Origin of the sequence: Clostridium sp. AF27-2AA (assembly GCF_003478505.1) — a bacterium.
GTDB lineage: Bacteria > Bacillota > Clostridia > Lachnospirales > Lachnospiraceae > Brotaphodocola.
In genome coordinates, this window is the sequence record NZ_QUFI01000023.1 from 514 (window position 1) to 47,376 (window position 46,863).

At 49.7% G+C, this 46,863-nt stretch carries 45 protein-coding genes, 5 tRNA genes and 1 other RNA gene; 49 read left to right on the forward strand and 2 right to left on the reverse strand.

Annotated features, from left to right (window positions below):
• Nucleotides 1-21 precede the first annotated feature (21 nt).
• The 6 genes from DWY84_RS12340 (at nucleotide 22) to DWY84_RS12365 (ending at nucleotide 2,222) form a co-directional block, all read left to right on the forward strand.
• Nucleotides 22-94: transfer RNA gene (locus tag DWY84_RS12340), tRNA-Thr, on the forward strand.
• Between the two features lie 18 nt (nucleotides 95-112).
• Nucleotides 113-194 (forward strand) — tRNA-Tyr (locus DWY84_RS12345).
• 27 nt (nucleotides 195-221) lie between these two features.
• Nucleotides 222-295 (forward strand) — tRNA-Met (locus DWY84_RS12350).
• Between the two features lie 4 nt (nucleotides 296-299).
• Nucleotides 300-372 (forward strand) — tRNA-Phe (locus tag DWY84_RS12355).
• A 3-nt stretch (nucleotides 373-375) separates the two neighbouring features.
• Nucleotides 376-448, forward strand: a tRNA-Lys gene (locus DWY84_RS12360).
• Nucleotides 449-557: 109 nt separating this feature from the next.
• A complete protein-coding gene (locus DWY84_RS12365) occupies nucleotides 558-2,222 on the forward strand; it encodes a hypothetical protein (protein ID WP_118533688.1) in 1,665 nt (554 codons plus the stop codon).
• A gap of 29 nt (nucleotides 2,223-2,251) precedes the next feature.
• Here the strand turns inward: DWY84_RS12365 and DWY84_RS12370 are convergent, their stop codons facing one another.
• Complete coding sequence (locus DWY84_RS12370; RefSeq protein ID WP_118533689.1) at nucleotides 2,252-2,479, reverse strand: hypothetical protein; 228 nt, start codon at nucleotides 2,477-2,479, stop codon at nucleotides 2,252-2,254.
• 135 nt (nucleotides 2,480-2,614) lie between these two features.
• Here DWY84_RS12370 and DWY84_RS12375 point away from each other — a divergent pair, with 135 nt between their 5' ends.
• The 28 genes from DWY84_RS12375 (at nucleotide 2,615) to araA (ending at nucleotide 29,845) form a co-directional block, all read left to right on the forward strand.
• Nucleotides 2,615-4,084 carry a PLP-dependent transferase gene (locus DWY84_RS12375; protein ID WP_118533690.1) on the forward strand — a complete coding sequence of 490 codons (1,470 nt, stop codon included), beginning with the start codon at nucleotides 2,615-2,617 and terminating at the stop codon, nucleotides 4,082-4,084.
• 27 nt (nucleotides 4,085-4,111) lie between these two features.
• On the forward strand, nucleotides 4,112-4,717 hold the full coding sequence (locus tag DWY84_RS12380) for a guanylate kinase (RefSeq protein ID WP_118533691.1): 606 nt from the start codon (nucleotides 4,112-4,114) through the stop codon (nucleotides 4,715-4,717).
• A 159-nt stretch (nucleotides 4,718-4,876) separates the two neighbouring features.
• On the forward strand, nucleotides 4,877-5,887 hold the full coding sequence (gene holB, locus DWY84_RS12385) for a DNA polymerase III subunit delta' (RefSeq protein ID WP_118533692.1): 1,011 nt from the start codon (nucleotides 4,877-4,879) through the stop codon (nucleotides 5,885-5,887).
• A 37-nt stretch (nucleotides 5,888-5,924) separates the two neighbouring features.
• Nucleotides 5,925-6,836 (forward strand): stage 0 sporulation family protein, encoded by a 912-nt coding sequence (locus DWY84_RS12390; RefSeq protein WP_118533693.1) that lies wholly within the window; start codon nucleotides 5,925-5,927, stop codon nucleotides 6,834-6,836.
• Nucleotides 6,829-7,569, forward strand: coding sequence for a tRNA1(Val) (adenine(37)-N6)-methyltransferase (locus DWY84_RS12395; RefSeq protein ID WP_118533694.1), 741 nt, complete (start codon nucleotides 6,829-6,831; stop codon nucleotides 7,567-7,569). The genes DWY84_RS12390 and DWY84_RS12395 overlap by 8 nt, the downstream gene beginning before the upstream one ends.
• 14 nt (nucleotides 7,570-7,583) lie before the next feature.
• Complete coding sequence (gene rsmI, locus DWY84_RS12400; protein ID WP_118533695.1) at nucleotides 7,584-8,456, forward strand: 16S rRNA (cytidine(1402)-2'-O)-methyltransferase; 873 nt, start codon at nucleotides 7,584-7,586, stop codon at nucleotides 8,454-8,456.
• A gap of 113 nt (nucleotides 8,457-8,569) precedes the next feature.
• On the forward strand, nucleotides 8,570-8,905 hold the full coding sequence (locus DWY84_RS12405; RefSeq protein ID WP_118533696.1) for a helix-turn-helix transcriptional regulator: 336 nt from the start codon (nucleotides 8,570-8,572) through the stop codon (nucleotides 8,903-8,905).
• A gap of 173 nt (nucleotides 8,906-9,078) precedes the next feature.
• Complete coding sequence (locus DWY84_RS12410; protein ID WP_118533697.1) at nucleotides 9,079-10,044, forward strand: beta-ketoacyl-ACP synthase III; 966 nt, start codon at nucleotides 9,079-9,081, stop codon at nucleotides 10,042-10,044.
• A 74-nt stretch (nucleotides 10,045-10,118) separates the two neighbouring features.
• A complete protein-coding gene (gene acpP, locus DWY84_RS12415; protein WP_118533698.1) occupies nucleotides 10,119-10,352 on the forward strand; it encodes an acyl carrier protein in 234 nt (77 codons plus the stop codon).
• A gap of 96 nt (nucleotides 10,353-10,448) precedes the next feature.
• Nucleotides 10,449-11,375 carry an enoyl-[acyl-carrier-protein] reductase FabK gene (gene fabK, locus DWY84_RS12420; protein ID WP_118533699.1) on the forward strand — a complete coding sequence of 309 codons (927 nt, stop codon included), beginning with the start codon at nucleotides 10,449-10,451 and terminating at the stop codon, nucleotides 11,373-11,375.
• 22 nt (nucleotides 11,376-11,397) lie between these two features.
• Nucleotides 11,398-12,324 (forward strand): ACP S-malonyltransferase, encoded by a 927-nt coding sequence (fabD, locus tag DWY84_RS12425; RefSeq protein ID WP_118533700.1) that lies wholly within the window; start codon nucleotides 11,398-11,400, stop codon nucleotides 12,322-12,324.
• Nucleotides 12,318-13,058, forward strand: coding sequence for a 3-oxoacyl-[acyl-carrier-protein] reductase (gene fabG, locus DWY84_RS12430; RefSeq protein WP_118533701.1), 741 nt, complete (start codon nucleotides 12,318-12,320; stop codon nucleotides 13,056-13,058). The genes fabD and fabG overlap by 7 nt, the downstream gene beginning before the upstream one ends.
• A gap of 15 nt (nucleotides 13,059-13,073) precedes the next feature.
• Nucleotides 13,074-14,312: a beta-ketoacyl-ACP synthase II gene (gene fabF, locus DWY84_RS12435; protein WP_118533702.1), complete on the forward strand. Its 1,239-nt coding sequence runs from the start codon at nucleotides 13,074-13,076 to the stop codon at nucleotides 14,310-14,312.
• 18 nt (nucleotides 14,313-14,330) lie between these two features.
• Nucleotides 14,331-14,840 carry an acetyl-CoA carboxylase biotin carboxyl carrier protein gene (gene accB, locus DWY84_RS12440; RefSeq protein WP_118533703.1) on the forward strand — a complete coding sequence of 170 codons (510 nt, stop codon included), beginning with the start codon at nucleotides 14,331-14,333 and terminating at the stop codon, nucleotides 14,838-14,840.
• A 10-nt stretch (nucleotides 14,841-14,850) separates the two neighbouring features.
• On the forward strand, nucleotides 14,851-15,279 hold the full coding sequence (gene fabZ, locus DWY84_RS12445; protein ID WP_118533704.1) for a 3-hydroxyacyl-ACP dehydratase FabZ: 429 nt from the start codon (nucleotides 14,851-14,853) through the stop codon (nucleotides 15,277-15,279).
• A 31-nt stretch (nucleotides 15,280-15,310) separates the two neighbouring features.
• Nucleotides 15,311-16,666: an acetyl-CoA carboxylase biotin carboxylase subunit gene (locus tag DWY84_RS12450; RefSeq protein ID WP_118533705.1), complete on the forward strand. Its 1,356-nt coding sequence runs from the start codon at nucleotides 15,311-15,313 to the stop codon at nucleotides 16,664-16,666.
• Nucleotides 16,667-16,725: 59 nt separating this feature from the next.
• Nucleotides 16,726-18,444 (forward strand): acetyl-CoA carboxylase carboxyltransferase subunit alpha, encoded by a 1,719-nt coding sequence (locus DWY84_RS12455; protein WP_118533706.1) that lies wholly within the window; start codon nucleotides 16,726-16,728, stop codon nucleotides 18,442-18,444.
• Between the two features lie 11 nt (nucleotides 18,445-18,455).
• On the forward strand, nucleotides 18,456-19,559 hold the full coding sequence (locus DWY84_RS12460; protein WP_118533707.1) for a nitronate monooxygenase family protein: 1,104 nt from the start codon (nucleotides 18,456-18,458) through the stop codon (nucleotides 19,557-19,559).
• A 150-nt stretch (nucleotides 19,560-19,709) separates the two neighbouring features.
• Entirely contained in the window at nucleotides 19,710-20,348 is a 639-nt protein-coding gene (locus DWY84_RS12465; RefSeq protein ID WP_347560798.1) for a nucleoside recognition protein, read from the forward strand.
• On the forward strand, nucleotides 20,345-20,860 hold the full coding sequence (locus tag DWY84_RS12470; protein ID WP_118533709.1) for a spore maturation protein: 516 nt from the start codon (nucleotides 20,345-20,347) through the stop codon (nucleotides 20,858-20,860). The genes DWY84_RS12465 and DWY84_RS12470 overlap by 4 nt, the downstream gene beginning before the upstream one ends.
• A 120-nt stretch (nucleotides 20,861-20,980) precedes the next feature.
• Nucleotides 20,981-21,421 carry a MarR family transcriptional regulator gene (locus tag DWY84_RS12475; protein WP_243024845.1) on the forward strand — a complete coding sequence of 147 codons (441 nt, stop codon included), beginning with the start codon at nucleotides 20,981-20,983 and terminating at the stop codon, nucleotides 21,419-21,421.
• Between the two features lie 22 nt (nucleotides 21,422-21,443).
• The gene (locus DWY84_RS12480) at nucleotides 21,444-22,016 is read left to right on the forward strand and encodes a GerMN domain-containing protein (protein ID WP_118533710.1); all 573 of its coding nucleotides are present in this window, start codon (nucleotides 21,444-21,446) and stop codon (nucleotides 22,014-22,016) included.
• Between the two features lie 390 nt (nucleotides 22,017-22,406).
• Nucleotides 22,407-23,627, forward strand: a complete 1,221-nt coding sequence (locus tag DWY84_RS12485; RefSeq protein ID WP_118533711.1) for a sugar ABC transporter substrate-binding protein — start codon at nucleotides 22,407-22,409, stop codon at nucleotides 23,625-23,627.
• Between the two features lie 101 nt (nucleotides 23,628-23,728).
• Nucleotides 23,729-24,700, forward strand: a complete 972-nt coding sequence (locus tag DWY84_RS12490) for an ABC transporter permease (protein WP_118533712.1) — start codon at nucleotides 23,729-23,731, stop codon at nucleotides 24,698-24,700.
• 19 nt (nucleotides 24,701-24,719) lie between these two features.
• Nucleotides 24,720-26,219 carry a sugar ABC transporter ATP-binding protein gene (locus DWY84_RS12495; protein ID WP_118533713.1) on the forward strand — a complete coding sequence of 500 codons (1,500 nt, stop codon included), beginning with the start codon at nucleotides 24,720-24,722 and terminating at the stop codon, nucleotides 26,217-26,219.
• 10 nt (nucleotides 26,220-26,229) lie between these two features.
• Nucleotides 26,230-27,201 (forward strand): ABC transporter permease, encoded by a 972-nt coding sequence (locus tag DWY84_RS12500; RefSeq protein ID WP_118533714.1) that lies wholly within the window; start codon nucleotides 26,230-26,232, stop codon nucleotides 27,199-27,201.
• A gap of 59 nt (nucleotides 27,202-27,260) precedes the next feature.
• Nucleotides 27,261-28,376, forward strand: a complete 1,116-nt coding sequence (locus DWY84_RS12505) for a GntR family transcriptional regulator (protein WP_118533715.1) — start codon at nucleotides 27,261-27,263, stop codon at nucleotides 28,374-28,376.
• 29 nt (nucleotides 28,377-28,405) lie between these two features.
• The gene (araA, locus tag DWY84_RS12510; RefSeq protein ID WP_118533716.1) at nucleotides 28,406-29,845 is read left to right on the forward strand and encodes an L-arabinose isomerase; all 1,440 of its coding nucleotides are present in this window, start codon (nucleotides 28,406-28,408) and stop codon (nucleotides 29,843-29,845) included.
• Nucleotides 29,846-29,919: 74 nt separating this feature from the next.
• On the opposite strand, the gene DWY84_RS12515 is transcribed toward araA, so the two are convergent.
• Nucleotides 29,920-31,758: a DUF885 domain-containing protein gene (locus DWY84_RS12515; protein ID WP_118533717.1), complete on the reverse strand. Its 1,839-nt coding sequence runs from the start codon at nucleotides 31,756-31,758 to the stop codon at nucleotides 29,920-29,922.
• 257 nt (nucleotides 31,759-32,015) lie between these two features.
• Between DWY84_RS12515 and metG the strand changes: the two genes are divergently transcribed.
• From metG to DWY84_RS17440, 15 genes are all read left to right on the forward strand, one after another.
• The gene (metG, locus tag DWY84_RS12520; protein ID WP_118533718.1) at nucleotides 32,016-34,007 is read left to right on the forward strand and encodes a methionine--tRNA ligase; all 1,992 of its coding nucleotides are present in this window, start codon (nucleotides 32,016-32,018) and stop codon (nucleotides 34,005-34,007) included.
• 5 nt (nucleotides 34,008-34,012) lie between these two features.
• A complete protein-coding gene (locus DWY84_RS12525; RefSeq protein ID WP_118533719.1) occupies nucleotides 34,013-34,774 on the forward strand; it encodes a TraX family protein in 762 nt (253 codons plus the stop codon).
• A gap of 70 nt (nucleotides 34,775-34,844) precedes the next feature.
• Nucleotides 34,845-35,615, forward strand: a complete 771-nt coding sequence (locus tag DWY84_RS12530) for a TatD family hydrolase (RefSeq protein WP_118533720.1) — start codon at nucleotides 34,845-34,847, stop codon at nucleotides 35,613-35,615.
• 66 nt (nucleotides 35,616-35,681) lie between these two features.
• Complete coding sequence (rsmA, locus tag DWY84_RS12535) at nucleotides 35,682-36,554, forward strand: 16S rRNA (adenine(1518)-N(6)/adenine(1519)-N(6))-dimethyltransferase RsmA (RefSeq protein WP_118533721.1); 873 nt, start codon at nucleotides 35,682-35,684, stop codon at nucleotides 36,552-36,554.
• A gap of 90 nt (nucleotides 36,555-36,644) precedes the next feature.
• Nucleotides 36,645-37,979, forward strand: a complete 1,335-nt coding sequence (locus DWY84_RS12540; protein ID WP_118533722.1) for a DUF6128 domain-containing protein — start codon at nucleotides 36,645-36,647, stop codon at nucleotides 37,977-37,979.
• A gap of 143 nt (nucleotides 37,980-38,122) precedes the next feature.
• Complete coding sequence (gene tadA, locus DWY84_RS12545) at nucleotides 38,123-38,656, forward strand: tRNA adenosine(34) deaminase TadA (RefSeq protein WP_347560799.1); 534 nt, start codon at nucleotides 38,123-38,125, stop codon at nucleotides 38,654-38,656.
• Nucleotides 38,657-38,784: 128 nt separating this feature from the next.
• An RNA gene (gene ffs / locus DWY84_RS12550) (signal recognition particle sRNA large type) lies at nucleotides 38,785-39,046 on the forward strand.
• 195 nt (nucleotides 39,047-39,241) lie between these two features.
• A complete protein-coding gene (locus DWY84_RS12555; RefSeq protein ID WP_243024846.1) occupies nucleotides 39,242-40,318 on the forward strand; it encodes an ATP-dependent 6-phosphofructokinase in 1,077 nt (358 codons plus the stop codon).
• Between the two features lie 45 nt (nucleotides 40,319-40,363).
• On the forward strand, nucleotides 40,364-41,983 hold the full coding sequence (gene dnaX, locus DWY84_RS12560; RefSeq protein ID WP_118533724.1) for a DNA polymerase III subunit gamma/tau: 1,620 nt from the start codon (nucleotides 40,364-40,366) through the stop codon (nucleotides 41,981-41,983).
• Nucleotides 41,984-42,024: 41 nt separating this feature from the next.
• On the forward strand, nucleotides 42,025-42,378 hold the full coding sequence (locus tag DWY84_RS12565; RefSeq protein ID WP_118533725.1) for a YbaB/EbfC family nucleoid-associated protein: 354 nt from the start codon (nucleotides 42,025-42,027) through the stop codon (nucleotides 42,376-42,378).
• Between the two features lies 1 nt (nucleotide 42,379).
• Nucleotides 42,380-42,976: a recombination mediator RecR gene (gene recR / locus DWY84_RS12570; RefSeq protein WP_118533726.1), complete on the forward strand. Its 597-nt coding sequence runs from the start codon at nucleotides 42,380-42,382 to the stop codon at nucleotides 42,974-42,976.
• 53 nt (nucleotides 42,977-43,029) lie between these two features.
• A complete protein-coding gene (locus tag DWY84_RS12575; RefSeq protein ID WP_118533727.1) occupies nucleotides 43,030-44,928 on the forward strand; it encodes a tetratricopeptide repeat protein in 1,899 nt (632 codons plus the stop codon).
• Nucleotides 44,928-45,770: a Cof-type HAD-IIB family hydrolase gene (locus DWY84_RS12580; protein WP_118533728.1), complete on the forward strand. Its 843-nt coding sequence runs from the start codon at nucleotides 44,928-44,930 to the stop codon at nucleotides 45,768-45,770. The genes DWY84_RS12575 and DWY84_RS12580 overlap by 1 nt, the downstream gene beginning before the upstream one ends.
• A gap of 65 nt (nucleotides 45,771-45,835) precedes the next feature.
• Nucleotides 45,836-46,567: a CvpA family protein gene (locus DWY84_RS12585; protein ID WP_118533729.1), complete on the forward strand. Its 732-nt coding sequence runs from the start codon at nucleotides 45,836-45,838 to the stop codon at nucleotides 46,565-46,567.
• Nucleotides 46,568-46,593: 26 nt separating this feature from the next.
• On the forward strand, nucleotides 46,594-46,764 hold the full coding sequence (locus DWY84_RS17440; RefSeq protein ID WP_182434952.1) for a hypothetical protein: 171 nt from the start codon (nucleotides 46,594-46,596) through the stop codon (nucleotides 46,762-46,764).
• Nucleotides 46,765-46,863 lie beyond the last annotated feature (99 nt).

Consider the following 46,863-nt stretch of genomic DNA (forward strand, 5'->3'; position numbering starts at 1 on the left):
CTTTCAAAGAAAACCTGGTTCGCCGATATGGCTCAATTGGCAGAGCAGCTGATTTGTAATCAGCAGGTTATCGGTTCGAGTCCGATTATCGGCTTTGAAAAAATAATATTTTGGGGGAATTCCCGAGTGGCCAAAGGGGGCAGACTGTAAATCTGTTAGCTGTGCTTTCGGTGGTTCGAATCCACCTTCCCCCACTCAACAACTTAATATTTCGCGAATGTCGCGGGGTGGAGCAGTCTGGAAGCTCGTCGGGCTCATAACCCGAAGGTCATAGGTTCAAATCCTATCCCCGCAATTTTGCCTTGGTAGCTCAGTTGGTAGAGCAGAGGACTGAAAATCCTCGTGTCACTGGTTCGATTCCGGTCCAAGGCATACGGGCGTGTAGCTCAGTCGGTAGAGCACTTGACTTTTAATCAAGTTGTCCGGGGTTCGAATCCCCGCACGCTCAGTATATTTAAAGGGCGAGAATCCTTAAGCAAGGTTCTCGCCTTTTTTGTTGATACGGATTAATTTTGTTTGATCTATGACCACACTCTGACTAAAGAGGAGACGATGGAATGAAGACAAAAAAGCCACAGAATGTATCAGAACAGAATAAGTGGATTCATGAATTTGAGAATTTGTATATCCTGACCTACAAATCCCTGTATCGGCATGCTAAGCTGATTTTTAACCAGGAAGAAAAGACGAAGGAGCTTTTGGTTCAGGTTTATATGGAAGCGTATCAGCGTGGGGAACAGCTGCAGAAAGAGAAATGTCCGCTGGACTGGCTGCTGAGACGTTCTGATTTTCTTGCTGAGACGAAGCTGGAGGCAACAAGGGAAATGATCGAGGCCTCCTATGCGGAAGAGAAAATGCAGTCTAAGGAAGCGAAGAAAGAAAATCTGGCAAATCTGGATGAGACATCGCTGCTTCTGGAAATTGAGGATCGTCTTGGAATTGTGGAAGGTGATGGGGAACATGCGGAGGAGCCGGAGGTTTCCGCGGGAAAGAGAATTGGATCTCTGGTACTGATTGTAGTGGCCGGTGTACTTGCTATTGCCGGAGTCTGGAAGGTGAAGCATCAGTTTGATTTGCTGCAGGCGCCGTTTGAGCGGACATTTAAACAGCCAGAGGAAACGGAAGAAAAGAACGAGAATACAGAGATTCAGCTGGGTGATAAGGCTGTAGTTCTTTCAGAATCCGGACAGATCCTTTATACAATACCATTGGAGGAAAGCAGTCTGGCAGGAGCGCATGATTACAATGAGGAAATTCAGACCCGTGATGGCTGGACTTACTATTTGCCGTGTCTGGAGCGAAAAGACAGCCAGCTTTCCCAGGTTCATCCATCCCTGTATCATACGCTGTACCGGGCGAATTCAGACCAGGAAATCGAGATCATCGCGCAGGATGTAGATAATTTTACATTCTGGGAAGACGGGATCTATATCATGCAGTATGGATCTGTGCAGCGCATCAGTGTTGATGCGGCATTTGCGACACAGCAGATTGGAATCTATACGGCTGTGGAACAGGATGAGATTTACCTGTATGACACGCTGGGAAGAAAACTCCAGACGGATGTGGATGGGAATTATCTGTATGGGGACCGGATTTTCAAGATGTCCGGAAACCGGATTGAGAATATTCAGACGGCACCTCATGAGGCGGGCGGTGTTTTGTATTATCTGAAGGAGCAGGAAAATGGAAAAGGGCAGGCTATTTTCTGCAATAAGGGCGGAAATGAAGTGCTCTTTGAATCCATGGGAAAATCCATTGATAGTTTCTGCATTGTCGGAGACTGGATTTACTACAGTGCCTGGATGAAAGGGAAGGAGCGCGGCAAGCAGCACAGTCAGCTTTTCCGTCTTTCCCTGACGGAAGAGGGTGCAGAGGTAGAAGAACTGCATAAGCGCTATCCGGGACGCATCTGGCAGATGTATTATTCAGAAGAAGGGGACCAGATTTATGGAAATTACTGTCCGAAGAACTGGAAGAACAGTTATGGCGTGGTTGCGGTGATTTCCAGATCAGGTCAGATGAGTTATCTGGATGATGCTGAGCTTCGGGAGCGAGAGGATACAACGGGAAATGACCGGGTAGAATTTGTGATGATGCAGGACGGTCAGGTATATTGTTACTGGGAAGACTGTTATTGGAAAAAGGGAGAAGAGCCGGTGGCCATGTGGCGCAGGGTTTTAGTAATTCCGGATAAAAACAGGGTTGTGATGGAAGACTGATCTTCTGTCACAACCCTGTTTTATATTCATTATTCATCGAATTCTGCAATGACATAGAAGCCACGGGCATTTTCTTTGATGTCTTTGATGACGCCCTTTTTTGATTTCAACCGGTCACGCGATTTATAGCAGCCGGACATAGCCACAGCCGGTTCAATGATATAACTGTAATTGAAGCCTTCACGTTCGGTTACATCGACCACAGCGCCGATTTTTACCAGGCCCTGACGCTCCATTTTAAATTCCATTTCCCGCAAGGAAGTTCATCTCTTTTCTTTTCATAGTATGCATTTTGATTATAATGAAAATGAGTTGGAATGTAAAGATATTCTATGTTACAATCACTTATACGAAAAAAGAAGGAACAGTAAAGAAGGATATTATAAAGAAAGATGAAGCAGGAAGAATTACTGAGAGAGCGATTAAAGCGCTACAGCGCTTCTGGGACGGCAGCGTTTCACATGCCGGGGCATAAACGACAGATGGAATGCGGATTGCTGAGGGATTTTCCTAACCCATTTTCTATTGATATTACGGAAATTGATGGGTTTGATAATCTGCATCACCCGGAGGGAATTTTGAAGGACTCCATGGAGTGGGCAGCAGGTGTGTATGGCGCTGATCATACTTACTATCTGGTAAACGGAAGCAGCTGCGGAATTTTAAGCGCCATCGGTGCAGTGATGCATCCTGGAGAAACACTGCTGGTGAGCCGCAACTGTCATAAATCGGTGTATCATGGTCTTATCCTCAATTCTCTGAAACCGGAGTATGTTTATCCACAAATCATAGAAAAATTGGGGATTCAGGGAGGGATAAAGCCGGGAGATGTGGAAAAGAAATTAAAAGAGCATCCGGAAATCCGTAGTGTCCTGATTGTGTCGCCGACCTATGACGGTGTGGTTTCTGATATCAGGGGAATTGCGGATGTGGTACATGCCAGGGGAATTCCGCTGATCGTAGATGAGGCGCATGGTGCGCATTTTCCGTTTGGTGCGGGATGCTTTCCGGAGTCTGCAATATATTGTGGAGCAGATTTGGTAATCCAGAGTTTGCATAAAACACTGCCAAGCCTGACCCAGACTGCTATTCTGCATTTGAGGGGGGAACGGGTCAGCCGCAGCCGTCTGGAACGGTGCCTTCAGATGTATCAGAGCAGCAGTCCGTCATATGTGTTCATGGCGGTAATGGAGCAGTGTATTTTTGAAATGCAGCAGCATGGGGCGGAACATATGAGGGCATTTGCGGAGCGAATCCAAATGGTGCGGGGACGCTTGAAAGAACTGCGGAATCTGAAGCTATTAAGCCGGAAAGAGGCCGATGCGTATGGTGTGTTTGATGTGGACGAGTCCAAACTGGTAATCTCCTGTCAGGGAAGAATGACAGGGGAAAACTTAAGTGAGTGTTTGCGCCGGGATTACGCAATTGAAATGGAGATGTGCGGAGCAGATTACGCAGTGGCGATTCTGACATTTTTAGACAGCGAGGAGCATCTGGAGCGGCTGGTGGAGGCACTGCTGGAAATGGACAGGAAAATTGGAATGACAAAGGATTTCAGGGAGTCCAACGAAAAATATGGGAGAGCTGTGACTTTTGTGCCGGAAATCTTCATGACTCCGGCAGAGGCATTCAATGCTCCGTTTGAGCGCATCCGGCTGGAGAAATCTGCAGGCCGGATCTCTGGAGAATTTATTTATCTGTATCCGCCGGGAATTCCGATTATTACACCCGGAGAGTGCATGACGGAGGAGATTATCCGTCAGGTGCTGTATGACAGGGATATTGGACTGCCGGTACAGGGAATGGAAGACCAGACAGTAAGGTATCTGCAGGTGGTAAAAGCAGATGAAACAAAGCAGTGAGAAAAGGCAGGCCTGGAGGAAACGAGAATGGGAAAGATTTTTTATCTGATGGGCAAGAGCGCATCGGGAAAGGACAGTATTTATAAGCGGCTGCGGAGCGTATACCCAGAGCTTAAGAGCATTGTGCTCTATACAACACGGCCCATGCGGGCTGGCGAACAGGAAGGCGTGGAGTATTATTTTATCGATGATGCCCGGCTTAAGAAGCTGGAGCAGTCTGGCAGGGTGATTGAAGTGCGGACCTATCAGACGGTGTTTGGCCCCTGGAGCTATGCGACGGTAGATGACGGACAGGTCGATCTGGCACAGGAAAATTATCTGGTGATCGGTACGCTGGATTCCTACGAAAAACTGCGGGAGTATTATGGAAAGGAAGCGCTGGTTCCACTGTATGTGATGGTGGATGACGGTGTGCGCCTGGAGCGTGCCCTTGCCAGGGAACGGCAGCAGAAGGTGCCGAAGTACGCAGAGCTCTGCCGGCGATTTCTGGCAGATGAGGCCGATTTTGCGCCGGAACGCTTAAAGGGGCTGGATGTGACGGAAGCGTTTGAAAACCGGGAATTGGATGTGTGTGTCCGGGCGATTGCAGACCGTATTCAGATGGAAGGACGGCAGGAAGGAGCCGATTGTTAGTGCACACGGCAGGCATTTTCTGAACGGAAAATGCCGTATGGTACAGTGGTGGCAGCAGATTTTGCCGATTTGGAATGCGGAGCATTGGCTGAAAGGAAAAAGTGTGTTATACTTTTCATTGATATGCCTTAAAATTAGAGAGATTGTGAGGTGACTGCGATGCTGAATTTTCAGGAGATCATCGGTCATGACCAGATAAAGGAACATTTTCAGAAAGCAATTGAATATAACAAGGTGTCTCATGCCTATATCCTGACTGGTGAGGCGGGAATGGGAAGAAAGTCTCTGGCGAACGCCTTTGCCCTTACGCTTTTGTGCGAGAAGGGGAAAAGCGAGCCATGTATGGAATGCCATGCCTGCAAACAGGTCTTAAGCGGCAGCCATCCGGATCTGATTTATGTGTCCCATGAAAAACCGGGCACCATCGGAGTGGATGATATCCGGAAGCAGATCAATGACACCATCATGATTCGTCCATACAGCAGTTATTATAAAGTATACATTGTCGATGAAGCGGAGAAGATGACGCAGCAGGCACAGAACGCGTTGTTAAAAACCATTGAGGAACCGCCATCCTATGCGGTGATTCTTCTTTTAACCACCAATCAGGAGGCATTTCTGCCAACGATTTTGTCGCGCTGTGTGCAGCTCAAATTAAAGCCTCTGCGTGATTTCACTGTAAAGAAATACCTGATGGATACTCTTCATGTGGAGGAGTCAGATGCTGATATTTATGCGGCTTTTGCCCGCGGTAATCTGGGAAAAGCCATTTCACTTGCTTCTTCTGAGGATTTTAAGCTCCTGCATGGAGAGATGCTCCATCTTTTGAAGCATGTGAAGGAGATGGACATTTCCGAGTTGTTAGATTACATTCGGAAGATGAAAGAGGAGAATCTGGATATTTATGAGTGTCTGGATTTTATGCAGCTCTGGTATCGGGATGTACTGCTTTATAAGGTAGCGCGGGATATGAACCAGCTTATTTTTAAGGATGAGTACAGCAGCATTAACGGGATAGGACAAAAGTGTTCCTATGAAGGGCTGGAGAAGATTTTAGAGGCCATAGACAAAGCACGTGTCCGCCTGGACGCGAATGTGAATATGGAACTGGCCATGGAGCTGATGCTTCTGGTCATGAAAGAGCAGATTGACCGCAGGCGTGAACCGTAACAGGAGCATGCCGGGAACAGATAGGAGATAGAAAGTTATGGTAACAGTAATAGGAGTACGCTTTCGCACGGCAGGAAAAATCTATTATTTTTCCCCGGGAAAGCTGGAAATTAAAAATGGCGATCATGTCATTGTAGAGACGGCCCGTGGCATTGAGTATGGTCATGTCGTTCTTGGAAATCGTGATGTGGAAGACAATAAGGTGGTTCAGCCGTTAAAGGCGGTCATCCGCATGGCGAATAAGGAAGATATTGCCCGTGAAGAAGCAAACCGCAAAAAAGAAAAGGATGCCTTTAAAATCTGTCAGGAAAAGATCCGCAAGCATAAGCTGGAGATGAAACTGATCGATGTGGAGTACACCTTTGATAACAATAAGATTCTCTTTTATTTTACGGCGGACGGACGTATTGATTTCCGTGAGCTGGTAAAGGATCTTGCATCGGTATTTAAGACCAGGATTGAACTGCGCCAGGTGGGCGTAAGAGACGAGACTAAGATTGTCGGCGGAATAGGAATCTGTGGAAGAGCTCTCTGCTGCCACTCCTATCTGTCTGAGTTCATTCCGGTATCCATCAAGATGGCAAAAGAGCAGAATCTTTCTTTAAACCCGACCAAAATTTCCGGTGTCTGCGGTCGTCTGATGTGCTGCCTGAAAAATGAGGAAGAGACTTACGAGTACTTAAACAGCAAGCTCCCGGGCGTGGGAGATTATGTTACCACGGATGATGGCTTAAAGGGCGAGGTGCAGAGTGTGAATGTACTGCGCCAGCTGGTGAAGGTTATTGTGACTGTGGAGAAGGATGAAAAAGAAATCCGCGAGTATAAGGTAGAGCAATTAAAGTTCAAACCGCGCCGCAGAAAAGGCAAAGGCGAACAGGCAGAGGATCATGAACTGAAGAAACTGGAGGCACTTGAGAAAAGGGAAGGAAAATCAAAGCTGAATGAATAATGTGACTTGCGGTGAGGATGAGCGGATTGATGATCTGCAGAGAAACGGTTACCGCATCATCCAGAAGAAGAAAGGATTTTGTTTTGGCATGGATGCCGTGCTGCTGTCCGGCTTTGCCCAGGTGAAAGAGGGTGAGGCAGCTGTAGACCTTGGTACCGGGACCGGAATCATTCCGATTCTTCTGGAGGCCAAGACAAAGGGAAAGCATTTTACCGGTCTGGAGATTCAGGAGGAAGTGGCCGAGATGGCAGAACGCAGCGTCCGCCTGAATCAGCTGGAGGCCAGGGTAGACATCGTAAGAGGAGACATCAGGGAAGCCAGCCGTCTGTTCGGCAAGGCTTCTTTTGATGTGGTTACGTCAAATCCGCCTTATATGAATGATAACCACGGACTGAAGAACCCGGATCTGCCAAAGGCTATTGCGCGGCATGAGGTGTTCTGTACCCTGGATGATGTGTGCCGGGAGGCGTCTTTGCTCTTAAAAAGCGGCGGGCGTTTTTACATGGTACACCGGCCGCACCGGCTGGCAGAGATCATCACGTCATTAAAGACGTATAAGCTGGAGCCAAAGCGTATGAAGCTGGTGCATCCGTTTGCGGATAAGGAAGCCAATATGGTGCTGATCGAGGCAGTACGGGGTGGAAAATCCATGATGAAGGTGGAAGCGCCGATCATTGTATATAAGGAACCCGGCGTGTATACACAGGAAATTTATGATGTTTATGGATACTAAAACAGGAGGTAACTATGGCTGAGCAGGAAAAGGCAGCAGGAAAGTTATATCTTTGCGCGACACCCATTGGCAATCTGGATGACATTACGCTGCGGGTACTCAATACCTTAAAGGAAGCAGATCTGATTGCGGCAGAGGACACGAGACACAGCATAAAGCTGCTGAACCATTTCGGGATCAAGACCCCGATGACAAGCTATCATGAATATAACAAGATTGACAAGGCGCACTATCTGGTGGAACAGATGCGTCAGGGCGTGAACATTGCGCTGGTGACAGACGCGGGAACACCGGGCATTTCGGATCCGGGAGAGGAGCTGGTGAAGCAGTGTTATGAAGCCGGGATTGAGGTGACATCCCTTCCGGGACCGGCAGCCTGCATTACGGCGCTGACTATATCCGGTCTGGCCACAAGAAGGTTCTGTTTTGAGGCATTTTTGCCGGTGGACAAAAAAGAGCGTCAGTGGATTCTGGAAGAGTTAAAGACGGAGACACGGACTATGATCGTGTATGAGGCACCTCATCATCTGGTGCGCACCCTGCAGGAGCTGGCAGATGCACTGGGAGCAGACCGGCGTATCACGATCTGCCGGGAGCTGACGAAAAAGTATGAGGAAGCTTACCGTACTACGTTTGCGGAGGCGCTTCTTCGTTACGAGACCGAGGCGCCAAAAGGTGAGTGTGTTATTGTAATTGAGGGAAAGAGCATTGGAGAACTGAAAGCGGAGCAGCAGAAATCCTGGGAAGAGATGAGTCTGGAGGAGCATATGGAGCTCTATCTGAACCAGGGTATTGACCGGAAAGAAGCCATGAAGCTGGTGGCAAAGGACCGGGGAATCGCAAAGCGGGATGTCTACCGCATGCTGACGGAACAGAAAGAATCATAAAAATGGAAATATATGTCAATTTTCCGATATATATTATCAAAATATTAAATCTATGTCATGTCTCTGAAATCCAATAAGATAGAGGTATTCAAAGGAGAAGGAGATATGACATCATGGAGAACGAGAGGCTGTTGCTTAAGATTGAAGAATTGATGAAGCAGAGGGGATACAGCCGTTACCGGCTTTCTCAGTTAAGCGGAATCAAGCAGTCAACCCTGACTACAATGTTTAATAAGCGAAGCACGGTCAGCATTGACACTTTGACAAAGATCAGCAAGGCGTTTGGCATGAGATGTTCGGAGTTTTTAAGTCTGGTAGAAGACGGTCCGGATGAGAATACTGCGAAAGATTTTCCTGTATGCGAGTGGGAGGCACTGAATAAGGAACGGAAGCATGTGGTGGTTTTGATGATGCGTCTTTTAAAAGATGAGCAGATTGAAACAAAATAAAAGATTGGCTTCAGAAGAGTTTTGTCGGGAAATATTGCTTGACAAAACTCCTTTTATTCTATAAGATAAGAACGTCAAAATACTTTGAGTATCAAAACATTTGAAGCTAAAAATAAAATTCAGATGATTATGACAAAGTTTAGCACGAATTTGAAGAGGAAACAGGTACGAGCATGACAGGCAGAATTATTGGAACCGGTTCCTATGTTCCGGAACGGATTGTGACGAATGAAGAATTGGCAGAGGTTGTAGAGACCAGTGACGAGTGGATTGTCACCCGCACAGGAATCCATGAGCGCCGTATCGCGGAAACGGAAGGCACCAGTGTGCTGGCCGCCAGAGCGGCAGAGCGTGCCCTAAAGAACGCAAACGTATCGGCAGAGGAAGTTGATTTTATTTTGCTTGCGACATCCTCACCGGATCACTGTTTCCCGAACGGAGCCTGTGAAGTGCAGGCGGCCATCGGCGCGGTTCGTGCTATGGCATTTGATATCAGTGCGGCATGTTCCGGATTTGAAATCGCGCTCAGTACCGCCCAGGCATTTATCCAGGCCGGTGTATATCGGACGGGACTCATCATCGGTGCCGACTGTCTGAGTAAGCTGACTGACTGGAGTGACCGGGCAACCTGCGTTTTATTTGGAGATGGTGCCGGAGCGGCAGTCATTCAGGCAGATGAAAAAGACGGTATCATTCATACGGTTATGGGTTCTGATGGAGCCAGGGGCATGGTGCTTTCCTGTCTGGCCCGCAGTGAGGGAAATTTCCTGAACGGAAAAACTCCAGAGCTGGGGTATATCTACATGAATGGGCAGGAGGTATTCAAGTTTGCGGTAAAGAAAGTTCCGGAATGCATTAACCAGGTGCTTTCCGAGAGCGGAACGGATATTGAGAGTGTTAAATATTTTGTTCTGCACCAGGCGAATTACCGAATCTGCGAGGCGGTAGCCAAGCGGTTAAAGCAGCCTCTTGATAAAGTACCAATGAACATTGACAAGTATGGAAATACTTCCGGCGCTACAGTGCCGATCCTGTTAGACCAGTTAAACCGGGAAGGAAAGCTAAGCCGGGGTGACAAACTGGTGCTGGCAGGCTTTGGAGGCGGTCTTACCTGGGGAGCCGTCCTGTTAACCTGGTAGTATGGAATGCGGATGAAATGCCGCTTCCTTCAAATTATAAAAGAAAATATTTCATATCAAAGGAGATCAAAATTATGTTAGAGAAAATGAAAGAAATCATTGCAGACCAGTTAAGCGTAGATGCAGACAGCATCACCGAGGCTTCTTCCTTTAAAGAGGATTTAGGTGCTGACTCCCTGGATCTGTTTGAGTTAGTTATGGCCCTGGAGGATGAGTACTCTGTAGAGATCCCGTCTGATGATCTGCAGAACCTGCTGACTGTTGGCGATGTTATGAATTACCTGAAGGAGAAAGGTGTAGAGGCGTAAGCCCTGCACCCTTTTTTAGACAGCACATCAGGATTGCGTCTGGAATACAAGCTCTGAGCGCAATCCTGATGGAAAGCAGGAAGTTGGAGGAGTCAGATGAAAACGAGAATTACAGAACTCTTAGGCATTGAATATCCGATCATTCAGGGCGGTATGGCATGGGTGGCAGAGAGCCATCTGGCAGCGGCAGTATCTGCGGCAGGCGGCCTGGGCTTGATCGGCGGAGCAAACGCTCCGGCAGAGGTAATCCGCAATTACATCCGTGAGGTAAAGGCGGTGACCGACAAGCCATTTGGCGTAAACGTTATGCTGATGAGCCCGTATGCCGATGAGGTGGCAAAGGTGATCGTGGAGGAAGGCGTAAAGGTTGTAACCACCGGTGCCGGAAACCCGGAAAAATATATGGAGATGTGGAAAGCAGCCGGTATCAAGGTAATCCCGGTTGTGGCTTCCGTAGCTCTGGCAAAGAGAATGGAGCGCTATGGCGCAGACGCAGTTGTGGCAGAGGGAACCGAGTCTGGCGGACACATTGGTGAGGCAACCACTATGACTCTGGTACCGCAGGTCGTAGATGCGGTTTCTATTCCGGTTATCGCGGCAGGCGGTATCGGTGACGGACGCGGTATCGCGGCAGCTTTTATGTTGGGCGCAGAAGCAGTTCAGATGGGAACACGCTTCCTGGTTGCAAAGGAATGCACCGTACACCAGAACTACAAAGACCGTGTCTTAAAGGCAAAAGACATTGATTCTACCGTAACCGGCCGCACCCACGGACATCCGGTGCGCTGCTTAAGAAATCAGATGACCAGAGAGTATGTGAAGCTGGAGAATGAGGGCAAGAGCTTTGAGGAGCTGGAGTACCTGACCCTCGGAACGCTTCGCAAGGCGGTTCAGGAAGGTGATGTTACCAACGGAACCGTGATGGCAGGACAGATTGCAGGAATGGTTTCCAAGGAGCAGACCTGCAAGGAAATGATTGATGAGATGATGGCACAGGCAGAGACACTTCTGGGCCGCAAGTAAGAGAGAAAAAGGAGCAAGAGTGATGAGTAAGATCGCATTTATTTACCCGGGACAGGGCGCACAGGTATGCGGCATGGGACAGGATTTCTATGAGCAGACAAAGGAAGGAAAAGAGACCTTCGACCTGGCAACCGATATCCTGGGATTCTCCGTTCCGGAGCTTTGCTTTACGGAGAATGACCGTCTGGATATCACCGAATATACCCAGGCAGCGATGGTGACCACCAGCATTGCCATGACAAAGGTACTGGAAGCACAGGGGGTAAAGCCGGATGTGACTGCGGGCTTAAGCCTGGGTGAATATTGCGCACTCTATGCTGCCGGCGTTATGAGCGAGAAAGATGCCATCGCAACCGTAAGACAGAGAGGAATCCTGATGCAGCAGGCAGTTCCGGCAGGGCAGGGCGCTATGGCAGCTGTTCTGGCTATGGATGCGGCTGCAATTGAGGAGACCATTGCCGATATCGAGGGCGTGCAGATCGCAAACTATAACTGTCCGGGGCAGATTGTTATTTCTGGAAAGAAAGAGGCAGTAGAGACTGCCTGCGAAAAGTTAAAAGAAGCTGGTGCAAAGCGCACCATCATGTTAAATGTAAGCGGACCGTTCCATTCCCGCATGCTGATCGGCGCTGGTGAGAAGCTGGGCGAGGTGCTGGAAAATGTGGAAGTACATACTCCGCAGATTCCGTATGTGGCCAATGTGACCGCGCAGTATGTAACGGACGCGGCAGAGGTAAAGCCGCTCCTGACCAAACAGGTTTCCTCTTCTGTCAGATGGGAGCAGAGTGTCCATACCATGCTGGCTGACGGTGTGGATACCTTCGTAGAGATTGGTCCGGGCAAAACGTTAAGCGGATTTATGAGAAAGATCGACAGAACTGTAAAGGTTCTTAATATAGAGAAACTGGATGACGTGGCAAAGGTTGTAGAGGAGATCAAAGGATGTTAACTGGAAAGATCGCGGTGGTGACCGGCGCGAGCCGCGGCATCGGAAAAGAAATCGCAAAGACTCTGGCAGCAAAGGGAGCAACTGTTGTTGTCAATTATAATGGCTCTGCAGCAAAAGCAGAGGAGACTGTGAAAGAGATCGAGGCACTGGGCGGTAAGGCAGAAGCTCTGCAGTGCAATGTGTCTGAGTATGACAAGGCAGCAGAGATGATGGAGTATGTGGTGAAAACTTATGGCCGTGTGGACATTCTGGTAAATAATGCCGGGATCACCCGCGACAATCTGCTGATGAAGATGAGCGAAGAGGATTTTGACGCAGTATTAAACACCAACTTAAAGGGCGCGTTCAACTGTATCAAGCACATTTCCCGCCAGATGTTAAAGCAAAAGAGCGGACATATCGTAAACATTTCTTCCGTATCTGGAGTGATGGGAAATGCAGGACAGGTAAACTACAGCGCTTCCAAGGCTGGAGTAATCGGTATGACCAAGGCAGTGGCTAGAGAGATGGCAAGCAGAGGTATCACCTGTAACGCAGTAGCACCTGGTTTTATCAAGACTGATATGACAGATGTGCTGTCTGATACCATTAGAGAAAATATCAATGCCCAGATCCCGATGAGAACATTCGGTGAGACCGCAGATGTGGCAAATCTGGTAGCGTTTTTAGCATCTGACGAAGCAAAGTACATTACAGGACAGGTCATCTGCGTAGACGGCGGAATGGCTATCTAATATAGGAGAACAGATATGAGCAGACGAGTAGTAGTAACCGGCATGGGTGCCATCACCCCGATCGGCAACAGCGTAGAAGAATTCTGGAATGGGTTAAAGGAAAAGAAAGTCGGCATTGCACCGATCACCTATTTTGACACGACAGATTACAAGGCAAAGCTGGCAGCAGAGGTTAAGAATTTCGATCCGAAGCAGTTCATGGATCCGAAGGCAGCAAAGAGAATGGAGCAGTTCTGCCAGTTCGCAGTTGCAGCGACCAGACAGGCTGTTGAGGATGCAGGACTTGATATGAGCCAGGAAGATCCGTTCCGCGTGGGCGTAAGCATTGGTTCCGGTATCGGAAGCCTGCAGTCCGTTGAGCGTGAGTATAAGAAACTTCTGGAAAAAGGACCGGGCCGTGTAAATCCGCTTCTGGTTCCGCTGATGATCAGCAATATGGCAGCAGGAAATGTTTCCATCCAGTTTGGCATGAAGGGCAAATGCATCAATGTAGTAACCGCGTGTGCAACCGGCACCCACTCCATTGGTGAAGCATTCCGTACCATCCAGTATGGTGATGCCGACGTGATGGTAGCAGGCGGCGCAGAGGCAAGCATTACTCCGATCGGCGTGGCTGGATTTACCTCCCTGACTGCATTGAACACCACCGATGATCCGGCCCGTGCATCCATTCCGTTTGACGCAGAGCGCAGCGGTTTTATCATGGGCGAGGGTGCAGGTGTCGTTGTGTTAGAGTCTTTAGAGCATGCGCAAGCAAGAGGCGCGAAGATTTACGCAGAGCTGGCTGGCTACGGCGCAACCGGTGACGCTTACCACATCACTTCCCCGGCTGAGGATGGAAGCGGTGCGGCAAAGGCTATGGAGATGGCCATCGCAGATGCTGGCATGAAGCCGGAGGATGTAGACTACATCAACGCCCACGGTACTAGTACCCATCATAACGATTTATTTGAGACCAAGGCCATTAAGATCGTGCTTGGTGATCACGCATACAAGACTAAGATCAACTCCACCAAATCCATGATCGGACATCTTTTAGGTGCAGCAGGCGGTGTGGAGTTTATCACCTGTGTAAAGTCCATTCAGGAGGGCTATGTCCACGCAACCGCAGGCCTGGAGAAGGATGATCCGGAGTGCGATCTGGATTACTGCAAGGGTGAGGGCGTGCAGATGGATGTAAACTGTGCAATCTCCAATTCCCTGGGCTTTGGCGGACACAATGCAACCCTGCTGGTAAAGAAATTCGAGGCGTAAGGCTTCAGGAGGTAGACCATGACGATTGATGAGATCGTAACACTGATCCAGGCTGTTTCCGATAACGGCCTGACCAGTTTTGTATATGAAGAGGGTGACCAGAAGCTGGTGCTCAAGAAAAAGAAGAAGAAAAACGTAGCACAGGCTCCGGTTGCTCCAGTTGTGATTTCCCAGCCGGCCGCTCCGATGATGGGCACAATGCCGATGCAGATGGCAGCCGCTCCGGCTGCGGTATCTGAGACACCGGAAAAGGCAGCTGAAGAGAAAAAGGAGAGTACCCTGGATATTGGTTCTGATAAGGTTGTGACTTCTCCGCTTGTAGGAACCTTCTATTCTTCCGCTTCTCCGGAGGCAGAGGCATTCGTAAAGGAAGGCGATACCGTAAAGAAAGGTCAGGTTCTTGGTATCATTGAGGCCATGAAGCTGATGAACGAGATCGAGAGTGAATATGACGGTGTGGTAGAGGCAGTCCTGGTGAACAACGAAGACGTGGTAGAGTATGGACAGCCGCTGTTCCGCATCCGATAGGAGGTATATTATGAGACTGGGAATCAAAGAAATCCAGGAGATCATTCCGCACAGACATCCGTTTCTGCTGATTGATTTTATCGATGAGCTGGAGCCGGGCGTACGCGCGGTTGGTTATAAATCCATTACCTTTAATGAGCCGCAGTTCAACGGCCATTTTCCGGGACAGCCGGTTATGCCGGGAGTGCTGATGATCGAGGCGCTGGCACAGGTTGGGGCGGTAGCTATCTTAAGCCTGCCGGAGAATAAGGGCAAGACCGCGTTTTTCGGTTCCATCAACAACGCAAAATTCAAACAGATGGTGCTGCCGGGAGACCGCCTGAAGCTGGAGTGCGAAATCATTAAGCGCAAAGGCCCGATCGGCGTTGGCAAGGCTGTTGCGACCAATGCAGAAGGAAAGATCGCGGTATCAGCAGAGCTGACCTTTGCGATCCAGTAAGGCCGCGGAAACGCAGAGTTGAGGTACGGGAATGTTTGATAAAATCTTAATCGCGAACCGCGGCGAGATTGCGGTAAGAATTATCCGGGCCTGCCGCGAGATGGGAATCAAGACCGTGGCAGTCTACTCGGAGGCAGACCGCGACAGTCTGCACACCCTTCTGGCAGATGAGGCCATCTGTATCGGACCGGCACCGTCAAACCAGAGTTACCTGAATATGGAGCGTATTCTGGCAGCTACCGTAGCCATGAAGGCAGAAGCGATTCATCCGGGATTCGGATTCCTTTCCGAAAACGCGCGCTTTGCGGAGCTGTGCCAGAAGTGCAGCATCGCGTTCATTGGTCCGTCTGCGGAGATCATCAATAAGATGGGAAATAAATCCGCAGCCAGAAAGACCATGGTGGAGGCCGGAGTACCGGTCGTTCCGGGCAGCAAGGAGCCGGTTTACACGGTAGAAGAGGCTCTGAAGATGGCGAAAGAGATCGGTTTTCCGGTTATGATCAAGGCATCCTCCGGCGGCGGCGGTAAAGGTATGCGCGTTTCCTGGAGTGAGGAAGACTTTGAAGCCAACTTCCAGAATGCGCAGATGGAGTCCGTGAAGGGCTTTTCCGATGACACCATGTATCTGGAGCGTTTCGTAGAGAACCCGCGTCATATTGAGTTCCAGATCATGGCGGACAAGTACGGCAATGTTGTTCACTTAGGCGAGCGTGACTGCTCTATTCAGCGCCGCCACCAGAAGGTGCTGGAGGAATCCCCGTCCATCGCAATCTCGGAGGAGCTTCGCAAAAAGATGGGTGAGACTGCCGTAAAGGCGGCAAAAGCCGTTGGCTATGAAAATGCGGGAACCATTGAGTTTCTGTTAGATAAGAATAAAAATTTCTATTTCATGGAGATGAACACCCGGATCCAGGTAGAGCATCCGGTAACGGAGCTGGTAAGCGGTCTGGACCTCATCAAAGAGCAGATCCGTGTGGCAGCAGGAGAGAAATTAAGCGTGACCCAGAAGGATATCCGTATCCAGGGCCATGCCATTGAGTGCCGCATCAACGCAGAGAATCCGGCAAAGAATTTCATGCCGTGTCCGGGAAAGATTACCAACATTCACATCCCGGGAGGCAACGGAGTCCGTGTGGACACACACATTTACAATGAGTATAAGGTTCCGGCCAACTATGATTCTATGCTGATGAAGCTGATCGTACACGGAAAAGACCGTGCAGAGGCCATTGCGAAGATGAGAAGCGCGCTGGGCGAGCTGATCATTGAAGGCATCGACACCAACCTGGATTTCCAGTTCGAGATCTTAAGCAATCCGGTTTATCAGGACGGACACAAAATTGATACCGGATTTATCCCGGATCAGTTCCCGGAATACTGTAAGTAATGTAATAAGGCACAGGGAAGTATTTTCCTGTGTCTTACGCCTATTAAGGAGAATCCTGTATGTTTAAAAATATGTTCAAAAAGACATATACCATGATCGACACGCACCGTAAGGCTAAAAGCGAAGAAGAGCCGAACATCCCGGAGGGACTCTGGAGAAAGTGTAATAAGTGCGGCCAGCCGATCTATGTGGAAGACGTGCGCAACAATCTGTATGTCTGCCCGAAGTGCGGCGGATATTTCCGGGTGCATGCGTACCGCCGGATTGAGATGCTGCTGGATGAGGGCAGCTTTGAAGAATGGAATAGGGAAATGGCGTTTTCCAATCCATTAGATTTCCCGGGATACGAGAAGAAGGTCCAGGCAGCACAGGAAAAGACCGGACTTCAGGAAGCTATCGTAACCGGAAAGGGAACCATCAAAGGCTTTGAGACTGCCATTGGTATCTGTGATGCCCGGTTCATCATGAGCAGTATGGGACATGTGGTGGGCGAGAAGATTACCCGCATGGTTGAGCGTGCTACCGAGGAAAAACTTCCGGTCATTATTTTTGCCTGCTCAGGCGGCGCGAGAATGCAGGAGGGCATTGTTTCCCTGATGCAGATGGCCAAAACTTCTGCTGCACTGGAAAAGCATCATGAGGCAGGACAGCTTTTTATCAGCGTCCTGACAGATCCGACTACGGGGGGCGTGACAGCCAGCTTTGCCATGTTAGGCGATATCATCCTGGCAGAACCCAATGCTCTGATTGGATTTGCAGGGCCTCGTGTTATTCAGCAGACCATCGGCCAGAAGCTTCCGGAGGGCTTCCAGAGAGCAGAGTTCTTACTGGAGCACGGTTTTGTGGATAAGATCGTAGACCGTGAAAACCAGAGGGATGTGCTGGCAGACATTTTGCGGATGCACAAGAAACAGGAAATGACTGTGAATCCACAGTATGTGCAGGCAGAACCTGCAGAGTCTGTGGAAAACTATCTGGAAAAACAGAAAAAGAGTGGAAAAAATGCCTGGGATACGGTGCAGCTTTCCAGAAGCGCAGCCCGTCCGGTGGCACTGGATTACATTCATGCGCTGTTTGATGATTTTATGGAGTTCCATGGTGACCGTTATTTCAGTGATGATGGAGCTATCATCGGCGGTATTGCCACCTTCCGCGGTATGCCGGTAACGGTGATCGGCCAGCAGAAGGGCCGCACCACCAAGGAAAACATTCACCGGAATTTTGGCATGCCGTCTCCGGACGGATACCGCAAGGCGCTGCGCCTGATGAAGCAGGCGGAGACCTTCGGCAGACCGGTGATCTGTTTTGTAGATACACCTGGCGCGTTCTGCGGTATTGAGGCTGAGGAGCGCGGCCAGGGGGAAGCCATTGCCCGCAACCTTTTTGAGATGGCGGCACTGACCGTTCCGGTCCTCTCAATCGTAATCGGAGAAGGCGGAAGCGGCGGCGCGCTGGCCATGGCGGTAGCCAATGAAGTATGGATGCTGGAAAATGCCATTTATTCTATTCTTTCTCCGGAGGGATTTGCGTCCATCCTGTGGAAGGACAGCAAGAAGGCCCCGGATGCAGCCAGGGTTATGAAGATTACGGCAGCAGATCTTTATGAGCGCGGCCTGATCGAGCAAGTGATCCCGGAGCCGGAACCGGCTTCCATCGAAACTATGCCAGAGCTGGCAGAGCATATGAGACAGAGCATGACCGCATTCTTTGAGCGGTACAGCGGCAAGACAAAGGAAGCAATTCGGGAGTCCCGTTACCAGAGATTCCGGAATATGTAAGAGGTATTATAATGAAAGCGTTAAAAATCGGTGATCTTACAGCAAAATATCCCATCATTCAGGGGGGAATGGGAGTAGGCATCAGCCTGCACTCCCTGGCAGGAGCAGTAGCGAAAGCAGGTGGTATTGGCATCATTTCCACCGCGCAGATCGGATTTAAGGATCCGGAGTTTTTAAAGGCACCTATGGAGGCGAATCTGCGCGCCATTGGTGAAGAACTGAAGAAAGCGCGGGAGATTGCGCCGAAGGGTATTATAGGATTTAATATTATGGTGGCAACCCGCAACTACGCCCAGTATGTGAAGGAGGCTGTGAAGGCCGGAGCGGATATTATTATTTCCGGAGCCGGACTTCCGGTGTCCCTGCCGGAGCTTGTGGAAGGGGCAAAGACGAAAATAGCGCCTATTGTGTCCACTGCAAAATCCGCTATGGTGATCTGCAAAATGTGGGATCGCAAGTATAAGCGCATTCCGGATCTCCTGGTGATCGAGGGGCCGCTGGCAGGCGGTCATCTGGGCTTTTCCAGAGAGGATTTGAGCCGCTACGGTGCAGACACAAAGGATGTGCCGCATACCTATCATCAGGATCTGTATGATGAAGAAATCCGCGGTATCATGAAGGTGGTAAAGCAGTTTGAGGAGAAGTACCAGAAACATATTCCGGTAGCCATTGCAGGCGGTATTTACACCAGGGCGGATGTGGAGCATGCCATGGAGCTTGGTGCGGATGCTGTGCAGGTGGCAACACGTTTTGTCACTACCGAGGAATGCGACGCACCGGAGAGCTACAAGCAGGCCTACATCAACGCGACGGCTGAAGATATTGTGATCACCCAGAGTCCGGTGGGTATGCCGGGACGGGCAATTGTGAACCCGTTTCTGGAGAAAATCACGGCCATGAAAGAGCGTGGAGAGAAGGCGAAGATCACCCACTGCTACCAGTGCCTGGAGCACTGTGATCCGGCTAATATTCCGTACTGCATCACAAAGGCTCTGTCCAATGCGGCAGAGGGTGCGTTGAATGACGCGCTGTTGTTTTGTGGAAGTAATGCTTACCGTGCGGATAAGATTGAGACGGTGGAGGCTGTGGTGCAGGATCTGGTTGGAGCAGTGTAACAGGAAGTGCTGGTAATGCAGAAAACAGACTGTATAAAATGCAAAAACACCGCGTGACAAAAGGAAAGTGTTCCCTGTATGACATAAAAGAGATGGAAACTCCATAGACTGAAAGCAAACGGTGCTGTTTTTCGGTTCGAGTGATCAGGAATGCCAGCACCATTCGAACGGAAGGTGACCGGTATGCTGAATTATCTCTGGGGCGGCATGCTCTTAGCCGGAATGCTGTGGGGAGCGATAAACGGAACATGGAATGAAGTGACCCAGGCTCTTCTGGACTCTGCAAAAGAATCCGTGAGTCTGGGTCTTACTATGCTCGGAATTCTGTCATTCTGGTGCGGTATCATGGAAATCGGAACCCGGGCAGGACTGGTGGGATGGCTTGCCGGGCGAGTGACGCTGCTTCTTGATTTTTTGTTCCCGGAGCTTGAGCGGGATCATCCAGCCAGGGAACCGATTGCGGTAAACATCATTGCCAATATGCTGGGGCTTGGCATGGCGGCAACGCCTGCGGGATTAAAAGCAATGCAGGAGATGGCGAAAGATATTCGGGCGACCGGGGATGAGGCACGTACAGCCACCTCATCCATGTGCACGTTTCTTATTTTAAATATCTCGTCTCTGCAGCTGATTCCAGTGACACTGATTGCTTACCGGAGCGAATATGGGTCAAAGCAGCCGGAGACGGTGCTGGGACCGGCGCTGGCTGCAACGGCAATTTCTACGCTGGCGGCGGTGGTTTTCTGCAAGGTTATGGACTGGAAGAACAGGAGGGCTGCTCATTTATGATTCTGTGGTTTTCTAAAATGCTTCTTCCACTTGTCATCAGCTATGTGATCGCCTTCGGTCTGATTTCCCGCCGCCCGATATTCGACGATTTTCTGGATGGCGCAAAGAACGGCATAAAAACGGTGGCGGACATTTTGCCGACTCTGATTGGTCTGATTACAGCTGTGGGGGTAGTGCGGGCATCCGGACTACTGGATGCGATAACGGATATTAGCGCGGGAGCAGCCGGACTGTTTCATATTCCGCAGGAACTGGTGCCTATTACTCTGGTAAGGCTGGTGTCCAACTCAGCAGCTACGGGGCTTTTGCTGGATCTGTTTAGGCAGTACGGGCCGGACAGTCGTATCGGTATGGCGGCCTCTGTCATAATGAGCAGTACAGAGACGGTCTTTTACTGTCTGAGTATTTATTTTGGCAGTGTAAAAGTGCGCCGGACCCGCTATACGGTGCCGGGAGCACTCATCGCTACAGCGGCCGGGATTGCGGCCAGTATCTGGATTACGGGAAAGTAAAACATTACCAAGAACACATTTCTTTCACAATGTTGTAAGAAAAACGCGGTTGTCGAAAGATAGTAAATCATGTATAATCAAGAGCGGAGCGACAGGCTTCGCGTGCAGTGAGGGAGAAAAGTGGATACTTACGCGACATTAAACGATGCCCTGGTAAAGCTGTTCCGTGATGTGATGGATTTAGAGGAACAGGTTATCATTACGGAGGAATTCCAGGATATTACAAATAACGATATGCATGTGATCCAGGCCATTGGCACAGGAGAACCCAAGAACATGTCTACAATAGCCAAAGAGCTTTCTGTGACAGTGGGAACCCTGACCATAGCCATGAACAGTCTGGTGAAGAAAGGCTACGTGACCCGGGAACGAGGAAAGGAAGACCGGCGTGTAGTCTATATTTCGCTGTCTGAAAAAGGAAAGCATGCCTATGAGCATCATGAACAGTTCCACCACAATATGATTGACGCAATCCTGCAGGATCTGACTCCCAACGAAACCGAAAGCCTTGTCAAAGCCCTTGCAAAACTGAATATCTGGTTTCGCAAGGCGAAAGCATAACATACAAGGAGGCTTTATCATTATGAAGAAATTAGTCATGGGCTTACTGGGAGCCATGATGATCTTATCATTAGTAGCATGTACCCCGACTACCGAGAAAAATAAAACCGGTGAAGTGAAAGAGCCGCAGCAGGAAGAAGTAGTTGAGTCTACTGCAGATGCAGGCCCGGGTGTTGTAACCGGCAGACCAGTTGATCAGGAGGCGCCGGATCTTACCATGGTATCTGTATACAGTGTCAGCGAAGATGGAAGCAAGATCGAGGGAACCATGGATTCCGTAGAGACCCTGGATGCACAGAGTCTGGTAGATCTTCTTGTTCAGTACGGAGTTCTGGATAACGGTACTAAGGCGGTCAGCTTCACCACCGAGGGCAGTGTTGCCAGCCAGGAAGCAGGTCCGGGCGTAACTGCAGACACCACCATGGCAGAAAAGGCAACTCTGGAATTAAGTCAGTTCCCGTCTGAGAATCAGGAAAAGGTTCTGCAGGCAGTAGCAAACACGTTCTGCGAGAACCTGGATACAGAGACCATTACCATCAAGGCAGACGGCCAGACCCTGGCAGAGGGACTGAGCTTTGTGGATGCAGGAAAATAATATAAAGAAACAAAAAAAGAGACCGGCAGTGCAATGCGCAAATGCCGGTCTCTTTTTTGTACTGTTTTTTAAGATATCCAATACCATACAGCTTCCTCCGCCTCTCAAAGTTGTATTTGAAAAGAATCCTGAACGTTAAAGAATCAACGCATGTATTGACAAAAATACACAATAAACGACAGCTAATGCCCTCGAAAAATGATGGAACATGCACACTGTTGATAAAAAAGAACGAATGATATGACAATTTTTAGATCATATTGTATAGTAAAAAATACAACTTTCGAGAAAAAATATCTTGTATTGTATTGCACAATTTGCTGTCAAAACGTATAATAAAGCCATGATAGTTGTTGAAAACAATCAAAAAACATGTTGGGAGGAATCAAAATGAAGAAAGTCTTCAAAAAAGCAACGGCAACCGTGACAGCAGCAGCGATGCTGGCAAGCCTGACCGCTTGTGGCGGCGGCGCAGCATCCAGCGCAACCACAGCAGCTCCGGCAGCTGATACCAAGGCAGAGGGCGGCGCAGAGACCACTGAGGCAGCAGCTTCCGGTATCGACAATAAGGACATCAAGATCGGTGTTTCCATCTGGTCTTCTACCGACGTTCTTGGTTCCCAGTGTAAACTGATCCTGGATGAAGCAGCAAAGGCTTTAGGGGTACAGGTTCAGTATGTTGACCAGGGACATGTATCTGAGAAGGTTACCGCTTCTGTTGAGCAGCTTGCAGCAGCAGGATGCCAGGGTATCATTATCTGTAACTCTTCCGATACCGAGATGACTTCTGCAATCAAGACCGCAAACGACAACAAGGTTTATCTGGCACAGTTCTTCCGTGTAATCAGCAAGGATAACAGCGCAGATATCTACGACATGGCAACCCAGTCTCCGTACTACATCGGTGCAGTTCATGAGAACGAGCCGGAGAACGGCGAGAAACTGGTTCAGATCCTTCTGGACAAGGGCGACAGAAACATCGGTCTGATCGGCTGGGAGCAGGGTGATGCTACCTGGTTAGGCAGATGGGAAGGTTACAAAGCAGGCGTTGAGAACTGGAACAAAGAGCATCCGGATGATCAGGCTAAGCTGTCTGAGCCGCAGTACGCTGGTACTTCTTCTGAGGGTGGTTCCAAGGCAGCAGAGGCTCTGATGTCTGCAGACCCGACTCTTGACGCACTGATCCCGGCAGGCGGCGGCGGTGACCCGCTTCAGGGTGCTATCGCAGCAGTTGAGCGTGCAGGCAAAGTTCAGGATATCGACATTGTTTCCACCGACTTCCTTCCGGATCTTGGAGAGAGACTTGAGAACGGTTCCATGGCTGGTCAGTCCGGCGGACATTACTGCGACCCGCTTATCGCTTTCATGATGGTATACAACGCAATCAAGGGCAACTACAGCGGATTTGAAGGCAAGTTCGAGGATGTTCCGTTCCCGTACCTGTATGTATCTTCCGCAGATGACTACAAAGCTTACGAGCAGTACTTCGTAGATCAGCTTCCTTACACCGATGAGGAACTGGTTGAGATGTCTGAGCTGGATCTTGAGGGCCTGAAAGAGGCAGCATCCAAGATCTCCATCGAAGATGCAGCAGCAAGAGCTGGTAAATAATTTACAAAAGATGATTTGGGCTGAGTAGCTTGAGACGGCCGGTATCGCGCGGCGATGCCGGCCGTCATGTCTTAGTATGAAATAAGAATGAGGTAAAGAATATGGGAACTCCTGTTGTTGACACACCCGGAAAGAAAAAACTTTCGGGAACTGCGAAAGGCTATCTGATCCTGTTTGGTCTGGTAGTGCTTTCCTGGCTGATTTTTAAGATCCTGACACCTTCTAACTTTGGTTCACCGGCCAACATGCTGAGCTACTTCCAGGCCAGCCTGATCGCCACAGTCGGTGCAGTTGGCTTCTATTTCGTCATGGTTATGGGAATGTTCGACTTCTCTATTGGCGCAAACATCATGCTTTCCGCAATTGTTGGCTGCGTATTTGCATCGAGATTCGGAATGGGCTATGCAGGCCTTATCATCGGCAGCATCGTGACCGGTTCCATTGTTGGTTTACTGAACGGTGTTTTCTATGTTAAGCTTCACATTCCGTCCATGATCGTAACCACTGGTCTTGCACTCATCTACGAGTCCATCGCAAACTACATTGCAGGCGGCGTGGAGCAGACTCTTCCGTCTAACCTGCGCGCCTTCGGCCAGATGCCGGGCAACATTATCCTGGCAGTGTTAGCCTGTGTGGTTGCTTACATCTTTTTAAACTACACCAAGATCGGTACATACACCTACGCAATCGGCAGCAACGAGTTCGTAGCCAAGAACATGGGTATCAATGTTGACAAATACAAAGTTCTGGCATTCATCTTAAGTGGTGCGTTCCTTGGCGTCATGGCAGTCCTGACCATCAGCTATGGATCTTCCATGGTAGCAGTAACCGGTATGGCATCCATGAGCCGTAACTTCGTTCCGACCATGGGCTGCTTCTTCGGACTGGCATTTAAGAAATACGGTATGCCGTTACAGGCAATTGTGATCGGTGAGTTTGTCATCAACATCATCTTCTTTGGATTCATCGCCATGGGTGCTCCGACCGCAATCCAGGATGTTATCACCGGCCTTGCGCTGCTGATCATCATTACGGTAACCACCAAAGTAACAAAAGGCGAGATCGTCAAGTAGATCATAGGGAGGAAATGCAATGAGCGAAGTAAGGTTAGAGGTAAAAAATCTTTGCAAGTCCTTCGGTATCACGAAGGCGGTTCAGAATGTTTCATTTAACGTAAACAAAGGCGAGGTACATGCGCTGATCGGTGAGAATGGTTCCGGTAAATCAACCCTGACCAACATGTTGACCGGTATCTACAGCATCGGAAGCGGTACCTTTGTACTGGATGGAAAAGAGATCCATCCGAAAAACCAGGTTGAGGCAAATAACGAGGGTGTCTCCATTATCGTGCAGGAGCTTGGTACCCTGTCAGGCCTGACTGTGGCAGAGAATATCTTCCTGGGCCATGAAGACCAGTTCGTACATATGGGAATCAAGAACACCAATGCCATGAACAAGAAGGCAACGGAGCTCCTGAAAAAATATGGATTTGAGCGCATCAAGGCAGCAGATATTATTGATGAGTATAACTTTGAGGACCGTAAGCTCATCGAGATCGTAAAGGCAACCTACTTTGATCCGAAGATCGTTGTCATCGATGAGACGACTACCGCACTTTCCCAGGAGGGACGTGAAGAGCTGTACAAGCATATGAACCGGATCCGTGAGAGCGGCAACTCCATCATCTTCATTTCCCATGACCTTCCGGAGGTTCTGGACAAGTCCGATACCATCACCATCATGCGTGACGGTGTTTACATCGATACGGTTAAGAGCAAAGATGTAACCGAGGATGATTTAAAACGACTCATGGTTGGCCGTGAGGTAACGGGTGACTATTATCGTTCCGATTATGGCGAGAAGGTTTCTGATGAAGTGGTTCTTTCTGTAAAGAATGTATCTGTTCCGGGCCTGATCCACGATGTAAGCTTTGACCTTCACAAGGGCGAGATCCTTGGCTTTGGCGGTTTGTCCGAGTCTGGTATGCATGAAATCGGAAAAGCAATTTTCGGTGCTTCCTATGACCGTACCGGTACGGTGGAGCTGGCAGACGGAACCCAGATCAATGATATCCCGACTGCGATCAAACACAGCATCGCATACACGTCCAAGGACCGTGATAACGAGTCTGTAGTGTTAAACCAGAGCATCGGTGACAACATCTGCCTTCCGTCTCTGGACAGCCTGGCTGGCAAGAGTCATCTGTTAAGCGATAAAAAGTTAAAAGAATTTGCAAACAAATACGCAAAACAGATGTCTGTTAAGATGGTCAATGTAGACCAGTTTGTATCGGATCTTTCCGGTGGTAATAAGCAGAAGGTCGTTCTGGCAAGATGGATCGGCAAGGACTCTGACATCGTTGTGTTAGACAGCCCGACCCGAGGCATTGATATCAAGGTAAAACAGGATATCTACCAGTTAATGAACCAGATGAGAAAGAATGGAAAGTCCATCATCATGATTTCCGAGGAGCTGATGGAGCTCATTGGTATGTGCGATCGCATCATGATCATGAAGGATGGCAAGACCAGCGGAGAGCTGGAGCGTAATGAGGCCATCGATGAGAACAGCCTGATTACGATGATGGTATAAGGAGGCAGCAATGGAGAATCAAGTTAAGACAAACACAGACCAGAAAGAGCAGCAGCTCAAGAAATTATCAAAAATGTCGCTGATCCGTTCCCTTCTGCCGATCGCGGGACTGATTATCATTTTCTTATTATTTAACGTTCTCACGAACTTCAGAATGATCGGAAACCTTCCGCTCGTTTTGTCACAGGTATATGTGACCATGATCGCAGCGACAGGCGTATTCTTTATCATGACCATGGGCGGTCTGGATTTCTCCCAGGGATCTATCCTGGGTATTGCATCCATCGTTGTATGTATGCTTTCCAAGACCAGCATCCCGCTTGCGATTGTGGGCGGCATTGCAGCAGGTGCAGCAATCGGAGCCATCAACGGATACTTCTATGTATACCGCAAGATCAAATCCTTCATCGTTACGATCTGTACCATGTTCCTGTTCCGCGGATTTATCAAATACCTGACAACCAACGCGCCGGTAGCAGGTTCCGCAAAGCTGATTAACTTTGACAGTACCGAGTTAAAGATCGCATGCACCGTGCTGATCCTGGTAATCGGATTTGTACTGTTCCGTTTCACCAAGTTTGGTACCTACTTAAAGGCCATCGGTGCCGGTGAGAAAGCAGCGATGTTCTCCGGTATCCGTACTGACCGCATGAAGTTCTGGATTTACGTATTAGCTGGCGCGATTACCGGTTTTGCGGCATTTATCAACGTTATCAAGGTTGGTTCCGTTACTTCTTCCGGTGGTAACCAGTTAGAGACCCAGATCCTGATCGCCCTCGTACTTGGCGGCATGCCGATCTCCGGCGGCGCAAAGGTACGTTTTGAGAATATCATCGTAGGTTCCCTGCTTTACATCGTATTAAACAGCGGACTGACTATGATGGGCTTCTCCACACAGCTGATGCAGCTGATTCAGGGCGTGGTATTCCTGGTATTCGTAGCAGTATTCGCAGACCGTCAGTCCCTGCAGGTAATCAAATAACAAACAGACATCAGACTGGGGAATGACAGCATAAGGAAAAGCATCGGAGGTTTGATGATATGCCCAGAACAGCGGGAAGTCAGAATCAGGAAAATTTGAAATACCAGAAGCTTTACAACTGGGGTCGTACTCTGATCACCAGCGGAGTGATCAAGAATCAGGACAAGTTTCCGTCGGAGCATATCCTTCAGAAAAAGTTCGGATATTCCAGGCAGACGGTGCGAAATGCTTTGGACCGTCTGGAAAAGGATGGACTGATCATCCGCGTAAAAGGAAGCGGCACTTATGTATCGTATGAAAACAGTGGCGCAGACGGCGAACGCCCCCATGTGGGACTGATTTTAAGCTACTTTTCGGATTATCTGTTTCCGCAGGTCTATGCGGGAATTGAGTCGGTGCTTCGGAATAAAAGCTTTGAAATTGATGTAGCTGTGACCAGAAACCGGCTGAACGACGAAGAAATGTATTTAAAAGGATTTTTAAACCGGAATGTGGCCGGGCTCATTATTGAGGGAACCCGGTCCACCTTCCCGAATCCAAATCTGCGTCTTTATAAGGAAATCCGGAAACGGAACATTCCGACCCTGTTCATTCACAATCATTATCAAAATGAACAGTTCGACAGTGTGGAGATGTCGGATGCCCGGGCAGGCTATGAACTGACCCGGATACTGATCCAGAACGGACACCGCCGCATTGGAGGAATTTTTAAGTATGATGACATACAGGGAATTGAGCGTTATCGTGGCTTTATTGAATGTCTGTCAGATTATGGAATCAATTTTGACGATGACTGTATTCGGTGGTATTCCACCAAGGATATGGAAGAGAAACTGAGCAGAAAGAGTCTGCTGCGGATGTACCGCCGGACCAAAGACTGCACGGCCATGATCCTCTACAATGATGAGGTGGCCGGCTTCTATATGGATTTTTTGAAGGAACGCGGACTGCGTGTGCCGGAAGATATTTCCCTGGTATCGTTTGACGATGCGGGGCCGGAACAGGAAGCAGAACTGAAAATTTTATCCGTGATCCATCCAAAGTATAACCTTGGGCGGATTACAGCCCGGAACCTGCTCCGCATGATGGAGGATCCGGACTGGCAGAAAAAGAACTACGCGCACCAGTTTCCGGTGGCATTCAACAACGGAAACTCGGTTCGTGATATAAGATGATCATTCACATTTATAGGAGGTAGATTGACATGAAGAAGTTATACTTTGCAGTAGGCTCCCAGGACCTTTACGGAGACGAGTGCTTAAAGCAGGTGGCTGAGGACAGCCGCCAGATGGCAGAATTCCTGAATGAGAAATTAAAAGATGTGGCAGAGGTGGAATTGGTTCCGACGATCATCAACTCCGAGAGCTGCATCACGACCATGCGTCAGGCATCCTGCGATGATGACTGTATTGGTGTGATCACCTGGATGCATACCTTCTCCCCGGCCAAGATGTGGATCAAGGGCCTTCAGGAGCTGAGAAAGCCGCTTCTGCATCTGCACACCCAGGCAAATGAGAAGCTTCCGTACGACACCATCGATATGGACTTCATGAATTTAAACCAGGCAGCTCATGGAGACCGTGAGTACGGTTTCATCGTAGCAAGACTCGGCATCCCGCACGAGGTTGTTGCAGGTTACTACAAGCATGATGATGTAGTGGCAAAGATCCGTCAGTTCGCAGAAGTTGCAAAGGCAATTTCTTATTCTAAATCCTTAAAGGTTGCTTCCTTCGGCAACAATATGCGCGAAGTAGCAGTAACCGACGGTGACCGCGTAGAGAGCCAGATCAAATACGGCTGGGAGTGCAACTACTTTGCACTGGGCGATGTGGTTGACACCATCAATGCAGTGACTGAGGAAGAGATTGACGCAAAGATGAAGGAGTACACCGACAAGTACACCATGAAGACTGACCGCATCGACTCCGTTCGCGAGCAGGCAAAATATGAGGTTGGCCTGGAGAAATTCCTGGCAGCCAACGGTATCGGCGCATTTGCAGACACCTTCCAGGATCTGCACGGATTAAAGCAACTTCCGGGTATCGCAGCCCAGAACTTAATGGCAAAGGGCATCGGCTTTGGTCCGGAGGGCGATTACAAGATCTCCGCTTTATCCGCAGTACTCATGAAGATGTCTGAGGGCAGAGACGGCGCTACCGGCTTCATCGAAGACTACACCTACGACTTAACTCCGGGTCAGGAGCTTGAGCTGGCATCCCATATGCTGGAGGTTCCGCCGGCATTCGCAGCAACCAAACCGGAAATTGATGTACTGCCGCTTGGCATTGGCGGTAAAGAAGATCCGGCAAGACTGATCTTTGACGGTGTGACCGGTGATGGCATTCAGGTAACCATGGTAGATATGGGCGATCACTTCCGCCTGATCTGCGCAGATATTGAGCTGGTAAAACAGCCGAAACCGATGCCGAACCTTCCGGTAGCAAGAATCATGTACCGCCACAAACCGAATTTCCAGATCGGTACCGCAGCATGGTGCTACGCAGGCGGCGCTCATCACTCTGTTGTATCTACTGCACTGACCAGAGATGATATCGCAATGTTTGCAAGACTGACCGGAACAGAACTCATCACCATTGGTGAAGATACCACTGAGGCAGATCTGCAGAAGTTCTTTATGAAATAAAATCAGGTAAATAAAAATCCGTCCGGGATCCTGAAAAGGGTTCCGGGCGGATTTTTTTGCCTGCATTTACAAGTTTAGTTTCCCATCTTCTGGTTCATGAGCCAGGTAGTGAAATAGGCCTGGATCACATCGAAGGGAGCGTTTCCCATATCCAGGAGGAAGGAATGAAACTTCGTTGCATCGAAAGAATCCCCAAGCTGCAGTTCGGCTGTCTCCCGCATGTTGCGGATTTCCAGGGAACCGATGAAGTAGGAGAGGTAATTGGCCGGATTGTCTATCATGGTTTCAAACATGGAATCTGCAATGGATTCCGAATCGCTGAAGTAAGTGGACAGATATTTCTGAACATCTTTTTGTTCCCAGCCCAGGTAATTGATGGCCATATCCAGATAGGCGTGGATGCCGAGTGTGGCCTTGGAGTTGGCCTCCAGCAGTTCGCCAAGCAGCGGATCCAGACCATTATCCAGACGGTAAGAGAGAGCCTCCACATAAGCTGCCCAGCCCTCCGTATAGCCGGAAAAGCTTAAAATCTTTCGCAGATCAGAGTCACAGTGGGTGTGGAACCATACCGTCTGGTACAGGTGTCCCGGATAACCCTCATGGGCAATGGTGTTGTAGAGGGGCTGGTTGTCATAGATCGGATTCCGGTTGATGTAGATGACGTTCTGGGAACTGTCATCAATTGGCGAAGTCAGATAAAAGGCAGGACTTAGGGAAAGCTCCAGCGCTTTTGGCACATCCTTTAATGTGTAGCTGCATTCCGGAAGCTGCGGAAAATCTTTTAAGGTCTGCTCCTTCAGTTCCTCCATGATGGCCGTCGGTTCCGTCTGACGGTATTGGTAGTTGTCAAGCATGGACTCCAGCTCCGGGTGTTCTGACAACAGCTTTGAGGTGATCTGTAAGTTATCGGAAATTTCCTGCTCGGTGGCAGTCATCAGTTCATCTATAGAGTGGTAGGAGGTTCCGGTTGCTGTGTATACAAGATATTCGTAGTAAGCTTTTCCATCCGGATATCCGCACATGCCTTTTTCGTTGGTTCCGGTGCCCTTGAGCTTTTCCAGACCTTCGATCAGCAGCTTATAGGCGGGGACAAAGTGTTCCTCCAGGGCAGCTTCGTTGCGGGCACAGAACTCTTTTTTGGCATCATCCGTCAGATCCGGGAGCGCATTTAACCGTTCTGTGAAGGAGTTGATCATGAAATTATTGCCCGGAACCAGCAGGTAGCTTTTGCAGGATTCTATAACGTGATCAATGGAGGTGTCGCTCATCATGAGCCCGGCCTCGGCCTTTTCCTGCTCAAAGGAAAGAATCTGTCCGTAAAAAGTATCCAGGTATTCCAGAATATGCAAATAGTCTTCCACATCCTGACGGGTGTAGAAGGCGTACTCACAGAGCAGCATGGGAAGCTGGGCCTGGATGCCAATGGTGGGTGCTAACGGCTGGCTGTAAAGCTCTAGTCCTTCGCCCTTTTTCTCAGTGTTCATCAGGCTTTCCAGGATACGGAGCGTGAGTTTCTGATTGTCCGTCAGCAGGGCGGTCTGAAAACCGGAAAGCTCACTTCGCAGTTCTTCCTGATCCTTTCTTGTCTGCAAAAAAGCCTCCATGGAGATGGGGGCGATCGGCGCATCGGTTTTTGTGATGCCGCGGCCCTCCGGGTTTTTCAGAAGAAAATGCAGATCAAGGCGGGATGCGGAGATCTCATCCTGAAACAGGCTTTCCTCCAGAGCCGAAAAACGCTGCTGTTCCTTCAGGCTGCTTTCAGTGAGCTGTTCGTAGTCTGCAGAGGTTTCTTCCTCATAGGGAGCGGCCGTTGTAGGCTGAGGCGTGCGGGACGCGGGAGCGCAGGAACAAAGCAGTACGGCGCAGAGCGCGGCGGCTACAAATGGCGGCAGCTTTTTGTAGTTTTTATGCATGAAGTGATCCTCCAAAATGGTCTTAAGTGTTCCTAATTATATAATATACTCTTGAGAAATACAATATATGCGGGGGGTGCAGGCACGAGGAACCCCGTGCACTATATTGAGTTTTCGCAGACTTTATGATATAGTTGATTTAATCAGCGCAGCGAAAAAAACAGGCCTGCGCAGTTGCTGAGCCGGTTGTGCAAAAACAGGAAAAGTCACATTTGACAGGCAGATCCGGCAGCGAGAATTTAGGAGGAATTTGGCTCATGTGTCAGAATGAAAATTGTAATTGTAAAAAACCGTATTATATCACCACCGCGATCGCTTATACATCCGGCAAGCCGCATATTGGCAACACCTACGAGATTGTACTGGCAGACAGCATCGCGCGTTTTAAGAGAGAGCAGGGCTACGATGTCCGTTTCCAGACCGGTACCGATGAGCACGGTCAGAAAATCGAGTTAAAGGCTGAGGCTGCAGGTGTAACCCCGAAGCAGTTTGTAGACGATGTGGCAGGCCAGATCAAGACAATCTGGGATCTGATGAACACTTCCTATGACAAATTCATTCGTACCACCGATGCAGACCATGAGGCTCAGGTACAGAAAATCTTCAAAAAACTGTACGACCAGGGTGATATCTACAAAGGCTACTACGAGGGCCTTTACTGTACACCGTGTGAGTCCTTCTTTACCGAGTCCCAGTTAGTAGACGGCAAGTGCCCGGACTGCGGCCGCGAGGTACAGCCGGCCAAGGAGGAGGCTTACTTCTTCAAAATGAGCAAATACGCAGACCGCCTGATTGCGTACATCAACGAGCATCCGGAGTTCATCCAGCCGGTATCCAGAAAGAACGAGATGATGAACAATTTCCTGCTTCCGGGTCTGCAGGATCTGTGCGTATCCAGAACCTCCTTCACCTGGGGCATTCCGGTTTCCTTTGATCCTAAGCATGTTACCTATGTATGGCTGGATGCACTGACCAACTATATCACCGGCCTTGGCTACGACTGCGATGGCAATAACGGTGAACTGTTCAAGAAATACTGGCCGGCAGATCTTCATCTGATCGGTAAAGATATCATCCGCTTCCATACCATTTACTGGCCGATCTTCCTGATGGCGCTGGATCTGCCGCTTCCGAAGCAGGTATTTGGTCATCCGTGGCTTTTACAGGGGGATGGCAAGATGAGTAAGTCCAAGGGCAACGTGCTCTACGCAGATACCCTGGTAGACTTCTTCGGCGTGGACGCTGTCCGCTACTTTGTTCTGCATGAGATGCCGTTCGAGAACGATGGCGTTATTTCCTGGGAGCTGATGGTAGAGCGCATGAACTCTGACCTGGCAAACATCCTTGGAAACCTGGTAAACCGCACCATTTCCATGTCCAACAAATATTTTGGCGGCGAGGTGAGAAACGGCGGTGCTTCCGACGCCGTTGATGAGGACTTAAAGAATGTCGCTCTGGCATCCGTAAAGAAGGCAGAGAGCAAGATGAATGAGCTTCGTGTGGCAGATGCCATCACCGAGATTTTCAACATCTTCCGCCGCTGTAACAAATATATCGACGAGACCATGCCTTGGGCACTGGCAAAGGACGAGGCTCAGAAAGACCGTCTGGCAACCGTTCTCTACAATCTGGTAGAGGCCATCACTATCGGCGCGTCCCTGCTGGAGTCCTTCATGCCGGATACCTCCAGGAAGATCCTGGCCCAGCTCCATGCACAGAAGCGTGCCCTTTCTGAGATGGACCAGTTTGGTCTGTATCCGTCCGGCGAGCATGTAACCGACGCACCGGAGATCCTGTTCGCAAGAATGGACCTCAAGGAAGTGATGGAAAAGGTAGAGGCTATGCGCGCGGCAGAGAAGGCAGCACAGCCGGAAGCTGAGGAAGCAAAGGAAGAAGAGCCGGTCATCGACATCGAGCCGAAGGCTGAGATCGAGTATGATGATTTTGCAAAGCTTCAGTTCCAGGTTGGCGAGATCATTGCCTGCGAGGCAGTCAAGAAGTCCAAAAAGCTTCTCTGCTCCCAGGTTAAGATCGGCAGCCAGGTAAAGCAGATCGTCAGCGGCATCAAGGCACACTATTCACCGGAAGAGATGGTGGGCAAGAAGGTTATGGTAGTTGTCAACTTAAAGCCTGCAAAACTGGCCGGTGTTCTGTCTGAGGGCATGCTCCTCTGCGCAGAAGACGCAGATGGCAACCTGTCCCTGATGGTTCCGGAGAAGAAGATGCCGTCCGGCGCTGAAATCTGCTAAGACGGATGACAGAAAAACAGATTTTAAGACATGGATTAAACGGCAATCAGTTAAAGCTGATTGCCGTTGTCAGTATGCTGTGCGATCATGCGGCGATCCGTCTTCTGGCTTACGGCCTGATCCCGGCACTGTATGCGGTGGGGGAGGATGCACTGGCGGAGCGGTGGAACCAGGTATTCTGGATTCTGCGGTCTGCGGGGCGTATGGCGTTTCCGATTTATGTGTTCCTGCTGACAGAAGGATTCTGTCACACCAGAGACCGCAGCCGATATGCGCTGCGCCTTGGTGTATTTGCTTTCATTTCGGAAATTCCCTTTGATTTACTTGTTTACGGAAAAATATGGAATACACACAGCCAGAATATATTTTTCACACTGTTTCTCGGTGTGCTTATGCTGACTGCGGTGGACTGGATTGGCAGGAATACCGATGCAGCCCTGGCACAGTACCGGCAGATGGCAGTGATTGTGGCAGCGGCACTTCTGGCCTGGTTTTTGCGGACTGACTATGACGCGGCCGGTATTATGCTGATCGCGGTGCTGTTCTGGTTTCGCCTGACACCGGATACAGCGTGTCTGGCGGGCTTTGTCCTAATGGCGGCAGCAGAGTTCCGGCCGATTTATATTCCGGGACTTGCAGTGGCGTTTTTTCTGATCCGTTGTTACAACGGAACCCGGGGAACCTGGAACGGGAAATGGTTTTTCTATCTGGTGTATCCGCTGCATCTGCTTGTGCTCTACGGAATTTCAAAGATGGTGTTCGGATAACTGTCAAAGCAGATGCAGCCCGGTGCGGAAATGAGTCGGGACACATTCTTTTTCAGAAGAGGAGAATATAATGATTTTTGATACCCATGCCCATTACGATGATGAGGCATTTAATGAGGACCGGGATGCGGTCTTAAGGAGTCTTGCGGAACACGGCATTGAGGCCGTGGTAAACGTGGGTGCCAGCATCCAGACAACGAAAAATACACTGGAACTGATGAAAAAGTATCCGTTCGTATACGGTGCAGTTGGTGTGCATCCAAGCGAGACGGCAGAACTGAATGACCATCTCTTTGACTGGCTGCGCCATGTTTCGGAAGAGGAAAAGGTGGTAGCGATTGGTGAGATTGGCCTGGATTACCATTGGGATGAGCCGGAGCCGGAGCTTCAGAAAGCGTGGTTCGTGCGTCAGCTGGGACTGGCCCGGGAGAAGAAACTTCCGGTCATCATTCACAGCCGTGACGCGGCGAAAGATACCCTGGATATCATGAAGGCAGAAAAGGCAGGGGAGATTGGCGGTGTAATTCACTGTTTCTCTTATAGTCTGGAGATGGCAAAAGAGTATCTGAACATGGGATTTTATCTGGGAATCGGCGGGGTGCTGACTTTTAATAACGCAAAAAAGTTAAAAGAGGTGGTTGCTTATATGCCCCTTGACCGGATTGTGTTAGAGACTGACTGCCCGTATCTTTCCCCGGTACCGAACCGCGGAAAGCGCAATTCCTCGCTGAATCTGCCCTATGTGGTGGAAGAAATCAGCAGGATCAAAAACGTGTCGGTAGAGCAGATTATTGAGATAACGAATCGGAATGCGAAACAGATGTATCGGCTTTCATTGTAATCGAAAAAATTGTATGATAAGATAAGATGAAATACAAGTGAACAGCCGAAACAGGAGAATTATAGAATGAGAGAAAAACTTGGCAACCCGAAGAATACCATCGAGGTGATCCAGAAATACCAGTTTGCTTTCCAGAAGAAGTTCGGACAGAACTTTCTGATCGATCCCCATGTACTGGACAAGATCATTGGGGCAGCAGGCGTGACAAAAGAGGATATGGTGCTGGAGATCGGCCCGGGTATTGGAACCATGACCCAGTATCTGGCTGAGGCAGCCAGAGAAGTGGTTGCGGTAGAAATCGACAACAACCTGATCCCGATTCTGAAAGAGACCCTGGCAGAATATGACAATGTCACTGTGATCAACGAGGATATCTTGAAGGTTGACATAAAAAAGCTGGCAGAGGAACACAATGGCGGACGCCCCATCAAGGTTGTAGCAAACCTGCCATATTACATTACCACACCGATCATTATGGGACTGTTTGAAAGCAATGTGCCGATTGACAACATTACGGTTATGGTGCAGAAAGAAGTGGCAGACCGCATGCAGGTGGGACCGGGATCCAAGGATTACGGCGCGTTGTCTCTGGCGGTGCAGTATTATGCTGAGCCGTATATTGTGGCAAACGTTCCGCCGAACTGCTTTATTCCGCGTCCGAATGTAGGATCCGCGGTCATTCGTCTGACCCGTCACAAAGAGATGCCGGTTCAGGTGGCAGATCCGAAGCTGATGTTCCGCCTCATCCGCGCTTCCTTCAACCAGCGCAGAAAGACTCTGCAGAATGGACTGAACAATGCGCCGGATGTTTCCTTTACCAAGGAGCAGATCGTGGCAGCCATTGAAAGCCTGGGCGTACCAGCCACCATCCGCGGTGAGGCACTGGATTTACAGCAGTTTGCGCAGCTGGCGAATTATTTTACGGAAAACTGTAAATAGCATGGACATAGCTCTTGTCCCTTTCGCATATATTAATTATGTATTTTGGGAGTTTTATGAAGTACATCAATTGCGGAGGGGATGAGAGCTATGTCTGATTATCGGAGACTGATTTCGTACATATATGCCTATGAGGGCGGGGAAAAGGGGAAAAACATCGGCTTTGCCAAGATTGATATGCGTGGCCTGCAGTGCCGCATTCAGGTGAATGTCAAGAAAGTGTATGTGGGCAGCAGCGATGTGGGGGTGTATCTGCTTCATTCCGGCGGCGAACTTCTGCTTGGCCGGATCTTTATCCGCAGCGGTGCGGGGGAATACCGCACTCAGGTGCAGTCAGAGAATGTAGATGGTTCTGGACTTTGCATGGAGGACTGCTATGGACTCACCATTCATGATGTGGAAAATGCATGGCAGAGCTACACCACCATTTGGGAAGATGCGGTGGCGCAGACTGCGGAGATTCAGCTGGCGGAAGTGACGGCAGAAAATCTGAGAAAGCAGAAGGAAGAGCAGGAGCGAAAGGAAAAGGAACAGAAAGAGAGGGAAGCGCAGAAGCAGGCAGGTCTGGGACGAAATGAAGTACAACTTTCTGGAAAAGAAACTGTGCTGTCGGATTCTGAAGTACAGGTTCGGGCAGCGGAGCTTGAGGGAATGACAGAGAACGGCGAAGCAGCAGAACCGGACTCAGAGCCGCTACCAGAGCCAGTTCCAGAACCAGTTCCAGAACCAGTCTCAGAATCGATTTCGAAACAGATTTCGAAACACATTCCGAAGTCAGACTTAGAGTCGGTTATGCAGGAAACTGCGCAGGAGTTTCCGATTTCTGCAGAGATTGAGCGAGAGCTGGAGGCGGAGGAGCAGAAGCTTGAGACGATAGCGCCATGGGGAGAAGAACATGAAAGCTCTGATAAAGGAGGAATAGAATCTGGGATGCAGCAGGCAACTCTGCGCTCCCAGATGCAGTCTCAACAGGACCCAGAAGAGCAGCGGACTCAGCCTCAGGGCCCGGAAGATACGGCCCGTCTCGCGGAACTGGACCGGGAGGAAAACGAGGAACTGGCCGACACGAACATCTGGAAGAAAATGAGTGATCAGTACACCAAAGTTCTGGCTTTTGACTATGACAATGGCTGCGAGATCCTGTCTATCAAACCGCAGGACATCGGCCTTCTGCCCAGGGAAATCTGGACCTACGGCAACAACAGCTTCCTTCTTCACGGCTATTATAATTACCGGCATCTGATTCTGGCAAAGCTTCTGGATCCGCAGCAGCCGCCACGCTATCTCCTCGGCGTTCCGGGCCATTATTTCAGCAATGAAAAGTATATGGCTTCCATGTTCGGTTTTCCGCATTTTGTGCTGGCCAGGAAGCAGCCCCAGGGCGATGGAAGATTTGGGTACTGGTATACGGATATCCGGCTGTAACGATTGTCTCTTTCATAATAGAAGATTTTCCGCTATACTGGTAGCAGAAAATATCTGGGTGCATGAATGTGGAACCCGGAAAGGAATGGATTGTGGCAGAAGAAAAGGTAACAAAAGAGAATCAGATAATAGAAGCATCAGAAATAAAACAGGTATCATCCGCATCGCCGGAGGACATTCGCTATATGAAGGAAGCCATCCGCCAGGCAAAAAAGGCAGCAGCCCTGGGTGATGTCCCCATCGGCTGTGTCATCGTCTATCAGGACAAGATCATCGGTCGCGGCTACAACCGCCGCATGGCAGACAAGACGGTGCTGGCGCATGCGGAGATCATCGCCATGCGGAAAGCCTGCAAAAAGATGGGCGACTGGCGCCTGGAGGACTGCACGATGTATGTGACTCTGGAGCCGTGTCCTATGTGCGCAGGAGCCATTGTGCAGGCACGGATTCCCAGAGTGGTCATCGGCTGCATGAATCCCAAAGCGGGCTGCGCCGGTTCGGTGCTGGACATGCTTCACGAAGAAGGCTTCAACCACCAGGTACAGACCGACATCAACGTGTGCCAGGAGGAATGTTCCGGTATGCTGTCTCGGTTTTTTAAGGATCTTCGCAAAAAACGGGCAGAGTTAAAGGCCCAGAAGCAGTTGCAGGATGCAGATCCGGAGAAAGCGGAATAGCATCATGTTTTCGGAAAAGGAACTGGAAAATTCCGGCCAGCCTTGACAAAACCCTGCTTCCTGGGGTATACTAAACAGGCATTTGCGGGAGAACGCGCAGGTGCGCACAAGAACAAGTCAAAAAGCTTCCGCGCAGCCGGGGAGATAGCGGTGCCCTGTATCTGCAATCCGCTCCAGCAGAGGTGATATCCCGCCTCGGATGCGATCTTGCAGGGCTGCCCCTGGTAAGCGGCGTTGACGTTTGGGTCTTGCGCAACAGAACCTCATGAACCGTGTCAGGGCAGGAATGCAGCAGCACTAAGTGAGTCATTCTGTGTGCCGCAAGGAAGCCTGGACCGAGCTGGCTGCCAGGGTAACGCCTGTGAGCCGTATACAAAGCGGGGTGCGCGGATTTAAAAAGAATAGTTTAGCAGGAGTATGATAGGCTTTAGCCATTCATGATACTCCTGCTATTTTTTTGTTAATGCCAGTTTCGTTTTCGCAATAAAACCATGGACAAACGAGAAACCAGTGTATTATAATGAAGCAGAATGGGGAAATTTTCCCTATGTCTACTAAAAGTAAAGAAAGAAGGGTGTGTCTTCAATGAGAATTGGAATGCTGACCAGCGGCGGCGACTGCCAGAGCTTAAACGCAACCATGCGCGGCGTAGCCAAAGCGCTGTATAAGATGTTTGAAGATGTAGAGATCATTGGTTTTGAAGATGGATATAAAGGCCTGATGTACGCAGATTACCAGATTATGAAACCTTCGGATTTTTCCGGAATCCTGACAAAGGGCGGAACCATCCTCGGAACTTCAAGACAGCCATTCAAGCTGATGCGTGTTCCGGACGAGAATGGTCTGGACAAGGTAGAGGCCATGAAGCACACATACCGGAAATTAAAACTGGAATGTCTGGTGGTGCTGGGCGGAAACGGAAGCCAGAAAACGGCCAATCTCCTGCGGGAGGAGGGGCTGAACGTGGTATCCCTTCCTAAGACAATCGATAATGACCTCTGGGGAACCGATGTGACCTTCGGATTCCAGAGTGCCATCAATGTAGCAGCTAATGCCATTGACTGCATTCATACAACCGCGGCATCCCATGGCCGGGTTTTCATTGTAGAGGTTATGGGCCATAAGGTTGGCTGGCTGACGCTCTATGCCGGAATTGCAGGCGGGGCAGATATCATCCTGCTTCCGGAGATTCCATACGACATCGATGTTATTGTTGCAGCCTTAAAGGAACGCAGCAGACAGGGCAAGCGGTTCTCCATTCTGGCGGTTGCGGAAGGCGCAATTTCCAAAGAGGATGCGGCTTTAAGCAAAAAAGAGTTAAAAGAAAAGAAAAAGAATCAGGTGGTATATCCGTCTGTAGCTTATGCCCTTGGCGCCCAGATCACGGAGAAGACCGGACAGGAAGTCCGCGTTACCGTTCCGGGCCACACGCAGAGAGGCGGAGAGCCATGTCCATATGACCGGGTGCTTTCCACCCGTCTTGGCGCGGCGGCAGCCAAACTGATTCAGGAAAAGAAATACGGTTACATGGTAGCAGTAAAGAATAACGAGATCACTGAGGTCCCGTTAGAAGAGGTTGCCGGAAAGTTAAAGACGGTAGACCCGAACTGCTCTATGATTCAGGAAGCCAAGATGATCGGAATCAGCTTTGGCAACGAATAACGGCAATCCTGTATACAGACTGCCGGCAGCAAGGAGTTAAGAACTATGTCATATACTGCACTGTACCGTAAATGGCGTCCGGCACAGTTTGATGATGTTAAGGGTCAGGATCATATCGTGCAGACCCTGAAGAATCAGATTACCAGCGGGCGTATTGGTCATGCCTATCTGTTCTGCGGAACCCGTGGAACCGGTAAGACCACCATTGCGAAGATCTTTGCCAAGGCGGTTAACTGCGAGCACCCGGTAGATGGAAGCCCCTGCAATGAATGCGCGGCCTGCAAAGCCATCGCGTCGGGAAGTTCCATGAACGTGATAGAGATTGATGCAGCATCCAACAATGGTGTTGAGAATATTCGTGAGATTCGCGAACAGGTTCAGTATCCGCCTACCGAGGGCGCGTACCGGGTCTATATCATCGATGAGGTTCATATGCTTTCTACCGGCGCCTTCAATGCGCTGTTAAAGACACTGGAGGAGCCGCCGTCTTACGTGATCTTCATTCTGGCGACCACGGAAGTCCACAAGATCCCGGTTACGGTGCTCTCCCGGTGCCAGCGCTATGATTTCCGGCGCATCACCATCGACACCATCGCGGCCCGTCTGCGGGAACTGGCCGATGCAGAAAAAATCCAGGTAGAGGAAAAGGCCCTGCGCTATGTGGCCAAAGCCGCAGACGGCTCCATGCGAGACGCGTTAAGTCTTCTGGACCAGTGCGTGGCATTCCATTACGGCAGTCTGCTTACTTATGACAATGTGCTGGAGGTGCTCGGCGCGGTTGATTCCGGTGTGTTCAGCGAGCTGCTTCGCACCGTGATCGCAAAAGACACGACCGCGTGCATGAAGAAGCTGGAAGAGATGGTTATTCAGGGCCGGGAGCTGGGACAGTTTGTCACAGACTTTATCTGGTATCTGAGGAATCTTCTGGTGTTAAAGACCGCGGATGACGCGGAAAATATGCTGGATATGTCGGAGGATAACTTAAAGCTCCTGCGGGAAGAGGCGGAGATGATAAACGGAGAAACGTTGATGCGATTCATCCGTATCTTTTCTGAACTTTCCAATCAGATCCGTTATGCCAGTCAGAAGCGTGTGCTCATTGAGCTGGCGCTGATCAAGCTGACCAAGCCGCAGATGGAACCCAATCTGGATTCTATTTTGCAGCGCCTGGACGAACTGGAGGACCGGATGGATGAAGGGGTTCCGGTGAATGTCGAGATGATGCAGCAGATGGCGGCCCAGATGGGAACGCAGGGAGCAGCTGGAACCATGATGCAGCCGGCTGCCGGGGCAGAAGCGGCGCAGGCTCCGCAGCAGGTAGCCATTCCCCAGGCACAGCTAGAAGATTTAAACCTCATCCGCCAGGACTGGGGGAAAATTATCCGGGAACAGGGCGGATCTATCCGGCCAAGCTTTCGCGATACGGTGCTGGAACCCAGTGGCGACAGCTGCCTGTGTATTGTATTTTCTAACAGTGACAACTATGCCATCGGAAGCCGTCCGACGGTTCTCGGGGCACTGGAGAAGTATGTGGAGGAGCAGTACGGCAAGACCATGTATTTTAAAGCGCGCATGCGCAACGCCGGAGAGCGTTTAAACACCATCTACGTCAGTGAAGAAGAACTGAAAAACGCGATCCATATGGATATTACCATTGAAGATTAGTAAAACAATTCAGATATAGAAAACAGGAGGAGTAATTGATCATGGCAAAACGTGGAGGATTCCCGGGCGGTATGCCGGGCAATATGAATAACTTAATGAAACAGGCGCAGAGAATGCAGCGTCAGGTGGAAGAGACCACCAAGGAGCTGGAGGAGAAAGAGTACAGCGCGTCCGCAGGCGGCGGTGCAGTCACTGTAACGGTTTCCGGCAAGAAGGAAGTGCTTTCCGTGAAGCTTGCTGAGGAAGTTGTGGATCCGGATGACATCGAAATGCTTCAGGATCTTATTGTGGCAGCAACCAATGAGGCACTTCGCAAGATGGAGGAAGAGTCTCAGGCAGCTATGTCAAAGCTGACTGGCGGCTTAGGCGGTCTGGGCGGAGGCTTCCCATTCTAAAATGGATTATTACAGCAAACAGATCACAACGCTGATCGAAGAATTATCAAAGCTTCCGGGTGTTGGAAGCAAATCAGCCCAGAGACTGGCGTTTCACATCATCAATATGCCGCAGGAGCAGGTGGCGAGCCTGGCGGGAGCTATTACACAGGCTAAAGCCAACATCCGCTACTGCAAGGAATGCTATACGCTGACGGATCAGGAGCTTTGCCCGATCTGCAGCAGCGACAAACGCGATCACAAGACCATTATGGTGGTGGAGAACACCAGAGATCTGGCTGCTTACGAAAAGACAGGGAAGTATGAAGGTGTGTACCATGTACTGCACGGAGCAATTTCTCCGATGCTGGGTATAGGACCCAATGACATCAGGCTGAAGGAGCTGATGCAGCGTCTTCAGGGGGACATAAAAGAAGTGATCATTGCCACAAACTCAAGTCTTGAGGGTGAGACCACGGCCATGTACATCAGCAAGCTGATCAAGCCCACGGGAATCCGCGTGAGCCGGATTGCAAGTGGCGTACCGGTAGGCGGTGACCTGGAGTATATTGATGAAGTAACCCTGCTGCGGGCTCTGGAAGGGCGCGTAGAGCTGTAAGTGTTTGTGCGGTGCATAAACTGCAGCCTGGAGGCAGGAAAGGAGTGCAGAAGATGGATAAATACGAGTTTAACATAAAAGTAGAACAAATTAGAAAATTAAGCAATCAGGGCGATTTTGAGACAGCTATGAAGATTGCGGACACCATTGACTGGAAAAAGGTCCGCAATGCCAATCTGCTGTCTATGGTTGCAAATGTATATGAGAAGAACCATGAGTATCAGGATGCCAAAGAAATTCTGCTCATGGCTTTTGAGCGTGCACCGATCGGAAAGCGCCTTCTTTACAAGCTGACCGATCTTGCGTTAAAAGAAGGCAATGTGGAAGAGGCCAATGCCTACTACCGGGAGTTCTGTGACCTGGCGGGAGATGATCCGCGCCAGCATTTGCTCCGTTACATGATCTTAAAGGCTATGGACGCGCCGATTGAGCAGCAGATCCATTCCCTGGAAGGTTACACAGAAGAAGAGCTGGATGAAAAATGGCTGTATGAACTGGCGGATCTGTATCATCGTGCCGGTGATGCACAGCGCTGCGTGGCGGCCTGTGATAAGATCATGCTGATGTTTGGCCTTGGCAAATATGTAGATAAGGCCATGGAATTGAAAATTCAGTATGCGCCGTTAAACAAGTATCAGATGGACCTGGTGGAGAATCGGGATAAGTACGAGGAGAAACTGCGTGCAGTGGAGCAGGCCTTCGAGGAAGAGGATACCATGGATGATGAGGAAGAATCGTCTGATCAGGAGCCAGTTTCCGGACAGAGCGCGGTAACAGAGCATGAGCCGGAAGAAACGGAAACTCCGGAAGAATCAGAAGTGGTAGCAGAAGAACCGGCAGAAATGGAAGATGAAAACGAGAAAAATCCGGATATCAGTATTACGCCGGATATTTCTTATGGAAAGGAAGCAATCACGGCCCAGATGAAGCAGGCCGAGGCGGAGGCGCAGCTTGCCAGGGAAGTGTCACGCATCGGTACGGATGAGGTAGAAGAGGAAGAAAGTGATCTGGGCAAAACCCGTGTTCTGGATTCCATCCGGCGTATGCCGGCAGCAGAAGCCGGGCAGAACGTGACTGCAAAACAGGAAACAGAACCGGAGGATGACGAGCCGGAGATCGAGGAACTTGACGATGAGCCGGAGCTTCCACGCATGGCCAATCACCTGATGATTGAGGCACGTTCACCCGAAAAAGGTATGGAGATTGCAATTCAGACCTTAAAGCAGATACAGAAAGAAACCGGGATCAAAAATCCGGTAGCTAAGATTACCGGCTCCAAACTGAACAAGCGGGGCATTCTTGCGTGCGCAGATAAGCTGAGTGGAAAAGACCTTATGATCGAGGAAGCTGGGGATTTGACTCCGCAGATGATCGGCGAGCTGGAGGCTCTTATGACGCGCGACACCAGTGGCATGCGCATTATCCTGATCGATAACCCGAAACAGATGGAAATGCTGCATGCGCAGAATCCGTCTCTGGCAGATAAATTTGAATGCATTGGCTGTGATTATCCGCCGGTACAGAGTCCGGAACCGGTGCGGGAAAGAGAGCCTGAAGTACATCAGGAGCCTGAGCCAGATGAACGCCCGGTGCGTCGGGTTGAGCCGGTCAATGATGAAGCTATGCGTGCACCGGAGCCGGAAGTTTTAGAAGAGGATGAGCCTGCGGAAGAGGAAGAAATGGATATCGACGAATTTGCGCAGTATTGCTGCAAATATGCATCAGAGATCGACTGCAGCATCACCGGAAAGAGCATGCTGGCGCTCTATGAGCGAATTGAAATCATGGAAGAGGATGGCATCCCGCTGACCAGGAAAGCGGCAGAGGCGCTTATTGAGGAAGCAGCGGATCGTGCGGAAAAACCGTCACTCGGAAAGGCAATCAAAGGATTGTTTTCATCCAAGTATGACAAAGATGGTATGCTGATCTTAAAGGAAGAACATTTTATATAATGAAAACAAATATCAGATTAATAGCATTAGATTTAGATGGGACGCTTCTGGACAGCCAGAAGCGTCTCTCTGCCAGAAATGAAGCGGTTCTGCGGGAATGTATCTCCCGCGGAATTTATATTGTACCCTGCACTGGACGTATCTGGGGCGGAGTGCCGGATTTTCTGCGCTCTTTACCGGGAATCCGGTATGCAATTACAACGAATGGCGCGATCGTGGAAGATGTGAAAGAACACAGGATTCTGGATGAGCGCAAACTTGGATGCGCCCAGGCCATTGATATCCTGGAGATGGCAGGAAGATTTCATACGATGTATGATGCTTATGTGGATGGACGTGCCTATGGAGAAAAGCGTTTTCTGGAGCATATGGATACTTATGCGATTCCAGATGCAATCCAGACCATGATTCTTCAGACCAGACAGGAAGTGCCGGATGTGAAGGAACAGATCCGTAAGCTGAACCTTCCGGTAGAAAAGGTGAATTACTTTTTTGGAGACCAGCAGGAGCGCAGCCGCGCAAGAAGGGTGCTTCAGGAACGCGGCGATGTGATCGTCAGTTCATCCCTGGATAATAATCTGGAGATTAATGCGCCGGGAGCAACCAAGGGGGAAGCAATCCTTCGGCTGGCAGGACATCTGGGCCTGTGTCGGGAACAGACTATGGGATTTGGTGATGGTGAAAACGATATGACGATGATCCGGACAGCCGGGATTGGTGTTGCCATGGGAAATGCTGTGGAAGCGCTGAAGGCAGAAGCGGATTATGTTACAGTAACCAATGATGAGGATGGGGTGGCAGATGCCATTGAAAAGCTGGTATTGAATGTAGAAATGGAATAAAGGCATAATTAGCTGCAGTTCAGGGGTAGGAATTAGTGCAGCCACGGAGGCGGAACGGAGCAAATATGGATTTTTGGGCAGAACACTGGCTGTCTGTAGGCGTAGGCGTATTCTGGCTGTCTATGATATTGTATGGGCACTACAGGGGGCTGGTACGCATTGCGGTGACAATGTCAGCCCTGATTTTGAGTCTTGTTGTGACGCGCGTGGCTATGCCGTGTGTCACAGCGGTGCTGAACGAGAATACGGCAGTCCATCAGGCAATAGGACAGGGGCTTTTGCATATGGCCGGAGTGAAAGATGAAAACGAAGCGGCAGAGGAAACGGAGATACAGCCGGCTTACCAGCGGAATATTATAGAAGGACTGAAGCTGCCTGAACAGATGAAAGAAGTGCTTCTTGAAAATAATAACAGCGAGATCTACCATATGCTTGGCGTAGATCGCTTTTTTGATTATCTTGGATCATATCTGGCAACTATGGTGATTCGCGTATTTGGAACGGGAATTTTGTTTGCAGCTGTATTTTTGTTTTTCCGCATAGGAGCACACTGGCTGAACCAGATTGCGCGGCTCCCGATCATATGGGAATTGAATCAGATAGCCGGGGCCCTGCTTGGAGCGATTGCAGGTCTTCTGCTCATATGGCTGGCGGGACTGGTGATCCGGGGCTGCTCCGGTATGGTGTGGACACGTCCGGTTCTGCTTCAGATTGAAAAGAGCTGGTGGCTCAGTCTGCTATATCAGAACAATTTGTTTAACTGGCTGTTTCTTCGCATATTAAATGGTTTTTTGTAGGAGAAAGCAGCAGAAGAGGGAACTGGATGTATGCTTTTCATCCGGCTTCCTCGTTTGTTAAAAAAGAGTACAAAAAATTGGAAAAATCTGTTGACAAACCAGTGGTTAAATGGTATAATATAACTCACCCGCGAAAAACAGCGGGGGTTAAAAAGAAAAATAAAAAAGCTGTTGACAAGCACGTGAACATCTGGTAAGATATAACACGCTGTTGAAAACGGCAAAGCGAATCTGAAAAGATTCAAAAAGAAATTTAAAAAAGTTGTTGACAAAGCGAAAACAATGTGATAAGATAT

Excerpts from the sequence above, each read along its gene's own strand:
- rsmI (WP_118533695.1), top strand. The coding sequence starts at position 7,584 with ATGGCTGAGCAGGAAAAGGCAGCAGGAAAGTTATATCTTTGCGCGACA.
- DWY84_RS12485 (WP_118533711.1), top strand. The coding sequence starts at position 22,407 with ATGAAGAAAGTCTTCAAAAAAGCAACGGCAACCGTGACAGCAGCAGCG.
- holB (WP_118533692.1), top strand. The coding sequence starts at position 4,877 with ATGCTGAATTTTCAGGAGATCATCGGTCATGACCAGATAAAGGAACAT.
- DWY84_RS12575 (WP_118533727.1), top strand. The coding sequence starts at position 43,030 with ATGGATAAATACGAGTTTAACATAAAAGTAGAACAAATTAGAAAATTA.
- metG (WP_118533718.1), top strand. The coding sequence starts at position 32,016 with ATGTGTCAGAATGAAAATTGTAATTGTAAAAAACCGTATTATATCACC.
- DWY84_RS12490 (WP_118533712.1), top strand. The coding sequence starts at position 23,729 with ATGGGAACTCCTGTTGTTGACACACCCGGAAAGAAAAAACTTTCGGGA.
- DWY84_RS12525 (WP_118533719.1), top strand. The coding sequence starts at position 34,013 with ATGACAGAAAAACAGATTTTAAGACATGGATTAAACGGCAATCAGTTA.
- fabD (WP_118533700.1), top strand. The coding sequence starts at position 11,398 with ATGAGTAAGATCGCATTTATTTACCCGGGACAGGGCGCACAGGTATGC.
- DWY84_RS12405 (WP_118533696.1), top strand. The coding sequence starts at position 8,570 with ATGGAGAACGAGAGGCTGTTGCTTAAGATTGAAGAATTGATGAAGCAG.
- fabK (WP_118533699.1), top strand. The coding sequence starts at position 10,449 with ATGAAAACGAGAATTACAGAACTCTTAGGCATTGAATATCCGATCATT.
- DWY84_RS12505 (WP_118533715.1), top strand. The coding sequence starts at position 27,261 with ATGCCCAGAACAGCGGGAAGTCAGAATCAGGAAAATTTGAAATACCAG.
- fabF (WP_118533702.1), top strand. The coding sequence starts at position 13,074 with ATGAGCAGACGAGTAGTAGTAACCGGCATGGGTGCCATCACCCCGATC.
- dnaX (WP_118533724.1), top strand. The coding sequence starts at position 40,364 with ATGTCATATACTGCACTGTACCGTAAATGGCGTCCGGCACAGTTTGAT.
- accB (WP_118533703.1), top strand. The coding sequence starts at position 14,331 with ATGACGATTGATGAGATCGTAACACTGATCCAGGCTGTTTCCGATAAC.
- DWY84_RS12460 (WP_118533707.1), top strand. The coding sequence starts at position 18,456 with ATGAAAGCGTTAAAAATCGGTGATCTTACAGCAAAATATCCCATCATT.
- DWY84_RS12390 (WP_118533693.1), top strand. The coding sequence starts at position 5,925 with ATGGTAACAGTAATAGGAGTACGCTTTCGCACGGCAGGAAAAATCTAT.
- DWY84_RS12515 (WP_118533717.1), bottom strand. The coding sequence starts at position 31,758 with ATGCATAAAAACTACAAAAAGCTGCCGCCATTTGTAGCCGCCGCGCTC.
- DWY84_RS12565 (WP_118533725.1), top strand. The coding sequence starts at position 42,025 with ATGGCAAAACGTGGAGGATTCCCGGGCGGTATGCCGGGCAATATGAAT.
- fabZ (WP_118533704.1), top strand. The coding sequence starts at position 14,851 with ATGAGACTGGGAATCAAAGAAATCCAGGAGATCATTCCGCACAGACAT.
- DWY84_RS12395 (WP_118533694.1), top strand. The coding sequence starts at position 6,829 with ATGAATAATGTGACTTGCGGTGAGGATGAGCGGATTGATGATCTGCAG.
- DWY84_RS17440 (WP_182434952.1), top strand. The coding sequence starts at position 46,594 with ATGTATGCTTTTCATCCGGCTTCCTCGTTTGTTAAAAAAGAGTACAAA.
- DWY84_RS12555 (WP_243024846.1), top strand. The coding sequence starts at position 39,242 with ATGAGAATTGGAATGCTGACCAGCGGCGGCGACTGCCAGAGCTTAAAC.
- DWY84_RS12580 (WP_118533728.1), top strand. The coding sequence starts at position 44,928 with ATGAAAACAAATATCAGATTAATAGCATTAGATTTAGATGGGACGCTT.
- DWY84_RS12470 (WP_118533709.1), top strand. The coding sequence starts at position 20,345 with ATGATTCTGTGGTTTTCTAAAATGCTTCTTCCACTTGTCATCAGCTAT.
- fabG (WP_118533701.1), top strand. The coding sequence starts at position 12,318 with ATGTTAACTGGAAAGATCGCGGTGGTGACCGGCGCGAGCCGCGGCATC.
- DWY84_RS12585 (WP_118533729.1), top strand. The coding sequence starts at position 45,836 with ATGGATTTTTGGGCAGAACACTGGCTGTCTGTAGGCGTAGGCGTATTC.
- DWY84_RS12380 (WP_118533691.1), top strand. The coding sequence starts at position 4,112 with ATGGGAAAGATTTTTTATCTGATGGGCAAGAGCGCATCGGGAAAGGAC.
- DWY84_RS12495 (WP_118533713.1), top strand. The coding sequence starts at position 24,720 with ATGAGCGAAGTAAGGTTAGAGGTAAAAAATCTTTGCAAGTCCTTCGGT.
- DWY84_RS12375 (WP_118533690.1), top strand. The coding sequence starts at position 2,615 with ATGAAGCAGGAAGAATTACTGAGAGAGCGATTAAAGCGCTACAGCGCT.
- DWY84_RS12530 (WP_118533720.1), top strand. The coding sequence starts at position 34,845 with ATGATTTTTGATACCCATGCCCATTACGATGATGAGGCATTTAATGAG.
- DWY84_RS12480 (WP_118533710.1), top strand. The coding sequence starts at position 21,444 with ATGAAGAAATTAGTCATGGGCTTACTGGGAGCCATGATGATCTTATCA.
- recR (WP_118533726.1), top strand. The coding sequence starts at position 42,380 with ATGGATTATTACAGCAAACAGATCACAACGCTGATCGAAGAATTATCA.
- araA (WP_118533716.1), top strand. The coding sequence starts at position 28,406 with ATGAAGAAGTTATACTTTGCAGTAGGCTCCCAGGACCTTTACGGAGAC.
- DWY84_RS12500 (WP_118533714.1), top strand. The coding sequence starts at position 26,230 with ATGGAGAATCAAGTTAAGACAAACACAGACCAGAAAGAGCAGCAGCTC.
- DWY84_RS12365 (WP_118533688.1), top strand. The coding sequence starts at position 558 with ATGAAGACAAAAAAGCCACAGAATGTATCAGAACAGAATAAGTGGATT.
- DWY84_RS12455 (WP_118533706.1), top strand. The coding sequence starts at position 16,726 with ATGTTTAAAAATATGTTCAAAAAGACATATACCATGATCGACACGCAC.
- DWY84_RS12410 (WP_118533697.1), top strand. The coding sequence starts at position 9,079 with ATGACAGGCAGAATTATTGGAACCGGTTCCTATGTTCCGGAACGGATT.
- DWY84_RS12465 (WP_347560798.1), top strand. The coding sequence starts at position 19,710 with ATGCCAGCACCATTCGAACGGAAGGTGACCGGTATGCTGAATTATCTC.
- DWY84_RS12450 (WP_118533705.1), top strand. The coding sequence starts at position 15,311 with ATGTTTGATAAAATCTTAATCGCGAACCGCGGCGAGATTGCGGTAAGA.
- acpP (WP_118533698.1), top strand. The coding sequence starts at position 10,119 with ATGTTAGAGAAAATGAAAGAAATCATTGCAGACCAGTTAAGCGTAGAT.
- rsmA (WP_118533721.1), top strand. The coding sequence starts at position 35,682 with ATGAGAGAAAAACTTGGCAACCCGAAGAATACCATCGAGGTGATCCAG.
- DWY84_RS12540 (WP_118533722.1), top strand. The coding sequence starts at position 36,645 with ATGTCTGATTATCGGAGACTGATTTCGTACATATATGCCTATGAGGGC.